This is a genomic window from Microcoleus sp. M2_D5, from assembly GCF_036701935.1.
Classification (GTDB): domain Bacteria; phylum Cyanobacteriota; class Cyanobacteriia; order Cyanobacteriales; family Microcoleaceae; genus Microcoleus.
In genome coordinates this window covers 1-57671 of record NZ_JAUBRP010000011.1, presented here as the reverse complement: position 1 = coordinate 57671, position 57671 = coordinate 1, and the positions used below count along the sequence as shown (strand labels likewise).

The window sequence follows — 57671 nt, the reverse complement described above, 5'->3', positions numbered from 1 at the left end:
GGAAACTACAGGCTTGGAACCTGCTAATCTAGAATTAGAAATGACCGAAAGCGCTTTGGTGGAAAATGCGACAGTAGCAGGCGCTACTTTAAACCAACTAAAAGCTCTAGGAATTCGGATTGCTATTGACGACTTCGGCACCGGTTACGCTACTTTAGGATATCTCAAGCAATTTGCTTTTGACAGTTTAAAGATCGATCGAATTTTCGTCCGTAATGCCAACGAAGATACTCAAAATGCTGCTATTACTACAGCAGTAATTTTACTGGGTCACAGTTTGAATATGACTGTAATTGCTGAGGGAGTGGAAACAGAAGCAGAACGAGATTTTTTGAAACAACATCAGTGCGATATCATGCAGGGGTATCTGTTCAGTCGCCCCGAACCAGCAGCGATAATTGAAAGTATGTTGGTTGCCGCCCCGAGTTTGTTCGCGCCGCCCCCAGCAGCACCTGGTCGCATTGTCCCTTTTGTACCTGTGTCCGAACCCGAAAAATCTAAAAACCTTTCAATGTCGGGTCTAGGAATAGTCTAAGTGTCACCAACATTTCAGTTTTATAGGATAAAATTCTTTCTTTTACCTTCTATTTTCTGCAGAAAAGTTGACGCTACCTCATAAAAAGTTGTAGCTTTTGATGATAGGCGAATCACAGAAGGATATTGTTCCCCATATTGCTCTACTGCTTCCCCTTTTATGCGCTAGGCGCCCCTAATCGGACGATTTGAGAAAGTGTGGCGTGTTGAAATTGCGAGCCTTTATCAAGTTGCAGCAGGTAAACTCATTTAAGTTCCTACTTTGGGACTGGCAGTTTCAAAAACTGTCCAACTGGAATTGGTGCAAGCCTGTCATGGAAAGAATATTAGTGGTGGACGACGAAACAGACTGTCAAACAGTCTTAGCAATGTACCTGGAAAGTCAAGGATATCGGGTGGAATGCGCTAATTCAGGGGTTGAGGCGCTCTCGATTTTTGAAAATGCCCCCCCAGATTTGGTAATTTCAGATGTCATGATGCCGGAAATGGACGGGTTTGAGTTTTGTCGCCGTTTGCGAACTACCCGTTTGGGACAGTTAGTCCCCTTTATATTTTTGTCTGGTCAAGGCGAGTTGGAGTCAAAAGTTGAAGGTCATGCGATCGGCGGTGACGATTATCTGGTAAAACCTTTTCAGTCTGAAGAAATCTTAGCCAAGGTAAAAGCGCAGTTAGAGCGCTCTCACCGCATTCACGCAGAAATTGTCCGACTGCTGCAAACTTCTAGCGGTAGGGCGGTGGAACCACAATTTGTGGCAGTATTGCCAGCACCTGCACCTTTGCCTTTAACACCAGCCGAGGAAAGAGTTTTTTGGGAGGTTATCCAGGGTTATACTAACAAACAAATTAGCGATCGGCTGTTTATTAGCCCCCGGACTGTGCAAGCTCATTTAGGCAGCATTTTCAGCAAATTACAGCTAGAAAATCGTGCCCAGCTTGTGAGATTTGCCCTCGAAAGAGGATACAAACCACCTCAAACTTAGCTCGGAGTTCAACCTAGGGTGCGCCAGCCAGGAGATTTTAGATTTTAGATTTTAGATTTACTCCACAGATTCATCTGGGAGCTGGAACTTTAGTCTAAAATTTAGATATTTCCACGACTTAAGTCGCCGGCTTCTATCCGTTTTTGGTCGGAATCAAAAACTCCCGTAGCTGCCCAAAAAATTGATGCTGACGCACTCAGCAGGCCGATTATTCCACATTCAAAACACAATAAGGATAATTAGTTATCGCGCAAACCCCCGGCCCCAAATTCGTACCTCGCAAGTTGGCACGTTCCAAATCAGCCTGCCGCACGTTATTCGCCCCATCAATATTTGTCCCGGTCAATTGAGCCCGAGGAAGCCGAGTATTTGACAAAATAGCATTCTGCAAATTAGTATCGCGCACATCCGCAAAAGACATATCCGCTCCGCTTAAATTCGCACGATTCAAATTAACTCTAAACAGCAGCGAGCGCCTCAAATCGGCATTCGACAAATTAGCTTGCAGCAGATAAGCTTCACCCAGATTCGCATTAAAAAGTTTAGCACCGCGCAAATCCGCACTCGTCAGATTCGCTCGCCCCAAAAAAGCATTAGACAAATCCGCATTTCGCAGATTAGCACCATCCAAGTCAGCCCCGTACATCTCGGCATTAACTAAGTTAGCATTTGCCAAATTAGCACCCCTTAAATCCGCTTCTAGCAAATTAGCTTCATAGAGATTTGCTCCGCTTAAATCCGCTCCTCTTAAATTAGCTCTGTACAAGCTAGCCTTAAACAAATCAGCATTTCTCAAGTCACAGCCTTCGCACTCTTTAGTTTCCAGCAATTGCCTAACACGATCTCGATTTTGAGCTTGAACGGGAGCTGCCAGCCCAAACAAAGCTAAACTTGCCGTTACAGTTGCCAATAGTTTAAGTTTCACAAACAAACCTCACTGCTACTTCAAAAAAATTATACTAGCAAACTATAGACTTTAAACCGATATCCTTCTCTCTTTTCTCTTGCTCTGCGTTCTCTGCGCCCTCTGCGGTAAATATTCAAAAAAATGATTCGCAGCCAAGGATTTACACCTGCTTCCAGCAAGGCGGGCCAAGCCCGCCCTACTTAACTTAATTAAGCTTCATCCAAAGCAGCAACACCAGGCAATTCCTTACCTTCGAGCAGCTCCAAACTAGCACCGCCACCAGTAGAAATGTGGCTCATTTGTTCGCCCAAATTCAACTGTTCCACAGCCGCCACCGAGTCACCACCACCGATAATTGTGGTAGTACCAGTTTTAGTAAGTCCAGCCAAAGAATGAGCAATACCTTCAGTTCCTACAGCAAACTTCTCCATCTCAAACACGCCCATCGGCCCGTTCCAGATTACAGTTTTGCAATCTGCCAAAGCTTCTTGGAAAGTTTTTACTGAATCCGGGCCGATATCCAAACCCATCCAACCGTCAGGGATGCTTTCAACAGGAACAGTTTGAGTGTTAGCATCAGCAGCAAACTTGTCAGCAACTACCACATCAGTAGGTAACAGAAAAGCAACTCCCCGTTCCTTCGCCTTAGCTTCCAAAGACTTAGCCAGTTCAAGCTTGTCATCTTCCACCAAAGACTTGCCCACGTTCAAGCCGCGAGCTTTGTAGAAGGTGAAAACCATGCCACCGCCCAAGAGCAGTTTGTCGCACTTTTCGAGCAGTTTTTCAATGACTCCAATCTTGCTGGAAACCTTAGAACCGCCGATTATAGCAGCTAAAGGACGTTGCGGATTGTCGATCGCACTGCCGAGATATTGCAGTTCCTTCTCCATCAAAAACCCAGCCACAGAAGGACTCAGATACTTAGTAACACCCTCAGTAGAAGCGTGAGCCCGGTGAGCCGTACCAAAAGCATCATTGACATACAAATCGGCCACAGAAGCTAACTTCTTAGCAAATTCCGGGTCGTTTGCCTCCTCCTCTGGGTAGAAGCGGACATTTTCTAGCAACAGCACATCGCCATCTTGCATCGCGGCGACTGTAGCAGCGACTTCATCACCGATGCAGTCGTCAGTCTTTTTGACCTCTTTGCCCAACAATTCCGACAGGCGCACAGCAACCGGCGTCAAGCGCAACTTCTCCGTCACACCCTTGGGACGGCCGAAGTGGCTGCACAAAATCACCTTAGCACCCTTGGACGCTAAATCTTGAATTGTCGGCAGAGCAGCCCGGATGCGAGTATCATCGGTGATATTGCCGTTGTCGAGCGGCACGTTAAAGTCCGCCCGCACCAATACCCGTTTGCCCGATAAGTCCGATGCCGATAAATTTGCTACAGTTTTTTTTGTCACAGGATTAACCTCCTAATATGTGTGTTTTTGTCGAATTCCGTTGAAATGGCGGCACTGGTAACTTGCACCCCGGCCTCGGACGCATTCAACCGCGCCCGTAGAAAAAACGGAAGATGGAACAAACGGCACTGATTGGCTTAACCTAAACATTTTATCGGAGTCCGTGTCCCGGAGATGTGCAGTATGTTCAAGACAGTCTTATTTCCTGTAGATCAAAGCCGAGAAGCCCGCGAAGCTGCCGAAAAGGTTGTCAATATTGTGAAAACCTACGGTGCTCGTTTAGTTATTCTGTCGGTAGTCGAACCCCCCGCCGAGGAGGGCGACGCCCCACCGTCAGAGGTGATGACTTCCCCCGAAGCAGTCGCCAAGCTTCTTTCTGAGGCTCAATCGATGTTTTCCCAGCAGGGAATTGAAGCTGAAATCATCGAACGGGAAGGCAAACCTGCTTTCACGATTTGCGATGTGGCTGACGAAATTGGGGCCGATTTGATTGTGATGGGCTGTCGGGGGATGGGTTTAACCGACGATGGGGCGTCTGACAGCGTTACCAATCGGGTGATCAATCTGTCTCCTTGTGCAGTTTTGATTGTGCCTTAGTTATGAGTCATTAGTTATTAGTCATTAGTGATTAGTCATTAGTCACGTGTTATATCGTGTCCGACTAAATAAACGTAGATTCTGTAGGGGCGGGTTCACCCGTATCTATTATGTAAATCCAGGGTATGCGTAAACCCGCCCTGACTGCTGACTAATGACTGCTGACTAATGACTGCTGACTAATGACTGCTGACTAATAACTGCTGACTAATAACTGCTGACTAATAACTGCTGACTAATAACTAATGAAAATTCAATGGTATCCCGGTCACATTGCCAAAGCTGAACGGGCATTAAAAGAACAGCTAAAGCGGGTAGATGTGGTGCTCGAAGTCCGAGATGCCCGCATTCCATTGGCTACTTATCACCCCCAAATGCCGAGTTGGGTGGGCGGTAAGGCGCGAGTATTGGTCGTCAACCGCATGGATATGATTACACCTCGATCGCGCGAGGCGTGGGAGACATGGTTTGAGGCCCAGGGGGAAACTGCGTATTTTACTAATGCCGAGCACGGTCACGGAGTAGACGCTGTGGCGGATGCCGTGCAGAATGCTGGGGTGCAGCTAAATAAAAGAAGGTTCGATCGAGGTATGCTGCCCCGTCCAGTCAGGGCAGTGGTGATGGGATTTCCCAATGTGGGAAAATCTGCTTTAATTAATCGGCTGTTAGGGCGGAGAGTGGTAGATAGTGCCCGCAAAGCTGGAGTAACTAAATCGCTGCGATGGGTTCGTATTTCTGACGAAATTGAATTATTAGACGCCCCCGGAGTGATCCCAAGCAGAATTAACAATCCAGAAAATGCCCTAAAATTAGCTATTTGCGAAGATATTGGCGAAGCCGCTTACGACAATCAGGTAGTAGCAGCAGCGATGGTAGATTTGCTTCAAGGGCTGGAGGCGGCTGATGACACGTTGATATCACTATCTGGTTTCAAATCCAGGTATAAATTAGATGCAGCCTCTAGTAATGGTGAAGATTATCTGCACGAGGTAGCAAAAGAAAGGTATAAAGGAGATGTCGAACGAACGGCGCGGCAGATGTTAAACGATTTTAGAACTGGTGTTTTAGGTCAACTTACTTTGGAGTTGCCACCGGATCGAGCAGACTCGTAACCTACAACTAATCAGAAATGGTATTAAATAGGGAGTTGCTGACAGTGATAATTTGAACTTCGTCTCCTATATGTAATATTTTTTCTGCTGCTTGCGATGCGATTCGCGTGTTAACTATCAGCCGACTAAAGTGATTTAAATGCCCTTTTTTTACAAAGTCAGGCATGATTTCCTTCTGCTTGGCTGTTAGTATATTTTTAAAATTTTGCTCGCCTGCTTTCCCCCCATAATTGCGCGTAGATAGGATACATGGCTGACCGGGATTAATAGCTTCAAATATTACTGTCCCTATTTTAAACCTCACAATTTCATCGGCTTGTGGTAAAAGTTGGTCTTCCCAAAAAGCCGGGACATCTCCTATTTCAATATTAGCTCGCAAGCGATGGCGCATCTCATTAACACAAACTCTCGGAAACCAAGATGCTACTTCGGCAATTGTTTCGGTACTGATAATGCTTGGCCCTGGTGCAGCGGTATTGTCGGGAAAGCCTGTCAGCAAGTTTTCAAGTAACTTGACGGGAAAACCGAAGTAGCTGCTCAACCAATATTCTATTCCCAAGCGTTCTCTATCTACATGAAAAAATATTTCTTGTTCGGTGCCTTGAATTTTTAGGCCGGCAATTCTCTTTTTTATGTCAAAGGATAAGCGTAGAAAACAGACTCCGCTGTTGTGCTTAGTGTGAACCAATTCTCCGGCTGCATCGCAGATTGCAAAAGAGCGATCGCCTTCTAGAGCTCCGCTGGCTAGAATAGTTGCTTGACTGACTGCTATGCCGTCAAGGGACTTTACCGGATAGATATGAATGCTGGCGACGTAGGACATTTCGAGCCATTGATAATTAATTGTCGTTTTAGATACATTATAGCATCCCTGTCGGCAGAAGGATGACCGCAGTTAGCTTTATGAAATAAAATATAAAATAAAAAGGGCTAACTTTTTTGAAGTTTAAATTTTGCGGGAGCTGCTTGTAAAGAAAAATCAAACAAGTCTGGCTGAGCTTGTAGTAGATATTATGGTATAAAATAGAAAAAAAATTGAACCGAGTTTTAAGCAATGACTGAAAGCGGAAGTAGAAGCATGATTTCGCGACGGAATTTAATGCTGAGGGCTGGTACAGGAATGCTAGCGGCAAGCTTGGCACCTGCGTTTTTACAAGCCGAAGCAGCAAAGGCAGAGGCAATCTCTGACCTTACTCCTACTGACATTACTCCTAACAGTGCTCTTAAGAAATTAATGGAGGGTAATGAACGCTACATTGAGCAAAAACGGACATTTCCCGACCAAGCTCGATCGCGAGTGGTAGAAGTAGCACAGGGTCAACATCCGTTTGCAACCATCCTGGCTTGTTCTGATTCGCGCGTTGCTCCCGAAATTATTTTCGACCAAGGATTGGGGGATTTATTTGATATTCGAGTAGCTGGCAATTTTCTCGACGATGTGGTTCTCGGGAATATAGAATATGCCACCTTAGAATTAGGCGTGCCACTATTAGTAATTCTGGGTCACGAACGCTGCGGTGCTGTCAAAGCAGCTTTAGATGGTAAAGCTGTGCCGGGTCACATTAGCACTTTGGTGGCGGCGATTAAACCGGCAGTTGATTCGACTAAAGGTCAAACAGGCGATGCGTGGGATAACGCAGTCAGAGCTAATGTGAAAATGAATGTAAATAAGTTACAATCCTCGTCGCCTATTTTAGCGGAAGCAGTCAAAGGGGGCAAGCTTAAAGTTGTTGGGGGCCGCTACGATTTGGATAGCGGCAAAGTAGAGATAATTTCTTGATTTTATTTCTTACATCTTATATCTTGCACAACTGTCAATAAAAAACTTGAGCGCGGGGTGGGTGGGGGCGGGTTTTTTCGTCTTTGGGTATCCTTTAAAGCTATTGGTGAACCCGCCCCTACAGGTTTTTGACGGAGGGTGCAAGATGTCAGTTACATTAAACCCATTTCTTGCAGTCCCCGGCGCAGGCGTTCTGCTTCAAAGGGGCGGCGCTGTTCGTGAAGGGCGATCGCTCTTTTGAATTCTGCTAAACTTTCTGGCATCTTGCCAATTTTCAGCAAGGCTACTGCCAAGTTTTGATGAGCTTCGGCGTGTTCGGGATTGATTTTAATGGCTTGTCGGTAATAGGCGATCGCATCTGCTAAATTTCCGGCGGCCTTCAGCGTCAATCCCAAATTGTAGTGACCTACTCCAAAATTTGGGTCAATTTTTAAAGCTGCTTTGTAAGCTTTTTCAGCAGATTTTAAATCTCCTTCATCTTTGAGCAAATTGCCCAAATTATTGTAAGCGCCCAACTTGAGCGCGGGGAACACATCTGTATTAATTGCCGCTTGATAGTGTTCTTTTGCTTTAACAAATTGCTGCTGCTGGCGATATGCAATTCCCAAATGATAGTTGAGTTCGTAAAGAATAGAATCATTAATTGCCGCAGCAGTCAAGCCTTTAGTTAATAAATTAATTCCCCGCGCGATTTGCCCGCTTTCTACATACAAAGCGCCTAATTTGCTACAAGCATAAGCATCGTTTGGATAATAAGCGATATACCGTTCCATTGCTGCTTGAGCTTTTTGGAATTTACTTTTGGCGGCGATCGCATCTTTTTGATAACCAGAGTGCCAAATCGCCACATCAGGGAGAGAAGCTATTTTCCAATTTGGTTCCCTCTGCAAAATCTCAGCCACGCTGTCGTCTACCATTGCGTGGTAAGGGCGAGAAAAGCGGATATCGAGGCGATTGCGAAACAAGCGCGACACCAGGGAATAGGGAGATTGAGAGGCACCGATTTCTTGACGGATGAGATTGATTAGCAGCAGCCGATCGCTCGCAATTGCCGGCTTTATTTGAGGTAGAATCTCCGGTACCAAAACCTCATCGGCATCTAATACCAAAATCCAGTCGCCCTGGGCGTGCTTGAGACACTCGTTGCGCGCCGCTGCGAAGTCGTCGCACCATTCAAAGTCATAAACCCTCGCCCCGGATTGTCGGGCAATTTCACGGGTGCGATCGCCCGATCCCGTATCCACCACCACCATTTCGTCAACAACACCCTTAACGCTGTCCAAAGTCCGCGACAGTGTTGCCTCTTCATTCTTCACAATCATGCACAGAGTCAGATCCATCGGGCGCAAACTTTCCTCATTTCACAGAATTATTGTAATTTTTTTAACCGCCAAAACACAAAAAGTCCCAGAAAAGATTCTCCTATTTCCCTTTTGCTTTGAGCATAAGTACCTTTCTTCCCTCGAAAAAGTGGGTTAAGTCTTTTGAGATATTAAAAAGCCTCAAACTGTGACTATTCATGAGAAATCCTACCACTTTCGGTTCCTCCCTGCGGTAGAGGTAAGGGCGGGATAGGGGTTGTTATTCTAAGAACATAAGACAAGGCACAAGAAAAGTTTAAGTATTCAGGAGAAAGAGAAATGGGAATTATTGCTTGGATCGTTTTAGGATTGATTGCCGGTGCGCTAGCCAAAGCCATTTATCCGGGAACTCAAGGCGGTGGCTTTCTGGCAACAACAGGTTTAGGAATTTTGGGCGCCCTAGTGGGAGGTTATCTAGGTCAAGTCTTACTGGGGACGAGCGGGGGAGCATCATTCGGAGCATTGACTCTACCCAGCATAGCTTTTGCAGTCGTAGGCGCGCTCGTTCTACTTTTCATCTGGGGATTGTTAACTCAGCGTGCTGCATAACAAATATTGCCAATTCCCTGTCGATCGACTTTTAGGGTATTCATAAACCCGGTTTCTTGAAGAAACCGGGTTTTTCAGTTGTTTGTAGGTGCGTCAATCGATTTTAGATTTTAGATTTTAGATTTTAGAGGCGACCCCACGGATAAATGCGGGGGCAATAAGTGATTTTCGATTTTCGATTTTGGGTTGATTCCACGGATAAATCCGGGGGCTGTACCACCTTTGAAATTCTTGGTCAGCCTACTTTTACCATGCCCGGGTTAAAAACCCCTATCAGACTCAGCGCTTGCAACGGTTCAAGAGCAAAACTTTCGTCTCAACAGAGGGGGACTAAGAATAAAGGGGTAAAAATCCCGGATTTGGTATTAATTAATCAATCCGCAAATTGAAAGGCAAGCGAACATAAACCCCCTGCGGGTCGTTCATCGACTCAATCGCAGCCAATTCATCTTGCATTTTCTTAAATTCCGCCGTTAGCGGGTCGAGTTTGGCGGCTGGTTTCAAAACGCGAACGCCGGAAATTCTTTCCAAAATTCGCTCCTCCAAAGTGCGGCGTTTTGGATATTCTTCCAACTTCCAATCGTCGCCGAGTTTAGCTTGCTTCGCAGCCTCTCTGACAGCATCTTCAAGACCGCCAATTTCATCGACTAAACCCAACTGTTTCGCGGCCGTACCAGACCACACCCTGCCTTGAGCAATTTCTTGTACCTTGTTTTTCGGCAGTTTGCGGGAGTCGGCGACTTTAGTAATAAATCGATCGTAAATGCTATCGACTCTCCTCTGAATATTCTCCAGTTCTTGAGGATTTTTCGGGCGGGAAACCGTGTTAATATCTGCAAAGCGGGCGGTTTTCACCACGTCCCAAGTCAGGCCGTTGTTAGCAGCCAACTTTTCGGCGTTGAACCGCATTCCAAAAACGCCTATCGAACCGGTAATCGTATTCGGTTCGGCAAAAATGCGGTTGGAACCCATCGAAATCCAATAGCCGCCGGATGCCGCTAAATTGCCCATTGAAACAATAACTGGTTTCTTTTTCCCCGTCAGCATGACTTCGCGTGCAATTACTTCGGCCGCCGTCGCGCTGCCTCCGGGACTGTTGACGCGCAAAACTACGGCTTTTACGTCATCATCTTGTCGGATTTTCCGCATTGCTTGAGCGATGCGATCGCCTCCTACTTGAGTCGGGCCCCCTTCGCCGTCTACAATTTCTCCTTCAGCGTAAAGTATAGCAACTTGGTTTTTCTTGTCAGCGCGAGTTGAGTTTTTATTCTCAGCTACTCTCGCGTAGTTTTTCAAACTAATTTGCTTGAAAGATTTGTTTTCGCGATCGGTTCCTGTGAGTTTTTTGAGTTCTGTCGATATTTCGTCAAAGTATACAACTTTATCAACTAACTTGTTTTTGAGAGCTTCGTCAGCCATCAAAATTCCGCCCTTATCTGCAAGCGCTTGCAGTTGCCCAACGGTCACTTTGCGACTCGGGGCGACAGTTTTCAGGTATTCTCCCCACATATCTCCGAGCAACTTTTGAGTTTGCTGGCGATTTTCGGGACTCATTTTTGTCAGCAAAAACGGTTCAACGGCTGACTTGTATTTGCCGACGCGAGTGACTTGCACTCCCACGCCGTATTTTTCCAAAGCACCAGTGAAAAACATTGCCTGACTGCTAAAACCGTTGATTTCCAAAGCGCCGTAAGGATTGACGGCAATTGTATTAGCAACGGAACCGAGGTAATAATCTCGCTCGTTCCAGTCCATCTGGTAAGCAAAAATGGGTTTTTTGGCATCTCGGAAACGCTGCAAGGCCGATCGAACTTCTTTGAGATTGGCAAACCCGCTGCTGCTCGAATTTGAGCTGCCTTCGAGATAAAGGCCAACGATTTTCGGGTCTTTTTTCGCAGATTCGATCGTGTCTAAAACAGTCCGCAGCGTCACTGTATCGCCGGAATCTTCCGAAAGAACTTCTTCAATCGCCGCGCTAGTGCTGCGGCTCGGTTTGCTGTCAGTAATATTTAAAGAAAGGTCTAATACCAATACCGACTTATCTTTAACTTGCGGGCCTGAATCTTTAGACGACGATGCTGCCATAGCAATTAGCAGTACCAGTCCCCCCAATCCGATGCTGCCCAGCAGCAACAATCCTAGGAAGGTTCCCAGTAAACTTGCACAGGTATATTTTAGGAAATCTTTCATTAGATCGTGTGTAATTGGTAATTAGTCATTAGTCATTAGTCATTAGTCATTAGTTATTAGTTATATCAAATCCGGTTACAGCGGAATAATACCGAGCGTGCGGGACGATCGCACTGCAAGCGGAATGATATTTTTCCGATGCCAGCGGAAACGATATTATTAATTACTGCAAGTAGAATTTAGCAATTATCCTCTGTCGTAGTTATTAGCTAATGACTTTTGACTGCTGACTAACTTTTATCTTAACCTTTCCAAAACCCCAGATTGTTTTAGCTCATCCAAATTAGCGCAGCCCGTACAGAACATCACGGTAGCGATTTCTGCAATTAAAGCCTCAGCTAGAACGCCTGCGGCTGATTCCGATTCCGCTGCTGCTTGTAGAAACGGCCGCGCCAGTCCCGCAATATCCGCGCCCAGGGCAAGGGCTTTCGCTGCATCCAACCCATTCTGCAATCCTCCAGAGGCAATCAGGGGAACATCCGGCGCTGCGGCGCGGGTGCTGACAATGCACTCGGCTGTCGGTATTCCCCAGTCGGCAAAGGTTGCGCCCAACCTGCGCTGCTTGCTATCTTTAGCTCGCTCTCCTTCTATTTTCGCCCAAGAAGTGCCTCCGGCCCCGGCAATGTCGATCGCACCTACCCCGGCGGCGAGCAATTTCTTTGCCATCTTTCCTGAAATACCGTTCCCGACTTCTTTAGCAATAACTGGTACTGGTAATTTATCGCACAATTTGGCAATTTTATCGAGCAGTCCTTTAAAGTTAGTATCGCCTTCGGTTTGAACGCATTCTTGCAGCGGATTGAGGTGCAAAATTAGGGCATCTGCTTCGAGAATATCAATGATTTTTTGGCACTGTTCCAAACCGTAATTGTAGTTTAATTGAACGGCTCCGATATTTGCAAATAACAGAATATCTGGAGCGCGGCGGCGGACGGCAAATGTAGGAGCGAGTTGAGGATTTTCTACAACAATTCGCTGGGAACCGACTCCCATTGCTAGTTTGTATTCTTGCGCGACATCGGCGAGGCGATAATTGATTGTCTGGGCTAATTCTGTGCCGCCGGTCATTGAGGAAATTAGCAGGGGAACGGCTAGTTTTTTGCCGAGAAATGTGGAGGTTAAATCGATTTCGGTGCGATCGAGTTCTGGCAAACAGCAGTGTTCAAAACGGTAGCGTTCGAGGCCGCTGGTAGTTTCGCGAAATTGTACGTCTTCTTCGAGGCAAATCCGCAGGTGGTCTGCTTTGCGGGTTTCGGTTTGCGAGGGGGAGGTTAGCGGCAAGTTCACAGTGGCTATTTGGGGAAAGAGTTGTGATTTGGGAATATAGCAATTTTATTTCATTTTTGATTTTTTTTATGAACCGCAGAGAGCGCAGAGGGCACAGAGGAGAAGAAAGGAGAGATGTTCGCAAATCCTGTAAGGGTTGTTGTATTATCCAGGAACAGTCAGCGGCATTCCGTTATCTGAAGCTTTTAGTTTTAGTAAGAAAGGAACTGCTTTTTGCACCCATGCTTTGACTGATGGGTAATTTGCCGCATCTTCTCCGAAACAAATGTCTAGCATATCGGTGTGAATTATCCCCGGATTCAATGGAACTGCTGCCATACCTGCGGGCAATTCTTGAGCGAGCGATCGCGTAAGTCCTTCTATTGCCCATTTGGAAGCGCAATAGGGCGCGACTTCCGGCGAAGTTGACCTTCCCCAACCAGAACTAAAGTTGACAATTATGCCACTTTTTTGAGCAATCATTGCCGGGACAAAGTGACGAATTACATTAGCTGTACCTTTAATGTTAACATCAATTACCTGGGAAAATTCTTCGTTGCTGATATTCCAAAGAGGCGCGAGATGATTAGCTACGCCTGCATTATTAATTAGCAAATCTGGGGGAGCATTTTTTGCCAGCATTTCTGTTGCCCAAGCTTTTACTCGATCGTCGTTGGCGACATCCAAACAAGTAAAATGGTGGGGCGCACTATATTTTTGGTGGAGTTTTTCCACCGCTTCGGAAGAACGGGCGCATCCCACAACTGTATGTCCCAATTCAATAAACTTTTCGGTCATGGCAAGACCTAGACCGCGACTGACTCCGGTAATTACAATTAATTTTGTCATAGATTTGCTCCAATTTTGACGTTAAGTAATACAATACATATTGACTGGTGAATTGACAAATCGATCGCAGGGAGAAAGCATGAAAGTAAAAGCAGCAGTTGCTCGCAGTGCCGGCAAACCTTTGAGCATTGAAACGGTGGATCTGGATGGGCCGAGGGCTGGAGAGGTGTTGGTGGAAATTAAAGCCACGGGTGTTTGTCACACTGACGCTTACACTCTTTCCGGTGCCGATCCAGAAGGCTTGTTTCCGGCTATTTTAGGCCACGAGGGAGCCGGGATTGTCGCAGAAGTTGGGCCGGGAGTCACGAGTGTCAAAGTGGGCGATCGGGTAATTCCTCTCTACATTCCTGAATGCCGCAACTGCGAATATTGTTTGAGCCGCAAAACTAATCTCTGTCAAGCAATTCGCCTGACTCAAGGCCAGGGAGTGATGCCCGACGGCACGAGCAGGTTTTCCATAGACGGACAGAAACTTTACCATTACATGGGAACTTCTACCTTTGCTAATTATACAGTATTGCCGGAAATTGCAGTAGCAAAAATTCGCGAAGATGCTCCTTTTGATAAAGTTTGTTTGATCGGCTGCGGCGTAACAACTGGCATCGGCGCTGTCATTAATACTGCGAAAGTAGAGCCGGGATCTAATGTGGTAGTTTTCGGTTTGGGCGGCGTGGGTTTGAATGTAATTCAAGCGGCTCGCATGGTGGGAGCTAACATGATTGTCGGCGTAGACTTGAATCCCGACAAGCGAGAGATGGCGGAAAAATTCGGCATGACTCACTTTGTCAATCCCCGCGAAGTCGAAGGCGATTTAGTGCCTTATTTAGTAGATTTAACCAAAGGCGGAGCAGATTACAGTTTTGAATGTATCGGCAACATTAATGTGATGCGCCAAGCTTTAGAATGCTGCCACAAAGGTTGGGGCGTGAGCGTAATTGTCGGGGTAGCGGGAGCCGGTCAAGAAATTAGTACCCGCCCGTTTCAGCTAGTAACTGGCCGGGTTTGGAAAGGGACGGCTTTTGGTGGCGCAAAAGGCAGAACTGACGTGCCTAAGATTGTGGATTGGTACATGGACGGTAAAATTGATATTGACAGTCTAGTAACTCAGATAATGCCGATCGACAAAATCAACGAAGCCTTTGATTTAATGCACAAAGGTGAATCAATTCGCACAGTTTTAACATTTTGAACAAAAATGTTTCTCTCTTCTCTCTTCCCTCTTCCTCTGCGCCCTCTGCGCCCTCTGCGGTTAAAAAAAATCTAATTCAAAAATGAAATAGAATTAACATGATATCAGAATTCCTAAAACTGCACAAAGAACAGAAAAGTTTCGGCGGCCAACTCGGATTTTACAGCCATCAATCCTCCGCTTGCAACAGCGAGATGAAATTCGCAGTTTATCAGCCCCCGCAATCTTTATCTAAACCCGTACCAGTTTTGTATTTTCTATCAGGTTTAACCTGCACAGAAGAGAACTTTATGGCAAAAGCGGGGGCGCAACAATTTGCCGCAAAATATGGGTTAATGCTGGTTGCGCCCGACACTAGCCCGCGCAATACTGGTATTCCTGGGGAAGATGACGATTGGGATTTAGGAAGTGGTGCGGGTTTTTATGTTGATGCGACAGCCGCACCTTGGAATGCTCACTATCGAATGTACAGTTATGTGGTTGATGAATTGCCGAATTTAATCGCCGAAAATTTTCCAGCGATACGGGAAAAACAGGGAATTTTCGGTCATTCGATGGGCGGACACGGGGCTTTAATTTGCGCTTTGAAAAATGGATCTCGCTATCTTTCAGTTTCCGCTTTTGCGCCTATTTCCGCGCCAATGCGCTGCCCTTGGGGACAAAAAGCTTTTGCAAACTACATCGGCAGCGACAAAGAGATTTGGAGGGCTTGGGATGCTAGCGAATTGGTAGTTGCAGCGCAATACAACCGTCCGATTCTGATTGACTGCGGTACGGCTGATTCGTTTCTTGCTGACGGGCAGTTGTTGCCGGAAGTGTTCGCCGAAGCTTGTGCAAAAGCGGGACAGCCGCTGAATTTAAGAATGCAGGAAGGTTACGATCACAGCTATTATTTTGTGGCGAGTTTTATCGAGGATCATATTCAATTTCACGCGGCTGCTTTGTGTGAGTGAACTTTAGTTTGTAGTAAGGACTTTAGTCCTTAAACCTAATTTCATTGTGCAGCGCACTCCAGGGGACTAAAAGCATATCAGCTATTTGCGATTGTCCTCTAGCCCTGTAGATATCCATAGCTTTCTCAAAATCTTCAATTCCCCCCTGTAAATCTCCTGTGCCACTTCGAGCAGTAGCACGAATCATGTAAGCTTCTACAAAGTCAGGATTGAGATTTATTGCTTGAGTAAAAGCTGCAACTGCTTCCTCGTACAGCCCCCTGCGACCGAGGTCGAATCCTTGTTCGTAAAATTCTCGATCTTCCATAGCATTTCTTAATTATCGATGTAGTTAATTCGGGAGCGTCGATATAGAAGTTTTTAAGCCGATGAAATAGAGCAGACGGGTGTAAGGACACCGCAGTCCAGTTGATGATTTGTAGTGAGGAATTTAGTTCTTAAAAGAAGGACTGAACTCCTCACTACAAACGGTTAATTAAGATCAATCGGAAATACCCAGTCTTGATACTTGCTGTCGCGATTTTCTATAATCCCGGTTAGTTTGTCCAAAATCTTTTCTGTGATGGGTCTGTCTTTCGGCAAGTGATAGTTTTCTACTCGCTTAATTGGCGTAATTTTGGCTGCGGTTCCGCAGAGGAAAATTTCGTCTGCAATCAACAGTTCCGATCTATCAACGGGTCTTTCTATGACTTCAATTCCTAAGTCTCTGGCGATTGTGATTACGCTGTCTCTGGTAATTCCTTCGAGAATATCTTGCTCGAAACCGGGAGTAACTAATTTACCGTTTCTGGCGACAAATATGTTCATTCCTGAAGCTTCGCTGACTTTTCCCTGAGTGTTCATCATAATTGCTTCGTCGAAGCCGGATTCTACTGCTTCGGTTTTGGCTAATGCTGAGGTGATGTAGGCGCCGCTAATTTTACCTCTTAAGGGCAAACTGCGGTCTTCTTGGCGGTACCAAGAGCTAATTCTACAGTTGACTCCTTCTTTGGGCAAATAGTCTGAAAGTTCTAATCCGTAGACAAAAAAGTCGGTTTCTACGTTGTGCAGTCGGGGGGCAATTCCTAAACTGGATGTGTAGATAAAAGGGCGGATATAAAATGATTTTGTTGGTTGGTTTTTCTGGACAAAATCAATAATTATTTGTTGGATTTTGCTGGCTGGTAAATCGCAGTGGAGGAAGCTGGCACTTTGACTTAATCTTTGACAGTGGCGGTCTAATCTAAATAGCAATATTCGATCGGCATTTTGGGGGTCGGGAATTCCCCGCAACCCGCCTAAGACTCCGGTTCCGTAGTGCAGTGCGTGGGTGGCTATGGAAATTTTGGCGTCGGTAAATGGGAGAAATTGGTTTTGAAAGTAGGCAATTGGTAGAAAACTATCCATGATTCAAGCTGGCGATGAGTTTGGCAGTCCGCGAGGAAAGCTGAATTTGGTTATATTACCATAAGTTATACGATTTTAGATTTTAGATTTGAGATTTGAGATTGACAATGACTGATTAGATATAAGTTGGGAGGTTGTCTAAAGTTAGCTTTTTTATTAACTGAGATAATTATTGTGTGATTCTATCTAGCGATAAAATAATATAAAATGCGGTCATTTGGGTAGATAATTGTTTTGGAAAAAAAGTGCGATCGTCTTCTGCAAGCTTCGCTAACGACTAAAAATAAAAATCAACCAAGGGGCAACTATGGCACGTAAATGTTTCATCATTGAGATGGGGATGGGTATAGACCAGCACGGGCAGGAACCGACTGTAGCTTGTGCAAGGGCTGTACGAAATGCGATCGCCCACAATGCTCTCTTAGGCGTCTGGGAAGTGGCGGGTTTGACTGACCCGAATCAGATGATTGTTGAGGTTAAGGTGGCTGTTCCTTACCCGGAACAAGTGCGGGAACAGGAGGTGTTGGCGGTGCTGCCTTTTGGCAGCAAAACTCTGATTGTGGAGCAAGGAGGCATGATTGTCGCAGGAAGGGCGATCGCCTCTCTGAATGATAAAAATGATGAAATGCTAATCGCTGTGGCGGCTGTGACTGTTTTTGTGGACACTGAGGACTAATTAATTTTGTGTTGTTTGAATAAATCTGCGGTGAAATACGATCGCCCGATCGCACTTGCTGGTTTCGGCGATCGGGCGATCGAAGGCCTGTCTGTTAAAAAATGATTAATTTAGGCTAAGTCTCGAATTAGGAAAATTAGAGTGCGATCGGGTTTTAGGCGATCGCACTCTACTTGATATTATGGCTGGCTGGTATCTGCCAACAAGTGTAAAATCTGAATATGTTAAAGGCGAAGGTGGCACGTGGCATCACAAGGGCGACGATACTAACCAAACCCGCAAATCTGTACAGTCTGGTGGCAATTAGTTATCAGCCATTAGTAATATCGTGTCCGCTAACATAACCCCTATCCGCTGTGTAGCGAGGGCTTCCTTCCTCAACTTTTGATGAGAACGAAGAGTCCTCACTACCAACCAATTGCAGTGACGTTATTCTAGCGTGCCTGATATCATCAGTCATTAATTAGCAATGTACTCATCACTTGTGGTTAATGCTTGACGTTGATAGCTGTTGGAATCGCGGTGGTACACAAGTTAATGCAGCCTGTTAATCGGCTGGCGCATATCCCATTGCAATTCGGCTAAAACCAGCAAGCTAAATACCATTACGGTTCCCGTAAATAGGAAAGACCAAGCGCCCGTGTAAGGCAAAATCAAAATTCCCAACAGGTGAACTAAACTTGCTGCTAAAAGCGCGCGCGATCGCACTGCAAGTCCAGTCCCAAAATACCCTATTACGCTAATTCCCAACCACAGGGGACAGAGATTCGCCAACACTTTTTCCCAACTGAGAAAAATTGCTAAATCGGTCAGCAGCAATCCTAATAACATTAGTATTACCCAACCGTAAAGCACCCAAATCAGGCGTTCTATTTTGACCCAAGAGTATGTCATGCTTACCATTGCGGCTGTACCTACGAGGCTGAGCGCTGACCACAAACCGGCTTGCAGCATCCAACTCACAGAAAAAAATTGTGCTGTGCCGAAGATGGGTATTAACAGCAAGCTCCACAGCAAGCAAGTTCGATCGAGACAACTATAAAATTGTGAATAAAATCGATCTTTGCTAAGGGGAAACTGAACCTGCCAAAGCCCTTCTAACTCCGGCACCTCGATGTTAAGCTGTTTCCAGCGCAGAGGCGGAACTGAATTATTAAAAAAGGTCATATCTGATACTATTAAAATTTACAATTATTTGCTTAGGTACTATCTCAGCAGCAATCGCTCTAATTGCAATCTGTCAATCGGATTAATCTAGTTAATTGGAGAATCTGCCTGCAGTAATAGTTATTCGATCGCACTAAGTAAAATAGGAAGAGATAGATTGCACAAGTTGATTAAATAGCTCTTGCGACAGATGGCTGGAATATTACTGGTTCGATAATTTTAAAATAGTTAACTTTGTTACACAATTTATGATCACTTCATCGCATCCTCTCAAACAGGTATTCCACTGCCCGGAAGAATCTGATTTTTACGCGCACTGCTTGGAAAGTTTAGTGTTAAATGCTAGTGACAATTCTCGACTTATCGTAGAGTTTGGTTCAGGAGAGGGAAGTCCAGTTATTAAGTCTTTGCTGAGAAGTGATTTTGATGGGACAATACAGGGATTTGAGCTAAATAATGTAGCTTGGAAAATTGCTCAATCTCAAATTAAGGAATATCAACTGAGCGAAAAATACACAGTGAACAATTGCTCTTTTTTTGATTCGCCTTTATACGAGTCGGCTGATTGTGTCATATCAAATCCGCCTTACTTGCCGGCGGTGGATGATAAGATTTACCAGCCGCTGTTGCACGGCGGGAGTGATGGTTCGACAATTGCTAAGAAACTTTTATCTTTGGACTGCGATGAAGTGTTGCTGATGGTTTCTAGCTATTCTAATCCTGTGGGTTTGATCGATTATGCCTTGGATCGAGGCTACTCGGTTGCGAATTTTGAAATTGCACCTTTAACTTTTGGCTATTATAGTTCGGAACCGAAGGTGAAAAGCGCGATCGCCACTCTCAGAGAACAGGGAATGGCTTTTTATTCGGAAAACATCTATCTGCTGGCTGGAGTTTTGTTTAAGAAGCAGCAAAAAGCCCAAAGAGATTTGTCGATCGAGCTAATTCAGTTAATGACAGCATTTTAAAATACATCGCTGGTAGGTGCAAGATGCCTGTTCCACCATTGTCAGCAACAGGCTTTTCGGCCTGTTCCACAAAGAGTGTATTTCTTGTGGGACAGGGATCTTGCTGTTCCACCATTGTCAGCAACAGGCTTTTCGGCCTGTTCCACAAAGAGTGTATTTGTTGTGGGACAGGCATCTTGCTTGTTCAACCATTGTCAGCAACAGGCATCTTGCCTGTTCCACAAAGAGTGTATTTGTTGTGGGACAAGGATCTTGCTGTTCCACCATTGTCAGCAACAGGCTTTTCGGCCTGTTCCACAAAGAGTGTATTTCTTGTGGAACAGGCCGAAAAGCCTGTTCCTAAAAGGCTTATTGAAAACGCTGCAATATCTAGGGTGCATCAAAGACTGATGCACCCTAGATAGCCGTTAATTCCGTTCTGCCGCTTGGATCGATCGCACTACAGCCGCGCCAGCCCGATCGCCGATCGACTTCTCCTGATCGTACCCCAACACCAGTTCCCACGCTTCCTGCGGGTATCTGTCAACCAGCGGAATCGCCACTTCATCCAACATCCAGCGGCCGTGACGTTCATCTTCTTTGATGTGGAGTTCCCAATAACCCATCGCAGCGTGCGAGAGGCCCAAACGCTGGGCGGCGGCTAGATAATTGCGGTAAGCGACGGGCCCCGCCACCTCAAAATAAGTGAGTCCGCCGTTATAGCGCAGAAAATGGCGCTTGCGTTCGGTAAGCAGGAAGTTGTGATTGATGCTTGCGAGCACTTCCCAAGGCACTAAATCGAAGTACGCTTCCGGTTCCGTACTCATATCGAATTCTGCCAGCATTTGAGCAAAAAAGGTCGAGTGCTTGCGCGGGAGGCGACCGCCGCCGTATTCTTCGATCAGCACTCGCGTAAGGGTGCACTGAATTTCGTTGCCGGCACCGCCGATGATGCGAGAAACACGGCTGGCTTCCACTAAACCGTCGAAAGATGCGATCGCCAGCAGGTGTTTGTATCCCTCTTCAGTCATCTGTTCCCGCTGGTAGCGATCGAGCTCGGTTAGCGGAGGATCGACATCAGCGGCCGCGCGATCGCGCAGGGCTTGCTTGACATCCGGCAATTTTTGCAGCGCTGCAACGTCGATTTGTGCGATTTCCCACTGCTGCCAAGGTTCCTCAATGCGATCGCGCACGGAACGCAAATAGTGCGATCGTTCGTTGTTGTAGCGGCGCAAATCGTCGTACCAAAACAAGTTGAGGCGGTTGATGCGGTAAAGTATGCGCTGCAAGAAGCGGTGAGCGGCCTCATCGCCCGGTTCCTGTTGGTAAGCTGCTTGAATTGCGTAGGCGATCGCGCTTTCAAAATCGCTGACAAGTAACGGTTTTGCCGCCACCGTCTTGTCTAAATCCTCGACTTCTAGCAAATTGACAAATTGGCGATCGGCCGCTTCGTAATTTGGGAGTGCGGGTTGCTTTTTGGGAAGACTCGGCGAGTCTATTTTGGGGAGTAAATCTGCCGTATTTTGCATGGAATCAACTTATGATGACTTTGATTATTGTGCTGCCTGCCCAAACAGCCAACCGTTGCAGATTGCTGAGGATTCTGGCTAATTAATTTTCAATATAGCGAAGCAGTCAGCCGCATACACCCTTCCATTGATAGAGATTTGACCGCTACCGTCTCATACCCTTTTCAACTTGTGAGTAAAGGTAGCAACGTTTATGGAAATTTGTATTAACTGAGATATTGCACCATTCTCAATAAGGTTTTTATGGGTGTGATCTCCTGCTCAACCCCTACTCCCCACAAAAAATTCCTTCTTTGTGGAACAGGCATCTTGCCTGTTCTTGAGAATGGTACAAAATGTAAGTATTAACTTATATCAGGCATCATTCTCAATCACCTGTTTAGCAACGGGCCGGAGAGCCCGTTCCACAAAAACTAAATTTTCTTGTGGAACGGGCTCTCCGGCCCGTTCTTGAAAACTCCATTTTCTTGTGGAACGGGGCGGAGAGCCCGTTCTTGAGACTGGTACAACCTATGGCTGCTATCAACCTAGCCGATCGCCAAAATACTCCTGATACAACCGACATCTCGGAATGCAATGATTTCCATCCAATTTCACCAACCCCATACTATTTAACTTAAACCCTAATTCTGACCTCAATCTCACTGGCTGGGAAACACTCACAACCTCTCTCATCGCCTCCATTAATTCCGAATATTTCTCTAAATTCCATAAATGCCGCCGCAAATGATCGCTGTAAATTCCCGCTTCAGTCCCCCCCGATTTCACCAACATATTTAAACTCACATCTTGGCGCGAAATGTGATAAATTGCCAGCCTTACCAAATAGGGATGGCCTCCCACTAACGCCATCAATTCTGCAACTTCATTCGCACTCCAATTCAATCCATGCCGCCTTGCCAACTCTTGTACGTGCTGCTGGTTAAACTCCGGCAATTCGATCGGCAACCCCACATTAAACGGCGATTTATTCACATCCAGCGGGATATAAACTTCCGTCGAATGCACCACAATCAAACGAAACTTTTTCCAAATATCTCGCCGTTTTGCTTCTTCATGCAAAGCTCGCAATAACCCAAAAAAATCATCGGCAATTTCCGGCGATTCAAACAGGCGATCGCTCTCATCCAACCCTAACGTCAGAGGTTTTGAAGATTCAGACAGCAAATACTGTTCAAAATAAGCCTTGCAGCACTGATTGCTGCCAATTAAATCGGCTAATTCCCAACACTTGGGCAACTGCTCCAGCATTCCCAACTCTTGACCGATGCTAGCACAAAACCACTGCAAAAATGTATCTGAATTAGCGAATATTCTTCTATTTGCTAGCTGAAAACTCAGCGCTACCGTGCGAGAACCTTGCACTTCTGCGTGATGCAAAATCCTCGCCATTAAGGAAGTTTTCCCCATTTGTCTGGGCGCTTTTATGCGGATCAGCGCTCCCGGTTGGGCGATCGTCTCGTAACAGCGGGATTCGATCGGAGGGCGATCGATATAAAAACGAGAAGCTATTTCAACTTGTCCTCCCGGCAATTCTGGTGGCGCGGCTGGCAGGGGTTGAATTATTGACTTTTTTGTGCTAGTAATTGCGTCCCATTCTACAGCTAATTCATGGTCGGCAGTTAACGATGTGCGACCTTCTTTGATAATGGTTAAAATTTGTGATAATAACTTAAATGAGTCGCCAGCACCGCGCCACAGCCAGGGCTGAATTCCTACCAAATAGCTCAGTAAATCAAAGGAAAGCGGTGTATTTAATTCAACTAAAATCGGTAATATTGCTGGTTTGCGAGCCGTTAAATTGTGCAATTCTTTGGCTAGCCGCACTTGTTCCAATATCATTTCGCTAGCGGCAGATTCTTGGGAAATCAGCAACAGCAAATAATCGCAACCCTTTAAATATGAGGCTGAGTCGCTGCTGTTGTTAATAAAAAAGACTTCGTGTCCTCCCGCCCTCAAAGCTTGGTGTAACTGCTGGGAAAGGGTGTTGTTTGAGGTCGATCGTCTTCGAGGGCTTTCCTTCGGATCGCCCTCGAAGACGATCGCCACTTTAGCCCTCACCAGCAGTACCTCGTCTGACTCTGAATTCGCATCAAAATCGGCTAAATCGCGCCATTCCTGCCCCAATCCGCGACAAATCTCGATGAAATTGGCATAATCCACAGGTTTGCCATTCAGAAAATGGCTGACAGTAGATTGCGCCATCCCTAAATCCTCAGCCAAGATTTTCTGACTGGGGAAGCCATTTCTCAAGAGACAGGATTTAACTGCGCGAATGCACTCTTCGCGCACCCTTAGCGATCGTGGCATTGCTTATCACAATCAAGACACTGAAACCATCATAAATGCCAACCGCCCCTAAAGTCGATGAAAAGTCGATGAAAAGTCGATTATTTTTCAAATAACTCAGTCGCCAACTCAAATAGCCGCCTGATTAGATTAGAAATAACAAGGTTGAATCCCATCGCAACGAGGTAAAAGCATTGTGTATTCTATCCAAATTTTGTCGCTGGCGTCAGCCACTAATCAACCAGGTTTCGCATTCACCCCGCCCCTATTCTGGCTGCTAATCGGAGTTGTGCTTAGTGCGATCGAGCTATTAATCATCAAAACTCAGCCCCAAAAATACAGGTTTTACCTGTTAATGATGGGTTCTTCTGCTTTAATTGAGTCCTTTATTTTGTGGAGAGGATCTGTAGCATTTCAGTTTAGTTGGGCGAACATAATGTATGAAGATTTTGACTGGCAAATCTTCTACTGGATGGGGATAGCCCTCGCGCTGAGTATCTGGATCCGACCAATTTTTATTGTTCGCAAAAAGTTTGTGATTCCCGAAGCCACGGAAGCGACAACAATCTCGGAAATTTTCCCCGGAGAAACTGGAATGGTGATTTATGAAGGGGCTTCGTGGAAAGCCCGCAACGAAGATTCCCAAGGGGCGATCGCACCCCGACAAAAAGTTTATGTTTTGCGCCGCGAAGGAAACACGTTGATTGTTGTACCTGACAGATTAATTCACATCAACGGCTAAACCTTGGCACTAACCTCAATTCATTCAGAAATTACGCACGCTGTGTTGAGAAACCGGGTTTTTTACCGAATCTGCGGGTTCTAAGGAAATATTTTCGTAAAAAACCCGGTTTCTAAGTCCCGATGTGCAAATCCTATCATCTTTAGTTCACAGCTTAAAATTAGCAGGAGATTCACTATGTATCAGTATTTTTTGATGGTGTTGTTTGCAATCACCGGAGTATCCTTAGTCAACAGCGTCAAAATCGTCCGTCAAGGAGATGAGGCCTTAGTTGAGATTTTCGGAAAGTACGATCGCAAGAAACTCGAACCTGGTTTGACATTTTTGATTCCCTTTGTCGAAACAGTGGCCTACAAACAAACACTGCGCGAGCAAATTTTAAGGCTGTCACCGCAAGAATGCACGACGCGCGATCGCGTTGCCGTCACCGTTGATTTTATTGTGTACTGGCGAATCATTGACTTAGAAAAAGCTTCCTACAAAGTGCAGAATCTCAAGGAAGCGATGTTAAATATGCTGATTCTTTCAATTCGGACTCACCTAGCTAAATTATCTGTTGAGGAACTCTACACGGCTCGACATGAGATTAATAATGCTTTAGTCGAGGAGTTGGATACAACGACAGATCCTTGGGGGGTGAAGTTTACGAGAGTGGAATTGCGCGATTTTGCGATCGGCAGTAAAGTGATTCAGCCAACATCCATTGACAGGAAAGAGGTACAAAAGCTGCGAGCTTAAAGATTAGTATTTCCTCATTTTCATTGTTACCAGGCTCTTCCTGGTAACGCAGATCCAGAGGCTGTGCCTCGCCGACTATAATTCGCATTGTATATACCATTTAAGGAGAGGATATCATGACTAAACATCAAAAATCAAGTATTAACAATTCAACTTATCAAGGTTGCGGCTGCTTATTGCTTTTAATGGGCATTGGAGTAATTGGCGCGATGGTTCTGCCATTATTCCTAAATATTGGCCATATACCCAAGCAATCCGAAAACAAACAGTATGTTAGCGCAATGAACAAAGGTCAGCAAGCCTATTTGGCAGAAAACAATGCTTTTTCCAGTTTTGTTTATGCTTTAGGACTTGGCATTAAAACAGAGACAACAAATTTCAAGTATTCAATTCGTGTCACTAAGAAAGCAGCATTGAATTATGGAGTATCCAAGCAAAACGACTTAAAAAGTTATGTCGGTGGTGTTTTTATAGTTCCTGCTAAAAACTTTGAGCCCAATGCTGCTAAAGAGGAAAGAACTACAACGTCCATCTTGTGCGAAGCTGATTCTCCCGGTACAATTAAACCAGCAGAACCCACCTATGAAAATGGTAAAATTGCTTGTGGTAAAGGCACAACAAAACGGAGCAAATAATCTAATTATAGGCCAGATAATGACAGTCGATTACCAATATCAAATCGGCGGCAGTCTCCCGCAAGATGCACCTACTTATGTAGTGCGACAAGCTGACTCAGAACTTTATCAAGCCCTCAAAGCTGGAGAGTTTTGTTACGTGCTCAATTCCCGACAAATGGGCAAATCCAGTTTGCTGGTGCGAACTGTACAGAAACTCTCCGCTGATGGCATTGCTTGTGCTACGATCGACCTTTCGGACATTGGCAACCAGCAAGTCTCTCTAGATAAGTGGTACGGCGGCGTCGCTTACAAACTCTTGTGCAGTTTCAACCTGTTTAGCCCAGTCGAGTTTATGGCTTGGTGGCGGGAGAGAGATTTGATGTCGCCGGTGCAGCGCTTAGGAGAGTTAATTGAAGAATTGCTGCTGGTCAAAATTTCTCAAAACCTGGTCATTTTTATTGATGAAATTGATAGCGTTCTGAGTTTCCAAGAACCTCTAGACGATTTCTTTGCATTAATTAGATGTTGCTACAATAAACGCGCTCACAATTCAGAATACCATCGCCTTACATTTGCTTTGCTGGGAGTAGCTACGCCATCGGATTTAATTAGCGATGCAACTCGCACGCCCTTTAATATCGGGTTAGCTATTGAATTGCACGGTTTTAACTTACAAGAAGCTCTGCCTTTAGCAAAGGGATTTGAGGGACAAGTAGACAATCCTCAAGAGGTTTTAAAAGAAATTTTGGACTGGACTGGAGGGCAGCCTTTTCTGACTCAAAAGCTTTGCAAGCTGATTTTGCACCATGTAAAAAGTTTAGCGTCGGCTTCTATTATATCAGATTCAACGGATGAAAGCAAAACTGAAATTTTTACTACAAATAAATTATTAATTAGCGAGATAGTGCAATCTCATATTATTGATAATTGGGAATCATCCGATGAACCGGTACACATCAAAACAATTCGCGATCGCCTTCTCAGAAGTCAGCACCGCGCCAGTAGGTTATTAGGACTATATCAAAAAATATTGCCACTTTCAGAACCCCCCGATTGTAGGGGCGGTGCCCCCGTGCCCGCCCTGGTAGGGGGGATCTGCGCCGATGATACTCCCGAACAAACAGAATTGCGGCTGAGCGGATTAGTAGTAAAACGAGCCGGAAAATTAACCGTATCCAACCGCATTTACGCAGCTATATTCAACCATAACTGGGTAGAAAAAGCACTCTGCGACTTGCGCCCCTATGCTGAATCCCTAACAGCATGGATAGCTACAAATTGTCAAGACGAATCTCGCTTGTTGCGGGGTCAAGCACTGGAAGATGCCCGACAGTGGGCGACAAATAAAAGCTTGAACACCCAAGATTATCAATTTTTAGGTGCGAGTCAAGAAGCGGAATTTGCCAAGTTCCGCTGTCAAGAAAAACAGCATAAAGCTGAAATAGAACAACTGCGCCGCGAAAAAAAGTTACTAGAGGAACTAAGCGAAGCACAAAAGCAGAAAAAAGCGATCGCAGTTAAACTTTGGCGCGAGCAACAACTGAGAGTGCAAACAGTTACAGTAGCAGCAGGAATACTGATATTAATTTTGATAGCAGCCTTTTGGATTAAACCATCAATCGAAGAAAGAAACCACAAAATTCTCACTCTCAGTTTGCTATCAGAAACGCTCTTGGCTGCCGATAAAAAAGAGGAAGCTTTGCTAGAAAGCATTAGGGCTGTTAGAGAAATGAAACGATCGCTCGGAGTGAGTTCAGATATTCAGATGCGAGTGGCGATCGCCCTCGAACAGGCAGTTTACAGCTTTCGGGAACGCTGCAGCTTGCAGAGTCAAGCCAGTACCTTTGCTTTCGCGAGTTTCAGTCCCGACAGTCAAACAATTGTGACTGCTACCGATGATAATTATATCAAGCTTTGGCAAACTAATGGAACTTTGCAAGCAACATTAACAGGGCATACTGATAAAATTATCAGGGCAGTTTTCAATGCTAGCGGTCAGATAATTGTCTCTGCAAGCGACGACCAAACTCTCAAAATTTGGCAAAAAGATGGCAAGTTAATTCATGATATAAAAGCACACAGCGGTCAAATAACAAGCGTCTCTTTTAGTCCCGATGGTAAAATTATTGCTTCAGCAAGTGCCGATGGAACAGTTAAGCTATGGAAAATAAACGGTGAAGAATTGTTAAGTTTAAAAGTGGAGCGAGGTTGGATAACCAGCGCGAGTTTTAGCCCCGACGGTCAGATAATTGCTGCGGCTGGCACTGATGGCACTGTTAAACTTTGGAGTTTGAGAAAGATTGTGGAAAAGTTGCAAAAACAGCAGTCAATTGAAGCAAGCTCCGATATCAAATTGCTCCGAACTTTACAGATTGAAAGTGATAAAATAATGAGTGTAGCTTTCAGTCCAGATGGAGCAATGCTGGCGACTGCAAGTGCTGGGGGAACTGCGAGAATTTGGAGCAAAGACGGCACACCGCTAAGTATTTTAAAGCATACAAGTGGAGTGACAAATATCAGCTTTAGCCCCGACAGTCAAATGTTGCTATCTGCAAGCACAGACAAAATGGTGAGGCTGTGGAACATTGACGGTACATTGCTCAAAACTTTAAAAGGTAATAAGGATGCTGTTTGGAGTGCGAGTTTTAGTCCAGACGGCAAAGCGATCGCTACTGCTAGCGCTGACGGTACGGTGATGCTGTGGAATTTTAATCTTGACGATTTGTTGCAGCAGGGTTGCGATGGAGCCCGCAATTATTTTCAGACAAATCCGATCGCCTATCCCAGCAATCGCCACCTCTGCGACGGGATTGGAACTCAGTCGGAACTCACGCAAAAAAAACCGGGTTAATCGATTTTAGATTTTAGATTTTAGATTTTAGATTAAAGAATTGAAGCATTGACTTGCGCGAGATAAATTCGGTGGCTTGTATCCTGGATGCTTTCGGTCAAAATGTTGAGTTTGGCAGCAAAGTATCTAGGCAGAAACTGGCTTTTTGACCAAGATTTTCAAAGGTGGTACCCGCCACGTGATTTATCTCGCGCAAGTCAATCCCAAATCGAAAATCCTCAACCCCCCGCATTTATCCGTGGGGTCGCCTCTAAAATCTAAAATCTAAAATCTAAAATCTAAAATCGATTGACCGCCCCTGCGTCTAGGGCTGATATCGTTAAAATTAGTAGCAGCTAATAGGTAATAGGTAAGCCCGATCGGTGTATTCAACTCTAGAACAAAAGTACCAGCGCCTGCAAAAAGACTTAACGGGCGGAGTCATCGCCCTGGGCGGCATTTTTTGCACCGGTACTCTCTGGTATTGGCAGGTGGAAAAATGGTCTTTGCTCGATGCCGCTTACATGACAGTAATTACCTTAGCAACTGTGGGCTACGGTGAACTTCAGCCCCTCGGCCAACGCGGGCGAATGTTTACCATATGGCTGATTTTGATGGGCGTGATTGTGATTGGTTTCATCGTCAACCGCTTTACAGAAGCGCTGATTGAAGGATATTTTCAAGAAGGAGCAAGAATTAGGCAGCAGCGACGATTGGTAGATTCTTTGATCGGGCATTACATTCTCTGCGGTTTTGGGCGCACTGGCCGCCAAATTGCCTTGGAATTTCAGGCCGAATATATCTCTTTTGTGGTGATAGATTCGGCGGTACAGTCGGTTGAGGCAGCTTTGGCGTTGGGGTACACGGCTGTCCAAGGAGACGCGACTCTGGACGAAATTTTGCTGAGTGTGGGGATCGATCGCGCAATTTGCATAGTAGCAGCTTTGCCTTCGGATGCCGAGAATTTATATACTGTCATGTCAGCCAAAACTCTGAATCCGAAGGTACGGGCGATCGCCCGCGCCACCACAGAAGAAGCCGTAAAGAAGTTGCAGCGGGGCGGCGCCGATGCCGTCGTATCCCCCTACATTACCGGGGGAAAACGCATGGCTGCGGCGGCTTTGCGGCCTCAAGTTATGGATTTTTTAGACGGTGTTTTGACGGGCACCGAGAGTTCTTTTTACATGGAAGAATTTTTGGTCGATCCCAATACTTGTGTCTACGTCGGGGAAACTTTGAGAAATGCCAAGTTGCGATCGCAATCGGGGGCCTTGGTTTTAGCAGTGCGGCGCGCTGGCGGGACTTTGATTGTGGGGCCTACTGGAGAAACTGCGATCGAAGGAGGAGATATGCTGATTTGTTTGGGCACTGCGGAACAACTGCGAACTCTCAATCAAATCCTCAGTCCCCTGAGTTTTCGCCTCCCCCGGCCCCCGAACTAATACGATGTCAGGTTGTCGGAAATGCCAGTCCTCCTTTGGGGCGGTTTCGGCAGGCGTTGGGAAAGTTGGCAGGGTTGGGAGGTGCGATCCCTGTCTATTGATGTTTGGTGAGATGAAGAAGTATCAAAAATAAATTTGATTAAAGCCTTTTTTGATTAACGATTATGCACTATCTTGCTCTCCCAAAAATTCTACGGTTCAGTCTCACCCAATTCTCTCCATGTCCACTTATTAAGGTAATTATCAAGCAAATCATTAAGCAATGGGCGAGCATTCTCGTAATCTTCTACAACCCGACGAGATGGGCGACGGTTGTGAGCTACACAGTTACGCATTTTTTCAATTGCCCCCATACGCTCTTTAAGACCAGCTAAAAAATTAACATCATCCTCATCTTCAATGGGCTTACGATTTATTTCTCTGTATAAGGTATCATAGTTAGCTGAGTTGCAGATATTTTTTAATAAATCACCGATTTTAGGATCGGGGCGTGTATTTAGATTGACATATTGACTGAAAGTTAGATGAAAAAATTGATTATCTACTGCTGTTTTCATTTGCTTTCTATCAGGTTTATCTTTTGCCATAGGTTGCTCCTTTTCATCCTTTAGCAATTCATAAGGATCGCTATCTTGATAAGCATGAAGATAAATGAGGGTTAAGACACGCCGTAGCTTCATTTCGAGGGTGAAAATTTCATCTGCCCAACGAGCAAGATCGTCGTGAAGTAATGAGTCTTCAAATTTGACAATATGAGAGTCTGAAATCGTATCTAATAAAGCTTCTGCGAACTCATCTAAAACGATTTGGGTTTCGTTCGTTTCTTCTGGTAGTTCTAAGGTAAAACCAAGAATGATATTTTGATAATTATTGCCAGCATCATCGGTTTCTTCATTCCCTAGCCGTTGCTGATTAAGAACAATCATTTGCTTAATTTCATCAAGGCTAAATTCATTGAGGTTATCTTCTAGCACTCTAGTTAATACTTCCACTAATGTTGTGCGAATTTCAGTGCTGGATGTATGGCAGTAAGAAAATAGAAATTCAAACCTCATAGTGGGGCAGTTCCAAGTAGTTGTTCTTCAAACCATCCTTTGGCATTTTGCCAACCTGTCTCTGCTTCGGAGCGTAAACGTCGAGCTTCTTCCCGGCGACTATGTACTTCAGCAATGATATATTTTTGAATCTCTTGAGAAGGGATAATAATTGGTATTTCGCCAACCTCCGTCAAGTTAATATTCGCTCTTGCTACTGGACGTTTAAAGTAGTCTAAAAGGCGTTGACCTAAACTGCATCGAAGATACCAGCAAACATACTCTACTAATACATCATTAGAGCTAATACGAACAGCAGCTATAGCCTGATTAATATTGGCAGGTTCATTGAAATCATAGATACCAACGGCTCCGATAGTTCCACCGACAATAGCAATCAGTAAATCGCCTCTTTGTAGTTGAGATCGTTTCATTTTTTCGTTATGAATGTCTTCTCGAATATGAACTTCACTGGTTGGGGTTACTCCACCTTCCTTGGTAATTTCACCACTTCGGACAAAGCGAACCCCATTGGGTGGAGCAACGTAAGCATCGCCTTTCGCTAGAGGTGTTGTTCCCGAGAAAATTAGTTCAGCAATATTAGCATTACCAAGATTTGTTACATGATGCTGTGAACTCTGAATAGTGGTAAACAATTTTTGAAAATAGGGTTGGTTTGAATAGGCATCAACTCGCTCTCCCAGCATTTGAGATAGGCAAATAGCATAAGCTTTACGACTATCAAGGGATGGCAAGCTAATATCTAGTGCATTTAAAATAAATTCATCAAGACTGGAAAGGAGAGCATCAGCTTCTGCTAGTTTTTGTCGTCGCTGCGATCGCGCTTTATCCATTGCAGCAACAAGTTCATGTTGTTTTGGAATTTCAGGTAGAGGAACTTTTATTTCTGCAATATCTTCAAGGTGCAAGTCTGGAACTCCGACACCTTTTACAACACGATTAAACTGCATTCTTGCAGTGTCTGAATTAAGAAAGTAGGTAATAAAAGTTGGTAACGCCCGATCTTCACGAACTCGCAATAGAGCAACGCTTACAAAAATGTCAAAAATAGGTGCATCTAAAGGGACTAATGCTGCTTGTCCTATAGTCCCTATCTTGGTCAGCAAGATATCATTAGCTTTAGGAGAACAACGCTTTGCTAATACCTGATGTTCCTCCTCACTAATAAACTTTGTGTTTTCAAAATAAACATCCCATTCTTTAACATCTTTAACACTAATAAAATGTACGCCTAGATTCCCTGAATCTAGGTATTTGGGTGTGTGATGAGTGCCATCCGAAATTATGGAACATATCTCAAGTAGTGAGCGACAAGTGAAAACAGCTTCTTGCAACCGGATTTCAAAAAGTTGGTAGATAGGCTGATGAAAGTTAGCATTTAATCTTTTAGCAGATTTGCCCTGCGTTACTCCGAAAAATTGTGTTTTTCCGAGTTCAGCAGGGCTTAGACGAAAAAAGGGTTCGGATCTCTTTTAAACTCCCGCCACTGAGCAACCAATCCAGTATCAGGAATAATCTCACGGTGTCGTTCACTCCACCCCTGTTCCTTCGGATTAACTGTACTCCACTCAAAATAAACCCGATAGTCAAAAAGATCGCAACTTTGACGCTCTATTTTTTCTTCCCCTGCAATTTCCTTTTCAACTGTTACATTAAACGTTTTCCGTCCCGTAGCATCGTAACCAATATTTTCCGCCAATGCCATGAAAATTGGTGCATCATCGGGGACTATCTCACCATCCTTTAAGCGACGGAGAAAAAGAATACTTGCTTTCACTCCCGCATCATAATGAGCAAAGGCAAATTGAGGCAGACTAACAACCGCGAGAATTTGAAAATGCGACAGCATCCAATTCCTTACCCCTTGCAGCGAAGAATTGGTCAGAATGCCATCAGGAAGCACGATTGCCGCCTGACCTGTACCCGGTTTAAGATAGGAGTGAACCCGTTCTATAAACAGAATTTCTGTTTTGATGCTAGTACGTTCCTTGACCGCTTTTGCTCCTCGTTTGGCATCCCTTTCGCTTTGTGCCGACTCATCGGGTTCTGTACCAGTTGTTGATTTATTCAAATAACGGCGTAGCTCAAACTGATCGAGATAGCCTTTTTCTTTTTCAGTGCTTTTGACTACCGACCCAAAAGGCGGGTTAGTTAAGATTAAATCGAATTTATCGGGTACAAGTTCGGATTTGAGTTTAGTTAGATTATTTAGAAAATCAAGAGCATCGTGACCAATAATATTAGTATGACCATCATCATGGATAATCATATTCATCTTGGCAACGCGGGCTAATTCCTCATTAATCTCAATCCCAAATAGATTATGTTGTGCGAAGTCGTGCCAATATTTAAAATGTTCTACACCTTCACGTGCATCAGTTTTGTATTTTGGAAAACGGCGATTAGCTTCCCTGCGAACATGATCGAGCGCATAGAGAAGAAATCCCCCAGAACCACAAGCAGGATCAATAACTAAGTTTTTGCGATCTGGATTGAGAATTTCTACAGCAAAAGCAATCAATTCACGGGGAGTAAAGTATTGCCCAAAGTCTCCCTTAAAAAACCCACCCATGAACTCTTCAAAAGCCACGCCTTTTGTATCAAGTTCCGTGCGATCGAGGGAAAGAGCTTCTAAATGTTCAACAACTTGGGCAAGGACGGGCGGATCTACATTAATTGGATCGGTGAATACCCCTGGTTCGCGTTCCTGCTCAGTAGCATAGAGTTTGAGAATACGGTTGGCAAGTTGATCGCTGCTTTCTTCTGTGCGACGCTGAAAAGCATATGGTTCTCCATCTAAACGATCTTGATTCTTCTCGTCTCGATATTTAACAAAAACAATCTTACAAAACTCACCAAAAGCAGCAATAGGACTACGGCGACCTCCTTCCCAGAGGGTTTGATGACATTTGCGAATTGCCGAACGAAGTTCTTCACGGGGAACTGCGGAAAGGTCTTGACCAGTTTTATTTTTGTAGAAACGCCATTCAGGAGGCTTACCGTAACGAATCGGAATATCTGTGAGGTGGTTGCGATCGCGTTCCCCTGGTGGAGATTTTTTCCGATCATCAAAACGTAGGAGACGACGAGTTAAGCCAGCAATAGAACCGCAAAAGGGAGCATCAAGATTGGCACGATTACCACAAGCTTGTTCAATAGCTTGCGTAAATTCTGCATCACTGATATCTGAACGTTTGAGCTCAAAAACAAAATAAGGATCTTTGCCTTCATCATCGTTGTAGATGACTAAATCAGCAAAGTCATTTGGAGTACGTCTTGGTACTTTGACCTCAAACTTAATCCGTTTTGGGTCGTATTCGTACTTATAAATCAGTTCTGCCCAAAACTCTGCCCGAATTTTCTCCTCTGGGTCAGACCAACGCTCAGAGTGATTAGCAGCAATATAGCGGATACGCTCGTTTTTTCCTTCACTTGTAAATTCAGCGTGTCCATCTTCAATAGCTTGTTCAAGGTATGTTCTATTATTTTCAGTAGACATTTAACAATTCATCCATTTTAAATTCTTAATTTGGGATAATTTCTAAAATTTTCCAGCAAGTATTAATGACTCTAATCGCACCCTACCCCTTTACTCTCTCACGCGATCGCCCATTAATCAGATCTAACCACACCGGCACAACAAACTTCCCCTCAGCCCAAGCTGAGCGATCGTATTAATTTGTCAATAAGTACAACAATCTGTCAACGCAGACAAATAATTTGACACTCGACAAACCCCAAAGCCGATGGTGGGATTTGAACCCACGACCGTTCGATTACGAATCGAATACTCTACCCCTGAGCTACATCGGCACAGACAATTTTGAATTATAGCACAACTATAGCGAAAAAAGCAAGGAGTTGTAGAATTTAATTCAAAATTCCACAACTCCTAGCTCACCAACAGTTAAACGGTCACTTCCGTGTCAGTTGAGCCGCCTCTGGCCCCGGAATAAACTAAACCCCGCTGCATATCCAGTGTCAGCATAGTTCCGTCCCGAATTACCCGCGTGGCATTCTTCACGCCCACCATCACCGGCACGCCCAAGCGCAAACCGATAATCGCGGCGTGAGAAGTCAAACTGTCCTCCTCCGTCACCACACCTGCGGCTTTCCGAATCATCTCCACAAAAGCGACGCTGGTGTGTTCCACTACCAAAATTTCTCCTGCGTGGAAATTGCCTACATCCGCAGCAGTGCGAGCAACCCTGGCCATCCCACTCACCGATCCCAAACCGACACCGGTGCCTTTGCCTAAAACTGCTGTCACTACTTCAACTTTGATCAAATCCGTCGATCCGGCAACCCCTTGCAGAGTACCGGCGGTCATTACCACTAAATCTCCGTCGGAGACTAACTCTTTTTCCTGGGCGACTGTCATGGCAGAGTGAAATGTCTGGCCGGTGGAGGGCAAATCCAGCACCAGCAAGGGTTTTACTCCCCATACTAATTGCAGTTGTCGGGCTACGTCTACGTGAGGAGTAACTGCCAAAATCGGAGTTTTGGGTCGGAATTTCGAGACATTTCGGGCTGTGGCGCCGGTTTTGGTCAGCGTCATGATGGCCGCGGCGTTCAATTGTTCGGAGATTTGGCTGACTGCTTGACTGATGCCGTTGGGGATCGATCGACCGATATCTTCTACATTCCTAATATTCCGCTTAATTCCTTCCCTCTCCATCCGCACCGCAATTCTCGCCATCGTCGCCACCGCTTCGACGGGGAACTTGCCGACAGCAGTTTCATTCGAGAGCATCACTGCATCAGTTCCGTCAAGAATCGCGTTGGCCACGTCGGAAATCTCGGCGCGGGTGGGACGGGGATTGTTGACCATGCTGTCGAGCATCTGGGTAGCGGTAATTACCGGAATACCCAGCCGGTTGGAGGTAGCAATCAGCCGCTTTTGCAAAATCGGCACGTCTTCGGCGGGTAGTTCCACTCCCAAATCGCCGCGGGCGACCATCACGCCGTTGCAAAGGGTGAGAATTTCCTCCATTTGTTCGATCGCCTCGTGCTTTTCGATCTTAGCAATCACCGGTACTTGCTTGCCCGCACTGGCAATCAGCTCTTTAATTTCGAGCACATCTTGGGGATTCCGCACAAAGCTCAGGGCCACCCAATCGACACCTTGGTCGAGGCCGAACATTAAATCTTTGCGGTCTTTATCAGTCAGCGCTTTAATTGAGAGGTAAACTCCCGGAAAATTCACCCCTTTGTTGTTGGAAAGCGGCCCGCCGACGACGACGCGGCAGTACAATTCCTGCGCCGCGCGGTCTACTTTTTCGACGAGCATTTCCACTTTCCCGTCGTCTAGCAGAATCATCGCTCCCTCTGGAACTTCCTCTGCTAGGGGTTCGTAGGTGACGGAAGAAATGAGTTCTGTGCCGGGAACCGGGCGGCTGGTGAGAATGAAAGGATCGCCGTTTTTGACAACTATAGAACCTGTTTCAAAGCGCCCTAAACGAATTTTCGGGCCTTGGAGGTCTTGGAGGATGGCAACCGGCTGGTTGAGTTCAAAGGATGTTTGCCGGATTAAGCGAATGCTGCGCTGGTGGTCTTCTTCTGTTCCGTGGGAAAAGTTGAGTCGCAAAGTTGTGGCACCGGCTTCTATGAGCTGGCGCAGCACTTGTGGGTCCGAAGTTGCGGGGCCAATGGTGGCGACGATTTTAGTCCGGCGTAGGGCTTTTGGCAATTGCATCAGCGGTGTTCTGGGGAGGCAGGTGGATTTCTTGTTTAAATTTCGGCTAACGTTTCATCTTTGCACTACAAGCAATGACGCTAGTCTTAAGTCTTAAAAATTTTGATAGTCGTCAAAAAAGCAGGTATTGAACAATATATAGAATATCTGACTTTTTACCCATCGGTAATTTTTTCTTGGGGAGCGATCTTTTTTGCAAATTTTTCCGCTCTCAGGCTTGACATAAATACAGACATACCCATTTATTTTATTTGGTCTGCTGAGCTCTTTTGGCCGATCTAGCACTGGTATCCCTGCACAACAGCAATACTTTCCTGTTTGTGCAAAGGCTAGTTTCTGGCGATCGGACGAAGGTTCTTTCATAAAACTTTACTATTGTCCGGCTTGTATCTTATACTACGCAAGAGTGAAATATTAAGGAGTCTTAACAAAGATGTCGGAGGCAGGACGGCCGCTGACAGTGCCGAAAGAGTTTCTGAGTCCTCCCGGTGACTTCAATCCGACACTGCTGCTGTTTTTGAGTGCAGTAGTGATTATCGTGATTTCTAACTTGGGTTTCTGGTGTTGGGGATGGCCGCAGTGGTGCTGTTTTACGCTGAACGTGTTGGCGTTGCACATGGCTGGAACTGTGATTCACGATGCGTCTCATAATGCAGCCCATCGCGATCGCACAGTTAATGCTATTTTGGGACACGGTAGCGCGCTGATGTTGGGTTTTGCTTTCCCGGTGTTTACGCGGGTACATATGCAGCATCACGCCCACGTTAATGACCCAGATAACGATCCAGACCATTATGTTTCTACGGGCGGGCCTTTGTGGTTGATTGCTGCGAGGTTTTTTTACCACGAGATTTTCTTTTTTAAGCGCAAACTGTGGCGGAAATACGAATTATTGGAATGGTTTCTCAGCCGTTTGTTTGTCGTAGCGGTGGTGTATATTGCCATTCAGTACGACCATTTAGGTTACGTGCTGAATTTTTGGTTTTCTCCGGCTTTGGTGGTGGGGTTGGCCTTGGGGTTGTTTTTTGATTATTTGCCGCACCGTCCGTTTCACGAGCGCGATCGTTGGAAAAATGCCAGAGTATATCCTAGTCCTATTCTAAATATCTTGATTTTGGGGCAGAATTATCATCTGATTCATCACTTGTGGCCTTCTATTCCTTGGTACAATTACAAGCCTGCTTACGAAGCTGTCAAGCCGCTGTTGGATGAGAAAGGTTCTCCTCAAAGTTTGGGAATATTGGAAGGGAAAAAGGACTTTTGGAGTTTTATATATGACATTTTTTTAGGGATTAGGCTGCATCACAAGAAAGCGTCTGATTGACAAAAAACCCGGTTTCTTTAAGAAGCCGGGTTTTTTTTTATAACAAAAGCTTTTAACCATATATCCCCAGGGCAGTTTTTGTAATGTATGAAGTCCCGTAAAAAATAAACCCACCTGTAATGGTGAGTTAACTTTTACATCAAGCCCAAAGTGAATCTATTATTTTTCGCCAGCCACCGCCACCGCTAAATTCCTATCGGGGCGCAAATTTTGAGCTCCCCGCAAATAAGGATGATAAATTTCAGTATGTGCCGGCCAGTTAACGTGAATTAAAAACCGAATGCAGCGTTCCAAAGCTCCCTCAACGTGCATTTGCTGCACGTCCAACAAAGGAACATTACACCAGTGAGGACGTTCGCGGGCGATAGCAGCCGGAAACACAGCATCTAAATCGCGAGTAGCAGAAAACGTAGCACTAATAATTAAATCTGGATTTATATCATTTTTTGCTTCTAATTCATCTAATAATTCTCTCACCGCTTCTCGAATTGCTGCCACCGAATTCTCGCTAGCAGTAGTTGCCCCACGAATCCCCCGCACTTGCCACTCCACGCAAATTTCCTCCATTTTTTTGTTATTAGTCATTAGTCATTAGTCATTAGTCATACTAAATTAGGCTTAAATACCCACTTTATTTCTTAGTCTTCGCTTGAGTGGACTTCGTTTGTCTAGTTTGACCTCAAACTCGTAGGCGAAGCGCTTAGGACGGGCGAAGCGCCACATTTGAGTTTGAGGTCAACTGATTTCAATCGCCCAATCATCCAGAGAGTAACTAATCACTACTGACTCCTGACCAATGACTAATTTATTTAATCACGGGCGATACATCCACAGCGGCAAACCGCTAGTAGAAAGCTCGAATTCCAGCAAATTCTTGTAAGCCCAAAGCCCAGATATATCCAGACTACTCCCCAAGACGCGATTTAGGAAAGGTTTTTGTTTTTCTAGCGTGCAAGACTCGGTTTTTTCCGGGTCGAGGCCTGCGAGTTCGGCGGCAAGGCGGCGAGCGTCCTCTTCTGTTCCCAGTCGATCGACCAAACCCAATTCTAAGGCTTGCTGGCCGGTAAAAACCCGACCGTCGGCAAAACTTTTCACTTTCTCAACAGGCAATTTCCGGGCTTCAGCAACGGTTTCCACGAATTGCTGGTAGCTGGTGTCGATCAAGTCTTGCAGAATTTGCTGTTCCGGATCTGTCAATTCGCGATCGAATGCCAAGATATCTTTATACGGCCCCGATTTAATCACCTGAAAAGAAACGCCTACTTTTTCTAACAGCCGTTCTAAATTGTTACCCCGGATAATCACGCCAATGCTGCCGGTAATTGTACCGGGATTGGCAACGATATGCGAGGCTCCCATGCCGATGTAAACTCCGCCAGAAGCTGAAATATTGCCGAAACTGGCAACAATTTTGACTTTTTCGCGCAAACGCTTGAGCGCGCTGTAAATTTCCTGGGAATCGCCGACTGTGCCGCCGGGGCTGTCTATCCGCAGCAGCAAGGCGGGAAATTTGCGTTCTTCAACGGTTTTGAGAGCTTCTAGGACTCGTTTGCGGGTTTCTCCGGCAATGGCTCCGGTGATTTCGATACGGGCGATTTGTTTGCGGTAGCGGGGCTTGAATGGCCAAATCATGGGCAGTGTACAGGCAAGGTGAAATTTTGTAGCTAACTTCTAGTGTGCCTTATTCATCGGGGTAGATGTTGTGCTTGTGTTGGCAACAGGCAAGATGCCTGTTGCACCTTGATTTTGTGGAACAGGCATCTTGCCTGTTCCAGATTGTTGGCAACAGGCAAGATGCCTGTTGCACAAGAAATTGCTTGATTTTGTGGAACAGGCATCTTGCCTGTTCCAGATTGGCCGAGGTTTGTGCGATCGCACTTAACCCAACACCAATATATAATTGTAAAAATTGCTTAACAAAACTACATCATCCCCACGAGAATCAATCTCATCAATTATTTGGAGTCTCCGCCATGCAGCTAAAACTTACCGATTCAAAACTGCCTTTTGCCCCGCTGTTGCTAATTGCCCCGTTTTTCCTGTGGGGAACCGCGATGGTAGCGATGAAGGGGGTGATGCCGCATACAACGCCGCTGTTTGTGGCATTCGTGCGTTTAGTACCTGCGGGCGTGTTGGTGCTGCTGGCGGCGGCATTCATGGGAAAACCGCAGCCGCAGGGCCCGAAAGCTTGGCTGTGGATTTCGCTGTTTGCTTTGGTTGACGCCACTTTGTTTCAAGGCTTTTTAGCTGAAGGTTTGGCGAGAACCGGTGCGGGTTTGGGTTCGGTGATGATTGATTCTCAACCGCTAGCAGTGGCGATTTTGTGTTTGTGGCTGTTTCAAGAAAAAATTGGTTTTTGGGGCTGGTTGGGATTAGTGATTGGCGTTGCGGGCATCAGTTTAATTGGGTTGCCCGATGGCTGGATTGTGGGGCTTTTTCATCCTGAAAACAGGGAGGTTTCTGCGGGTATCGAACAGTTGTTTCAGGGTGGAGAATGGTTGATGCTGTTGGCTGCTTTGTCGATGGCTGTGGGTACGGTTTTGGTGCGCTGGGTTTGCCGTTATGTTGACCCGGTGGTGGCGACTGGTTGGCACATGATTTTGGGCGGTTTGCCGCTGTTGGCAATTTCGGCTGCAACTGAGTCTGAACAGTTTGTGAATATCGATTTTTCCGGCTGGATGGCGTTAGGTTATTCTACTGTATTCGGAAGTGCGATCGCCTACGGTTTGTTCTTTTATTTTGCTTCGAGTGGCAGTCTGACAAGTTTAAGTTCTCTTACCTTTCTTACGCCTGTATTTGCTTTGCTGTTCGGCAATTTGTTTTTGGGCGAAGTGCTCAATCCGCTGCAATCGATGGGAGTTGGGCTGACTTTGGTGAGTATTTATTTGATTAATCAGCGGGATACTTTGGGTGAGAAATTGAAGAAAATGCGGCACAGTGAAGCGAGTGCAGAAGTTGAAGCAACAGGATTGTTAGAGTCGTCTGAGTTGAATTCTGTAGAATTACCTGTGCAGTTGCAGGTTAGCGAATTGGAATCAGAAGTTTAGCGCTTTGAGAAATTTAGGGAGAATTGGTTAATTCTTGAATTAACTGATTTGGAGTTACAATCCTAGGAGTAGTAACCGGAAAATCTCGCGGGTTGCGGGTGACAATGGCATCAATTCGATTGATGACAGCAGTGCTGTACTGAATCGCATCTTCAAAATCCTTGAAGTTGCAAGTTAATGCCATTGAAATAACAGAGTTATCTACTGTTGCGACTTGACAAAATGTGGCTAGCAGCCGCAAAAACTCAAGCGTTGAACCTCTACCTTTAGCTTTACGGATAATGTAGTAAAGGTCACTAAAAGTAGATGCTGAAATATAGCCTTCTACCTCTCCTTGTTCAACTAAAGACAAAACTTGTTCGCTTTCGCCAAAAAATGGCTGTCTTGCAAGGGCGATATCTAAAATGATGTTGGTATCTAGCAAGATTTTCACAGATTGTATTTCTCCTTTAAAGCTTCCCATCTAGCTTGGTCTGCATCGAAGTCAGGTGAGACAGGTTGAGTATTTTCAAACCAGGCTTGCAAAGCCTTGATTTTAGTTGTCACTTTTCTTTTAGGCTTAGCTTCCTCCGCATGAATTAGTGGATCGGGAGAACTGACAACAGTATCAGGTAGCTGCAAGACGATGATTTCGACATCTCCGGGTGGCATATTCACGGGTTCCACAACTACCAAGTTGCCAGTTGCATCGATTTTACCTCTAAGTTTGTATGCTTGCATGGTAATCTCCGATAACTATGTTTCTATTATATGACATAATAACTTGCTTCATTACCAATCCTCTTCAACATCTGGACTATTGAAATATCCAGGGAAAATCTTCTCAATAACAATCTGGTCACTAAGTCACTCTGTAATCAATCCAAAACTAATCATATTAAAAAAAATTAGGAAGACCGCAGAGCACATTCATTGAGGTTCTGGAACTCTTGGGAAATAAGTTAATTTTACTATCGATCGCACTCAAACGTCAATTGGTTGCAAGACAGCCCCCCTTGCTAAAATCCCCAAAATTTTATTCACATCTTTGAGGTAAAATTCAGTCAGATCGATACTAATTACACTTCCTTCTAATTTCATAAATTTCCAAATACTCCCAGTAGTCACCGCGCCGTAAATTGTTGAAACTTCATTGCCTGTACGTTCGTTAAATATCCTAGCTGCTAACATTTCCGCTACGCATTGTCCCAAGCCAGCAGTGATATTTTCTTTTTTAGCTTCCACGAGGGGAATTACGGGAGCGCTGACAAATAGTATTTCTGGTGAATTGCTGATAATAAAATCGCAAATCCCATTTAATTCCCTTTCACTGTCCACGTCAAACTCTATTCCCGAAAACAAGTTAATTCCTTCCTTTAACTGTCTTCTGAGCTCGATTAAAATTGGTGATATAATCATTTCCGAGCGAGCTTTTTCGCTGTTACTGGCAACGGCTAAAGGTACATTGTAGCGGAGAATATCTGTCAAGAGGGCGCTGCATTCTAAGTCTGGTACATCCCCGAATAAATCGACTGTTTCTGAAGTAGTCAGTTGAAAGGTTCGCTTCACTTTTTCTAAACTAAAATCTCTGTAGGGCATTTTGCTTGTCTTCCGATAATTTTTAAGATTAAACAGAATATAATTTGATGGTACTCATTGTGTAGCAGACTGCATGAATCTCAAGGAACGCCTGCACAGCCATCTGATTCAAATTGTACGCGATCGCAACCCATACCTCGCATCCGAAGGGCATTTTTATGCCCAGCAATACATCTGCGAACAGTTTGCACAGTGGGGAACTGTAGAAATTGACGATTTTTCCGTGCGCGGCCGAATTCATCACAATTTTATCTTGAATTTACCCCCCCTCAGTCCCCCCCTTGCTAAGGGGGGGAAGCAAGAAAATTTGCCGATTATTATAGGAGCTCATTACGATACTGTACCCGGATCGCCTGGGGCCGATGATAATGCTACTGGTGTTGCTGTTTTGCTGGAACTCGCAAGGGATATCGCATCTGGGCCGCTCAAATATCCAGTGCAATTAGTCGCTTTCGATATGGAAGAATACGGTTGTTTGGGAAGCAGTCATCATGCAGCTAAATACAAGCAACAACAAAAGTCAATCCGGTTGATGATTTCTTTGGAGATGTTGGGTTACTGCAACCATAATCCTAATTCTCAAAGCTATCCCGCTGGCTTGAAATATTTTTATCCAAATTGCGGCAATTTTATTGCTTTAATTGGCAATTTGCGGACGGTTCCCGATTTGATTAATTTGAGTGGCAAAATTCGCAAATCTGGTCAGCCCTGCGAGTGGCTACCAGTGCCGAATCGAGGTTTAATTGTGCCGGATACTCGGCGCAGCGATCATGTTCCTTTTTGGGATAACGGTTATCCGGCGATTATGGTGACTGATACTGCTAATATGCGGAATCCGCATTATCATCGAGAAAGCGATAAGATTGAGACTTTGGATTTGGATTTTCTGGCGGGTGTTTGTCGGGGGTTGGTTGAGGGTATTCGGTATATGTAGCTTTTATTGAACCGCGAAGGCGCGAAGGGCGCGAAGCAAGAAAGAAGAAGAGAGAAGAGAAAAGAGAAAGTGATATAGCAATTCCATTTGAGATGTAAATATGGATTTGTATGGTAAAATAGAAAAGTTTGATAATAAATGAAAGGGAAGAAACCAAATGTCAGCCAATCAAAATGAAAAAGAAAGACAAATAGAAGGTTTAATCAAATTTATAAATAGTAATGGAGACTCGCGAGAAATGAAGAGAGCCTTAGCCGTAAAACTGGCTCTACAAGGTTATGTGTACAGAGCGATAGAAAATATACTAAATGTATCTCAAGGTTATGTAAGTAAATGGAAAAAAAAATTTATAACACAAGGAATACCAGGTCTAAGATTAGGCTATAAAGGAGCGAAAACCAAGCTAACATGCTTAAGAGGAAGAATCAACCATACAGTGGTTATCATGCCAAGAATATTGGGATATATCCGAACTAGAAATATATTTAATAGAGGAGTACGATGTCATATTTGAATCGAAAGAAAGTTACTATAAGATTTACAGAAAAGCGAAGATAACCAGACAAAAAGCTGAAAAAGTAAATCCGAAAAAAAAATGAAGAATTAGTCAAAAAAAGAAATGAAGAAATCAACCAAATTCTCGAAGATAATAGAGAGGAAATAGAGTCGAACTTGTAGTGTATGCAATAGACGAATGCCATTTAATGGGAGGAGACATTGTAGGTGAAGCATGGGGAAAGTCAAAAGAACGCGTGGAAATACCAATTAATAATTATAAAGATAGACAAACTTATTATGGTGCATTAAATTTGTTAGAACCAGATTTAATTCTCGAAAAATATTCAACAGGAAATGGAGAAAATACTGTCAAATTTGTCGAAAATTTACAAAAAAAAATGTCGGAAAAAGATTGTTAATATTTTGGGATGGAGTCAGACATCATACCGGAGAGAATATGCAGAATTTTTTAGCAAAACAAAATGAAGGACTAGCCAAATCGGAATGGAAAATTACTTGTGAACTTTTTGCCCCTTATGCACCCGAAGAAAATCCAGTTGAAGCAATTTGGTTTCAATTAAAAAGTTTGCTCAGGAGGTTTTATCGTTTCGGCAAGAATTTTAATATTGTTAATCTTTTATTTCAATTGTTTGCTAAATATAATATGCATCAATTTTCCTAACTTGAAAAGATTTGATGCCTTTTCACAATTCATTTAGGATTGCTATATGATTTTTATGAGTATAAGGTTATGATTTTTATGAATTGACTTTTAGATGGTTTTGTTAAATAATTTTTAATTATTCACATAACAAAGTTTAGGAAAAATATATGAATGCTGATTTTCCCGATCGCACTCGCTGGCAATTTTGGATCGATCGCGGTGGCACTTTTACCGATATTGTCGCCCAGCGCCCCGACGGTAAATTAGTCATTCACAAGCTGCTGTCGGAAAACCCAGAACGCTACACAGACGCAGCAGTTCAAGGAATTCGCGACATTTTGGGAATTGCCGCAGATGTTCCCATACCCGCCGCCGAAATTGAAGCGATTAAAATGGGGACGACGGTGGCGACAAATGCTTTGCTGGAACGAAAGGGCGATCGCACAATTCTGTTAATTACTAAAGGTTTCGGCGATGCGCTGAGAATTGGCTATCAAAACCGCCCGAATATTTTCGCGCGTCACATTGTTTTGCCCCAGATGCTGTACGATCGAGTTATTGAAGTTGCAGAACGCTACAGCGCTCAAGGTGAGGAGTTAACTGCTGTCAATCCCGAATTTATCCCGTGTTTGCAGCAAGCATACGATGAGGGAATTCGTAGTTGTGCGATCGTATTCATGCACGGCTACCGCTACTCGGAACACGAAAAACAAGTTGCTAAAATAGCCAGAGAAATTGGCTTTACTCAAATTTCAGTATCTCACGAAGTCAGCCCGCTGATGAAATTAGTTTCGCGGGGAGATACTGCGGTTGTCGATGCTTATTTATCTCCGATTTTACGTCGATATGTCGAACAAGTAACCAGTCAGTTAATCGAGGCAGATTCCGGGAACGAGGGATTATTAATGCCCAATGCCCAATCCCCAATGCCCAATCCCCAATTCCCCAAATTAATGTTTATGCAATCGAACGGCGGCTTAGTGGACGCCACACAATTTCAAGGAAAAAACAGTATTTTATCCGGGCCTGCTGGGGGAATTGTCGGTGCAGTTCAAACGAGCAAAAAGGCAGGTTTTGATAAAATTATTACCTTTGATATGGGCGGAACTTCGACAGATGTTGCCCATTTTAACGGCGAATACGAACGCGAATTTGAGACGGAAATTGCTGGGGTGAGATTGCGATCGCCCGTGATGGCAATTCACACTGTAGCAGCCGGCGGCGGTTCAATTGTCTTTTTTGACGGGGCTCGCTACCGCGTCGGGCCAGAGTCCGCGGGGGCCAATCCTGGGCCTGCTTGCTATCGCAAAGGGGGCCCCTTGACGGTGACTGATTGCAATGTGATGTTGGGGAAAATTCAACCGGATTTTTTCCCGAAAGTATTTGGATTGAATGGAGATTTGCCGATCGCCCCTGACGTAGTAAAGCAAAAATTTGGGCAATTAGCGGGGGAAATTGGGGGCGAGAGGACGGCCGAAGAGGTGGCGGAGGGTTTTTTGGCGATCGCGGTGGAAAAGATGGCAAATGCTGTTAAAAAAATCTCGCTTCAGCGCGGTTACGATGTTTCGGAGTATACTTTGTGCTGTTTCGGCGGTGCGGGCGGCCAACACGCTTGTGCGATCGCCGATGCTTTGGGGATGAAACGGGTATTTATTCACCCTTATGCGGGTGTGTTGTCGGCTTACGGTATGGGTTTGGCTGATGTGCGGGCTATTCGCGAAAGGGCGATCGAGCAACAATTAAATGCAGAATTATTACCTGAGTTGCATCATATTTTAACCGAATTGGAGGCTGAGGGAAAGAGGGAATTGAACCGCAGAGGCGCAGAGAACACAGAGAAAGAGTCAGAGGTTTTAGTTATTAGGAAGCTGCGCTTAAAATATCAGGGAAGTGACTCGGTTTTGGCGGTAGATTTTGCTGACAATATTGAGGTCATGCAGGCTGAATTTGAAGCAGCACACCGACAGCGTTACAGTTTTATTATGCCCGAAAAACCGCTGATTGTGGAAGCGGTTTCGGTGGAAGTTGTAGAAAGAATGGATGTGCCGGAAGCATCCACAATTTCCTCCTCTGGTGGCATGGGCATCTTGCCTGTGCAACCAATTTCAACAGTGCAAATGTATGTGGCTGGCGGGTGGCGGGAAACGCCTGTTTATCAGAGAGACGATTTGCGATCGCACGACTGCATTAGCGGCCCTGCTATGATTGTTGAAGCTACGGGAACTAATATCATAGAACCGGGCTGGGAAGGGGAAATAACCGAAAATAACGATCTAATTTTGAACCGCCGATGCACGCAGATGGAGGCAGATAATATCCGCGTTCATCCGCGTTCATTTGCGGTTAAATCAGATCCTGTTTTGCTGGAAATTTTTAATAATTTGTTTCGGGCGATCGCGGAACAAATGGGCGTCACATTGCAAAACACAAGTTCCTCAGTCAACATCAAGGAACGTCTCGACTTTTCCTGTGCAATTTTCGACCAAAACGGGCAATTAGTTGCCAACGCGCCGCACATTCCCGTACATCTGGGTTCGATGAGCGAAAGCGTTGAAGCTTTAATTTTAGCACAAGGCAATGCGATTCAACCGGGCGATGTTTATGTTTCTAACAATCCCTACAACGGCGGCACGCATTTACCAGATATCACCGTTATTACTCCAGTATTCGATCGTGATTCCTCCCTTCCTTTGTTTTATGTTGCCTCGCGGGGACACCACGCCGACATCGGCGGCATTACTCCCGGTTCCATGCCTCCTAACAGTACAACAGTAACTGAAGAAGGTGTATTGCTTGACAATTTTCTGTTAGTAAGCAAGGGCAATTTTCGAGAAAAGAAATTACTAGAAATTCTGACAGCGGGGAATTTTCCTGTCCGCAATTCCCCTCAAAACATAGCCGATTTGCAAGCACAAATTGCTGCTAACAAGCGCGGCGCCGAAGAACTGCTCAAGATGGTAAAACATTATGGATTAGAGACGGTGCAAGCTTATATGGGCTTCGTACAAGACAATGCGGAAGAGTCGGTACGCAGGGTAATTGATGTTTTGCAAGATGGCGAGTTTACTTATCCGATGGATAGCGGCGGACAAATTAAGGTAGCGATTACAATTGACAAATCTGCGCGCAGTGCAAAAATAGATTTTACTGGCACTTCTGCTCAACAATTCAACAATTTTAATGCTCCCGCTGCGGTGTGCAAAGCCGCTGTTTTGTATGTTTTCCGCACGTTGGTAGATGACGATATTCCTCTAAATGCGGGCTGTTTGAAACCTCTCGAAATCATCAATCCCGAAGGCTGTATGCTGAATCCTCGCTATCCGGCGGCGGTAGTTGCCGGAAATGTGGAAACATCGCAGAATATTACCGATGCTTTGTATTGTGCGTTGGGAGTGATGGCTGCTTCTCAGGGAACTATGAATAATTTTACCTTTGGAAATCAGCGCTATCAATATTATGAAACTATTTGCGGCGGTTCGGGTGCTGGTGCAGATTTTGACGGTACGGATGCGGTTCAAACTCACATGACTAATTCGCGTTTAACCGATCCAGAAGTATTAGAATGGCGGTTCCCGGTGTTGTTGGAAAGTTTTGCAATTCGGGCTAATAGCGGGGGAAATGGATGTCATCGCGGCGGTAATGGAGTTGTGCGGCGAGTGCGGTTTCGGGAGGCGATGACGGCGGGCATTTTATCGGGGAGGCGGGTGATTTCTCCTTGCGGTTTGAATGGGGCTGAAGCGGGGAAAGTTGGGCGGAATTATGTTGAAACGGTTGATGGAAAAGTTGAGGATTTGGGGAGTACGGCGAGTGTAGAAATGCAGCCGGGGGATGTGTTTGTAATTGAAACACCGGGGGGCGGAGGATATGGTGTTATATCCAAATAGTAATTGAGAACTAAACTATTGATGCGATCGTACATTTTTGGAGTGCAATTAAACAGCAGTAATATCGGACGCGATCGCATCCTAACAACCTGTCTACAACGCTAATTTACAATCAAAGGCTTGCCATATCGTATTGACTGTCCTAAGATAGTTGACGGTTTCACAAAGCGAGTAACCTGAACAGTTCTTCTTTTTTGCTATCTTGCTCTATTAATTCTTCCAAGATGAACCAATAATTGACAACATTCTGGGCCGCATTGAGATCAGATATGGCTCGTGTAGTAACAGAAACACCCGGTAATATAAGAATCGTTGTTGATTCCGAATTAGCTTCTTTAGCTCGAATCAAGCTTTTGAGCGTTGCTCCAAACCGCTCCAAAACGCCAGCAGTATCTATGCCTCCTTTAATTTCAACTGCGACTAGAATCTGTTCATTTCTGTAAACTCCAATGTCAGGTTCGCTGGCAAATACGATTCTCCGCCCATCTTTCAGTTGCATAACTTTTTCGTCAGAGTTACCTGTTTCATTAGAAATCCAGTCTTCCTCACGCAATCTCAACTGCACCATAGATTTTATGAGAATTTCGACTTTGCTTCCCTTTGCATTCTGCCAGGAACCCTGAGCTTGCGAACCAGCAGCCATTCCACGCCATAAATCAAATTCGCGAGCATCTATCTGTTCATCGGTTTCAACTAAATGGCTAATAATTTTATTTAAGTGCTGAGCTATATTCCCAGCCACCACCTCATCAGGGAAACCTTTCCCTTGCTCATAGCGAATGCTTGACATTCCAACTTGATTCATGGATTTTTGGGAAACCATTGCTAACATTCTATAATAGCCTACAGCACAGGATACGCTCATCAAAACCTGGGGGTGAGCAAAGACAATCACGGGCTTGATGCCGCGGTGAATTACCTTATTCCAAGCTTTTTGAGAAATGCCAAGATTATCGCATTCCCACGGCAGTGTTTCCCCTTTTAGCTGTTCAATTTGAGAGGCTGTCTCCAAGATTCCCCATTCGTGTAGTTTTTGGTGAAAAAACTCACTCTTGGACAACTGATCGAGCAACCAAGCTTCCCGTCTGTTCGATGATGTCATTGCTGTCACCTATTCCTTCTGCCAAATGAGCACGCTCTCGCGGACAGGAATTCGACCATATTTACCCATCTGCTGCGAACTGTTACCTTTGTAGCGGGCAACAATTACTTGCTCAACTCGAAAACCCAGCTCTTGGGCCATTTCTGAAAGCACTAAATCGACTGGGACTATCTCGCTGGCAAAACGCACGTTATCCACAACTACCGCTACTTTTGCACCGGGAGCTAGAATTTTTGACCATTCGCAAATAGCTTTTTGCATATCCACAAAATAGGCTGTCAACATATCAGGAATGCGGGGATTATTTAATGCTTTCCCTTGCTGTCGGAGTATGTCTACAACTTCGGCGATTACAGGATTTGGCGGTTTGTCAAAAGCATCAACTTTTGATTCGATGTGCGATCGCAAAATCCCAAACCTCAACTCCTTTAACTCCTCAAAGTTCTTGACAAAGTTAAAGCACAGTTCCAGCGAATAGGTGCGGGTGTAGTCGTAACGGTTAGGATAGGGTGGAGATGTAATCAAAGCTGTGGGTTGTGTCTCAAAATTCACATTGCTCAAATTCCGAGTATCACCTAACTGAACTGCGGGAAGTGGCGCGGATTTCTTTAGCCCCCACAAACACCTTAAGGATAGAATATCTTCTTCAGCTTCATATACTTTCTGTTGCAGCATTTCCCCAGGATCTGGAATTAACTTATCCTGTTTCATGCGTAAAAATTGACCGTCTTTTGCCGTGTAGCTGCAAGGCTCTAAAATAGCCAAAAACAGCAATTGAAAAATTTCTCGCAAGGGTGAAGATAAACTTTCAATAGCGCTTTTCCACTGGCGCAATTTGAGCAGCGTTGCTTCTGGAAAAGCGACTTGCATAATCTTGACATCCATTGCCACCTCAGCGGGTTCTGCTTTGTCGGCCTTAGCTTTGAGTTCGGCAAAAGTTTTTCGCAGAGTTTGGGGTTCTACTGAACAGAAAAGGGGTAGCGTCCCAGCAATAAAGGTGGCTATTGGCAGTCTATCTATTCCTAATGCGGGGACATTGTGCTGCATAGCTGTAAATAAAGTTGTCCCCATGCCGCAGAAAGGCTCAAATAAATAATCCTTTTCTGTTAATCCAAAACGGTGAATAAATTGCTTGACTAAAGCAAAGGAAAATGCTTCTTTGTAGCGGAAGAGGCGGAGAACTGGCAAGTTTTTGTTGCCTGCGTAGGATACGAGTTGTCCCAGTCGCAGTTCTTCACTCATGTACGGCGCAAATTTTGCTTCGATGCGATCGCGTTCAGCACAATTGGCAGTTTCCGCAGGACTCGCCATGATCTCTGCTTCTGGGAATAAACTTAACTGTTTCACTGCGTTTTGTCTCCTGATGGCGAACCTCGCCTTTGCTGTGTCTTCTGTCAAGTTTACTGCGAAGTCGCTAGCTTTTTAGAAATTCACCCAACTGGGTCATCTAGAGTAGGACTTACGCATTGCGAACGGTAAATTGTCATTCACAAGCTAAGCGCAAAGAATCTCGGAGCTCTTTCGCGCTTAGCCCTGGATGACATCGGAGTTACTCCTGTAGAGGTGAAAACTAATGAGCTTGATCGCACATCGCCCCGACAAAATCAGCCTCAACTCTGGAACATCGATCGACAGATAGTGTAAAATCGTGTTGCACCAGCATATATTACCAAACTATTCTAGAACAATTGTGCAAACACCTAATTTTTCAGAACTCAACCATCCTGTGGTCAAATCCCTGTTCCACCACAGCGATCAGGAATTATTGACTTTGTTTCAAAACCATCCCGATCAAGGTAGGTTCTTCACGGCAATTTTTTGCCGCTATGCTCAAATTGTACACTCCCTGATTCGCCATTCGGTACGATCGCCCGTACAAGGCGATTACCTGTTTGCCCACACTTGGCTGCACATCTATCACGAACTCCGAGGCCTCGATTTGCGCCGCGAGATCCAAGAGTCTGATGGCGGCAATCTCAGTCTCCAAAACTGGCTAATTAATGTCACCGCAGTCTGCATAAATCAAGCTGAATTGCCCCCTGTTGAGTCGATTCACTACTCTTTGCAATCGGCTCCGCCTCCCCTCTGGTGTTACGTCAAACAAGCCTTAGAATTGTTAGCGCCGCTGCCGCGTTTAGTGGTGTTGATGGCTCAGACTTTCCGCTGGAGCGAAACTCGAATAGCAGCTTATTTGCAAGCAGAAGGCGAAGCTATTTCGCCCGCTCAGGTAAAGGCTTTGCTGCAAAAAGGATATCAAACTTTAGAATCAAACTTGCCGGAGGATATTCGGGCTATTTATCTAGATGAAAATCTCGAATATCAAGAAGCACTTGTCTAGATATACACGATATAAATCCGCCCTTTCGAGTTGTACGGGCGGGTTTTACCCGAAATATTTGGTAGAACTAACATCATCGTAAACCCGCCCTTTCGGAAGCAATAAGGAAAAAATGGCTGTTTATCAAGTTCGGTTGGTGAATGAGGCTCTCGCGCTCGATCGCACGATCTCCGTACCAGACGACCAGTATATCTTAGATATGGCAGAAGATGCAGGCATCCGCTTGCCGAATGGATGCAAGCAAGGAGAGTGTTCTGCTTGCGTTGTCAAACTGCTGAGCGGTGAAATCGACCAAAGCGAACAAAAGTTTTTGAAGCCCTCAGAATTGCAAGCTGGCTACGCTGTTACTTGTGTGGCTTACCCGCTTTCAGACTGCACTTTGTTAACTCATCAAGAACAAGTTTTATATCAAGCCGCCCTTTATTTTAAGTAATAGGAAATCTTTTTTTTACCATCTTTTATTCTAGCCTCCCTGGGCGCGAAATTTCTTTGTATAAAAGCGAATTATATTCGCCATTCATATTATGTCCGGTCGATTACCCATAAGGATCGCGAATTAAATAACTTACAATTTTAATTGTTATTGTGGGATGGGCGTCCCGCCCCTCCTTTTTGGACGGGCGGGACGCCCATCCCACTTTCAAGAGTGGAAGTTATCTAATTCTCATTCCTAATAAGGTAGGGGCGGGTTAACAAAAAATATCTGCTCATAATTGACAATCTCAAAAACCCGTCCTTTTAATCGCGGTAACTCGATCGGACACGATCTCAAATCGTTATCAAAGCAGATTTCGTGTCATCTAAGGTGCGTGACTTTCCAGCATCTCGCTGTTAATTTAGGAACTAAAAAGCCACGCACCCTAACGAGTATAGATAAACCCGCCCTTATTAATTCAGCAATTGTAGAATCCGCTGAAGCGGAATTTCCGCGAAATCTAAGCGGTAATTGAGTTCGTAGGCTAGCTCGGCAACCGCTTTTTCCAAAATGTAAGCATCCAACAAAACTTGTAGTTCCGGTATAGATTTGGGCAAGAAACTTGCATCTGCTGCAGTCGCCAAATAACTCTTGACAAAAGTTAGGCTGACCCAGCGGTGCCAAACGTTCGCCCACTGCTGCATCTCCGGGAGATTTTCAGGGCGAATCATGCCGCTTTCTACTTCATTGCGGAGTGCCAAAGTAACAGCGTAACTTATAGATTGCAGCATTCCCGCAACATCTCGCAGGGGCGACCTCTTCATCCGCCGCTCGCTTAAGGGTCGATCGCGTTCTCCTCCGAAATCAATAATTACGAAGTCTTTGCCTGTATAAAGAACTTGCCCGAAATGAAAGTCCCCGTGACAGCGAATTCTATCGGCGGTGATTCTCAAGTTCAAAATAGACTTGAAACGTTCCATGATCAACTCTTCGCGGTTGAGGAGCTTTTGCGCCGATTTTTGTATTTCTGGTGGCAGTTTAGACAGCCGTTTTTTCAGCTCCAGCAAAGTTCTTCCAGCCAGATTTCTCATGTGTTGATAGATGGAACGCTGGTAAAAGGAAGTAAAGTTTTCTGGGGCAAAAGCGGGATTTTCTGTATCAGAAGCTAAAGCCAGGTGAAGTTCGGCTGTCCGCTGACCTAAAAGTTCGGCTGATGCTAAGTAAGAGCCGATGAGTTCGCGAGCTAATGCCGGAATTTCTAGCGATAAATCGGCTACTAGCGAGTTTTGCTGCCGCTGGGTTTGTCCGGTCAAAGCGTTCGGCAAATAATTTTCGGGGGCAGTAGATAAATTATCGCTGGAATGCTTTGCTTCTACTGTCATTACTTGCTCGAAATAGTCGCGCAGTGTGTCTAATGTATAAGACCAAGCATCTACGCTGTCGGGGATTAATTTTTGTAGGATTCCGACTGTAAGGACTTGTTTTGCTGGTGTGTGATATTCCAATGCTCCGGTAATTGGAGCGTAATGCTGGATCGAGTTGCGCTCTGTTAAAAAGCGTCCGATTTCTAATTCAGGGTTGATTCCTTCCTCGACTTTTCGCAATATTTTCAGGACGAAGCGGTCGCCGTAACCAGCAGATGTATTGCTTTGTTCTTTTTTGAACAGGTGAGGTTCGAGCTGCGCTAACTCTTCTTCTGATTTGAATGCACTGTCGGCAAGTCCTAGCAGTTGACCTGCTATACCTCTGTAACTGCGAGAATTGGCGATCGCCCCCAGCAGCGCGCTCAGAAAACCTTTCTCCCCAGCAGCATCAAATAGTACCCCGATTTCCTTTTTGGTTTCTGGGAAGTGCAGGCGCGCGATCGCCCGATCGTCCACATCGCCTTTAACCTCTTCCCAACCTAAAGGTAAAACGTAAGTTTCGGGCATACCTTCAGTATAATTCAACAGCAAGAACAGAATGTAAACTTGAGATTCCTCTCCCGCACTATCTTTACATTCAATCGGTACAATCTCACTTATTTCTAAAGATTGAATTGTTCTATCTGAACCGCTAAACCAGCGATTGCGCCGCAGGTATCCCGGCAAAATATTAAGCAGCATATCGCTTAACTGACTTGTAGCAAAAGCAGTTTTCCAATTGCCTATCACCGCCAAAGTAGGCAAGTCTGTGGGAACACCGTGCAGCGAAATATCTTCGTGTTTAACAGTAAGAGTAAACCAGTAAAACGTGTGAGGGCTCAAGGACAAAAAGTAAGGCAACTCGCCAACGGCAGGAAACTCCGTGCGACCGAAAATCTCCACCGGAACAGCACCTTTAAAGGGCGCCAGGTCTAATTCTGCCGTCTGGACGAAGCGCGACAAATTAGCCACTACGAGGATGTGTTCGTCTTGATAAGTGCGAACAAAAGCTAAAACTTTGCGGTTTTCCGGGTACAGAAACTCGCAAGTTCCGCGACCGAATGCTTGGAAGCGCTGCCTAATTGCAATCAGGCGTTTCATCCACCACCACAGAGAACTCGGATTCGCCCGCTGCGCGTCCACGTTAACAGATTCGTAGTGATATTCAGGGTCAACAATTGGCGGCGCGTACAGCCGCTGCGGGTTAGCACGGCTGAAACCGGCATTGCGATCGCCACTCCACTGCATCGGAGTTCTCACCCCATTGCGATCGCCCAAATAGATATTGTCTCCCATGCCAATTTCATCGCCGTAGTAAAGCACAGGCGTACCCGGAAGAGACAGCAGCAAAGCATTCATCAACTCGATACGGCGGCGGTTATTTCCCATCAAAGGAGCCAAGCGGCGGCGGATGCCCAAATTAATTCTCGCCTGAGTATCTTGAGCGTAAACCCGATACATATAATCTCGGTCTTCATCACTCACCATTTCCAGCGTCAATTCATCGTGATTCCGCAAAAATAATGCCCACTGACAATTATTGGGAATATGTGGAGTTTGCTGGAGAATGTCGCTAATTGGGAAGCTATCTTCCATATGCAAAGCCATAAATAAACGCGGCATCAGCGGAAAATGAAAGTTCATGTGACATTCATCCCCAGCAGCGTAATATTCAACCGCATCCTCCGGCCACTGATTCGCCTCAGCCAGCAGCATCCGGTTCGGGAATTTCTCATCTACGTGCTTCCGCAATTGCTTCAGGAATACGTGAGTTTCTGGCAGGTTTTCGCAATTAGTACCTTCGCGCTCGTACAGGTAAGGAACTGCATCCATCCGCAGTCCGTCTACTCCCAGCGCCAACCAGAAATCTACCACATCTAAGATGGCTTGGCGGACTGCCGGATTGTCGTAATTCAAATCTGGTTGGTGCGAATAAAAACGGTGCCAGTAATAAGCTTTTGCTACAGAATCCCACGCCCAATTAGAGGTTTCAAAATCTTGGAAAATAATCCTAGCATCTTGATATTTTTCCGGCGTATCGCTCCACACATAAAAATCTCTTTCGTTACTGCCTTTCGGGGCGCGGCGCGCTCGCTGAAACCAAGCGTGCTGATCGGAAGTGTGGTTGACAATTAACTCAATAATGACTCGAATTCCACGCTGGTGCGCTGCTTCTAAAAGGTCTTTAAAGTCCTCTAATGTGCCGTAAATCGGATTGACCGTAGTATAGTGAGATGTATCGTAGCCGTCGTCTCGGAGCGGCGAGGGAAAAAATGGCAGTACCCAAATGGCTGTGACTCCCAAGTTTTGCAGGTAATCCAGTTTTTCTGTCAGTCCTCTAAAGTCGCCGATCCCGTCTGCATTGCTGTCGGCAAAAGCCCGAACTGGTACTTCGTAAATAATCGCGTCTTTGAACCACAACGGGTCGTTATTTAACATTGAGTTTGCCATGATTTGTAGCGATGATTGGTAATTGGTAATTTTTAAAGTTTGGTAATAGGGATTTGTTAGTTCCAATCCAAACTGATAAATCATAACTTATAATTGGGCCGCTATTCATCATGCCAGCCGCAGACTTTTAATCGTAATTTATGAACGCAAAACTTATAATTTCTTAACTATAAAATATCAACAATCTGTTTTGCTATTTCAGACACAGTTAACAATCCGGGTACTGTGCTACCTACCGATGCGCGGTGCACACCCTACCGAGGCGTGTCAACTTAAGCCTGAAACCCCTCTGTATCTCTCACTGGTAGCCCAGTCTAGATCCCGCTCGCATCGCCCTTGATAAGGGGAGTAGGGGTTGACTTTGAGAGCACTCTTGTCCCCCCCCTCTTATTAAAGCAGGGCGGTTTCATTCTCACCAAAATCAGGCTTTTGTAGCGGCGGTGCCAAGAGTGCCCGCCCCCACCCACAGACGATTTCACAGGCGTTTGGGACATGGGGGCAACCACAGGGGGATTGCCCCTACCGAGAATGAAACCGCCCCCCTCTTATTAAGGGGGAGTAGGGGGCAAGCTAAGGGGCGATCGAGTCCTTGTTGACACTAAGCACACCCTACAGACTCAGGATTAGGTGCGGTATTTACTACCTGCCGGACGGTTGCCACGACATTACAGTACCTTGACGTTGATTGCTAATTTTCGTTACATTAGTTTACATAAAGCAACAAAAGTTAAGGAAAAAGTAAAAATGACTATTGTAATCGCTCTTTTAATCGTCGGTTGGGTCGCAGCCTCAGTAATTGGTACTCAAGCATATTTCCTGGGGGAACAGTCAAAGCCCATCCACGAGCGGAATTGGAACGATGAGTCTTTTGAAAAATTGGCTGTAGCAATCACAGCAACAGAGATGGATTACAGCGTTCGCGTTCCCGCCTACAGCATGGATGCTTACGGCAGCCGCACCATCTCGAATTCTTGATATCAAGTAACAGGTTTCACCATTTTCAATAACAGGCAAGATGCCTGTTCCACAAGAGAATTGATGGTTTGTGGAACAGGCATCTTGCCTGTTCCTAATTTTCAATAACAGGCAAGATGCCTGTTCCACAAGAGAATTGATTTGTGTGTGGAACAGGCATCTTGCCTGTTCCTAATTTTCAGTAACAGGCAGGATGCCTGTTCCACAAGAGAATTGATTTGTGTGTGGAACAGGCATCTTGCCTGTTCCTAATTTTCAGTAACAGGCAG

Annotated in this window: 51 protein-coding genes and 1 tRNA gene (1 of these 52 running past the window's edge); 26 read left to right on the top strand and 26 right to left on the bottom strand. The window is 45.1% G+C overall.

The window, feature by feature from the left end; all coding sequences use genetic code 11:
• A protein-coding gene (locus QUA50_RS07095) for an EAL domain-containing response regulator (protein ID WP_333261941.1) crosses the window boundary here: on the top strand, nt 1–535 show its final stretch. The gene continues 809 nt to the left of window position 1, outside the view; the window shows 535 of its 1344 coding nt (coding positions 810–1344); the start codon falls outside the window, past its left edge; it ends in the stop codon at nt 533–535.
• A gap of 202 nt (nt 536–737) precedes the next feature.
• A complete protein-coding gene (locus tag QUA50_RS07090) occupies nt 738–1514 on the top strand; it encodes a response regulator (RefSeq protein ID WP_445243148.1) in 777 nt (258 codons plus the stop codon).
• A gap of 208 nt (nt 1515–1722) precedes the next feature.
• Here the strand turns inward: QUA50_RS07090 and QUA50_RS07085 are convergent, their stop codons facing one another.
• Nucleotides 1723–2439, bottom strand: coding sequence for a pentapeptide repeat-containing protein (locus QUA50_RS07085; protein WP_333261943.1), 717 nt, complete (start codon nt 2437–2439; stop codon nt 1723–1725).
• Nucleotides 2440–2630: 191 nt separating this feature from the next.
• A complete protein-coding gene (locus tag QUA50_RS07080; RefSeq protein ID WP_333261945.1) occupies nt 2631–3830 on the bottom strand; it encodes a phosphoglycerate kinase in 1200 nt (399 codons plus the stop codon).
• A gap of 183 nt (nt 3831–4013) precedes the next feature.
• Between QUA50_RS07080 and QUA50_RS07075 the strand changes: the two genes are divergently transcribed.
• Both QUA50_RS07075 and ylqF read left to right on the top strand, forming a co-directional pair.
• Nucleotides 4014–4427 (top strand): universal stress protein, encoded by a 414-nt coding sequence (locus tag QUA50_RS07075; RefSeq protein ID WP_333052813.1) that lies wholly within the window; start codon nt 4014–4016, stop codon nt 4425–4427.
• A 245-nt stretch (nt 4428–4672) separates the two neighbouring features.
• Complete coding sequence (gene ylqF / locus QUA50_RS07070; RefSeq protein ID WP_333261948.1) at nt 4673–5539, top strand: ribosome biogenesis GTPase YlqF; 867 nt, start codon at nt 4673–4675, stop codon at nt 5537–5539.
• Between the two features lie 7 nt (nt 5540–5546).
• Here ylqF and QUA50_RS07065 read toward each other — a convergent pair whose 3' ends face one another.
• Nucleotides 5547–6362 carry an MOSC N-terminal beta barrel domain-containing protein gene (locus QUA50_RS07065; protein WP_333261951.1) on the bottom strand — a complete coding sequence of 272 codons (816 nt, stop codon included), beginning with the start codon at nt 6360–6362 and terminating at the stop codon, nt 5547–5549.
• Between the two features lie 231 nt (nt 6363–6593).
• Here QUA50_RS07065 and QUA50_RS07060 point away from each other — a divergent pair, with 231 nt between their 5' ends.
• Complete coding sequence (locus QUA50_RS07060) at nt 6594–7319, top strand: carbonic anhydrase (RefSeq protein WP_333261954.1); 726 nt, start codon at nt 6594–6596, stop codon at nt 7317–7319.
• A gap of 152 nt (nt 7320–7471) precedes the next feature.
• Here the strand turns inward: QUA50_RS07060 and QUA50_RS07055 are convergent, their stop codons facing one another.
• Nucleotides 7472–8659, bottom strand: a complete 1188-nt coding sequence (locus QUA50_RS07055; protein WP_333261955.1) for a tetratricopeptide repeat protein — start codon at nt 8657–8659, stop codon at nt 7472–7474.
• Nucleotides 8660–8959: 300 nt separating this feature from the next.
• On the opposite strand from QUA50_RS07055, the gene QUA50_RS07050 reads away from it, so the two are divergent.
• Nucleotides 8960–9229 carry a GlsB/YeaQ/YmgE family stress response membrane protein gene (locus tag QUA50_RS07050; protein WP_333052822.1) on the top strand — a complete coding sequence of 90 codons (270 nt, stop codon included), beginning with the start codon at nt 8960–8962 and terminating at the stop codon, nt 9227–9229.
• A gap of 369 nt (nt 9230–9598) precedes the next feature.
• Here QUA50_RS07050 and sppA (QUA50_RS07045) read toward each other — a convergent pair whose 3' ends face one another.
• The 3 genes from sppA (QUA50_RS07045) to QUA50_RS07035 all read right to left on the bottom strand — a co-directional run bounded on the left by sppA (QUA50_RS07045) (nt 9599) and on the right by QUA50_RS07035 (nt 13534).
• Nucleotides 9599–11419: a signal peptide peptidase SppA gene (sppA, locus tag QUA50_RS07045; RefSeq protein WP_333261958.1), complete on the bottom strand. Its 1821-nt coding sequence runs from the start codon at nt 11417–11419 to the stop codon at nt 9599–9601.
• 237 nt (nt 11420–11656) lie between these two features.
• Entirely contained in the window at nt 11657–12706 is a 1050-nt protein-coding gene (gene fni / locus QUA50_RS07040) for a type 2 isopentenyl-diphosphate Delta-isomerase (protein ID WP_333261961.1), read from the bottom strand.
• A gap of 144 nt (nt 12707–12850) precedes the next feature.
• Nucleotides 12851–13534: an SDR family NAD(P)-dependent oxidoreductase gene (locus tag QUA50_RS07035; RefSeq protein WP_333261964.1), complete on the bottom strand. Its 684-nt coding sequence runs from the start codon at nt 13532–13534 to the stop codon at nt 12851–12853.
• 79 nt (nt 13535–13613) lie between these two features.
• Here QUA50_RS07035 and QUA50_RS07030 point away from each other — a divergent pair, with 79 nt between their 5' ends.
• On the top strand, nt 13614–14723 hold the full coding sequence (locus QUA50_RS07030; protein ID WP_333261967.1) for an S-(hydroxymethyl)glutathione dehydrogenase/class III alcohol dehydrogenase: 1110 nt from the start codon (nt 13614–13616) through the stop codon (nt 14721–14723).
• Nucleotides 14724–14821: 98 nt separating this feature from the next.
• Nucleotides 14822–15676 carry an S-formylglutathione hydrolase gene (fghA, locus tag QUA50_RS07025; protein WP_333261968.1) on the top strand — a complete coding sequence of 285 codons (855 nt, stop codon included), beginning with the start codon at nt 14822–14824 and terminating at the stop codon, nt 15674–15676.
• Between the two features lie 22 nt (nt 15677–15698).
• Here fghA and QUA50_RS07020 read toward each other — a convergent pair whose 3' ends face one another.
• Together QUA50_RS07020 and QUA50_RS07015 are read right to left on the bottom strand one after the other, a co-directional pair.
• Entirely contained in the window at nt 15699–15983 is a 285-nt protein-coding gene (locus tag QUA50_RS07020) for a hypothetical protein (RefSeq protein WP_333261971.1), read from the bottom strand.
• Nucleotides 15984–16147: 164 nt separating this feature from the next.
• Nucleotides 16148–17062 (bottom strand): branched-chain amino acid transaminase, encoded by a 915-nt coding sequence (locus tag QUA50_RS07015; protein ID WP_333261974.1) that lies wholly within the window; start codon nt 17060–17062, stop codon nt 16148–16150.
• Between the two features lie 307 nt (nt 17063–17369).
• On the opposite strand from QUA50_RS07015, the gene QUA50_RS07010 reads away from it, so the two are divergent.
• Both QUA50_RS07010 and QUA50_RS07005 read left to right on the top strand, forming a co-directional pair.
• On the top strand, nt 17370–17738 hold the full coding sequence (locus QUA50_RS07010; RefSeq protein ID WP_333151848.1) for a Lin0512 family protein: 369 nt from the start codon (nt 17370–17372) through the stop codon (nt 17736–17738).
• Nucleotides 17739–17919: 181 nt separating this feature from the next.
• A complete protein-coding gene (locus QUA50_RS07005; protein ID WP_333298714.1) occupies nt 17920–18045 on the top strand; it encodes a hypothetical protein in 126 nt (41 codons plus the stop codon).
• 227 nt (nt 18046–18272) lie between these two features.
• On the opposite strand, the gene QUA50_RS07000 is transcribed toward QUA50_RS07005, so the two are convergent.
• Entirely contained in the window at nt 18273–18905 is a 633-nt protein-coding gene (locus QUA50_RS07000) for a hypothetical protein (RefSeq protein ID WP_333261977.1), read from the bottom strand.
• 248 nt (nt 18906–19153) lie between these two features.
• On the opposite strand from QUA50_RS07000, the gene QUA50_RS06995 reads away from it, so the two are divergent.
• Nucleotides 19154–19873: an SAM-dependent methyltransferase gene (locus tag QUA50_RS06995; protein WP_333261980.1), complete on the top strand. Its 720-nt coding sequence runs from the start codon at nt 19154–19156 to the stop codon at nt 19871–19873.
• Between the two features lie 407 nt (nt 19874–20280).
• Here QUA50_RS06995 and QUA50_RS06990 read toward each other — a convergent pair whose 3' ends face one another.
• Together QUA50_RS06990 and QUA50_RS06985 are read right to left on the bottom strand one after the other, a co-directional pair.
• Nucleotides 20281–21381, bottom strand: a complete 1101-nt coding sequence (locus QUA50_RS06990) for an iron-containing redox enzyme family protein (protein ID WP_333261983.1) — start codon at nt 21379–21381, stop codon at nt 20281–20283.
• Between the two features lie 522 nt (nt 21382–21903).
• Entirely contained in the window at nt 21904–23691 is a 1788-nt protein-coding gene (locus QUA50_RS06985; RefSeq protein ID WP_333261986.1) for an AAA-like domain-containing protein, read from the bottom strand.
• 175 nt (nt 23692–23866) lie between these two features.
• Between QUA50_RS06985 and QUA50_RS06980 the strand changes: the two genes are divergently transcribed.
• The 5 genes from QUA50_RS06980 to QUA50_RS06960 all read left to right on the top strand — a co-directional run bounded on the left by QUA50_RS06980 (nt 23867) and on the right by QUA50_RS06960 (nt 30039).
• A complete protein-coding gene (locus QUA50_RS06980; protein WP_333261989.1) occupies nt 23867–24412 on the top strand; it encodes an NfeD family protein in 546 nt (181 codons plus the stop codon).
• A 177-nt stretch (nt 24413–24589) separates the two neighbouring features.
• Nucleotides 24590–25150 carry an SPFH domain-containing protein gene (locus QUA50_RS06975; protein ID WP_333261991.1) on the top strand — a complete coding sequence of 187 codons (561 nt, stop codon included), beginning with the start codon at nt 24590–24592 and terminating at the stop codon, nt 25148–25150.
• Between the two features lie 116 nt (nt 25151–25266).
• Nucleotides 25267–25785: a type IV pilin-like G/H family protein gene (locus QUA50_RS06970; protein WP_333261993.1), complete on the top strand. Its 519-nt coding sequence runs from the start codon at nt 25267–25269 to the stop codon at nt 25783–25785.
• A 19-nt stretch (nt 25786–25804) separates the two neighbouring features.
• Nucleotides 25805–28618, top strand: coding sequence for an AAA-like domain-containing protein (locus tag QUA50_RS06965; protein WP_333261996.1), 2814 nt, complete (start codon nt 25805–25807; stop codon nt 28616–28618).
• Between the two features lie 362 nt (nt 28619–28980).
• Complete coding sequence (locus QUA50_RS06960) at nt 28981–30039, top strand: potassium channel protein (protein ID WP_333262000.1); 1059 nt, start codon at nt 28981–28983, stop codon at nt 30037–30039.
• Nucleotides 30040–30230: 191 nt separating this feature from the next.
• Here the strand turns inward: QUA50_RS06960 and QUA50_RS06955 are convergent, their stop codons facing one another.
• The 5 genes from QUA50_RS06955 to pyk form a co-directional block, all read right to left on the bottom strand.
• Nucleotides 30231–31031 carry a hypothetical protein gene (locus QUA50_RS06955; protein ID WP_333262003.1) on the bottom strand — a complete coding sequence of 267 codons (801 nt, stop codon included), beginning with the start codon at nt 31029–31031 and terminating at the stop codon, nt 30231–30233.
• 59 nt (nt 31032–31090) lie between these two features.
• Nucleotides 31091–32428: a restriction endonuclease subunit S gene (locus QUA50_RS06950; protein WP_333262006.1), complete on the bottom strand. Its 1338-nt coding sequence runs from the start codon at nt 32426–32428 to the stop codon at nt 31091–31093.
• A 110-nt stretch (nt 32429–32538) separates the two neighbouring features.
• Nucleotides 32539–34593 (bottom strand): N-6 DNA methylase, encoded by a 2055-nt coding sequence (locus tag QUA50_RS06945; RefSeq protein ID WP_333262009.1) that lies wholly within the window; start codon nt 34591–34593, stop codon nt 32539–32541.
• Nucleotides 34594–34835: 242 nt separating this feature from the next.
• Nucleotides 34836–34907 (bottom strand) — tRNA-Thr (locus QUA50_RS06940).
• Nucleotides 34908–35001: 94 nt separating this feature from the next.
• The gene (gene pyk, locus QUA50_RS06935; RefSeq protein WP_333262012.1) at nt 35002–36789 is read right to left on the bottom strand and encodes a pyruvate kinase; all 1788 of its coding nucleotides are present in this window, start codon (nt 36787–36789) and stop codon (nt 35002–35004) included.
• A gap of 433 nt (nt 36790–37222) precedes the next feature.
• On the opposite strand from pyk, the gene crtR reads away from it, so the two are divergent.
• A complete protein-coding gene (gene crtR, locus QUA50_RS06930; protein WP_333262015.1) occupies nt 37223–38113 on the top strand; it encodes a beta-carotene hydroxylase in 891 nt (296 codons plus the stop codon).
• Nucleotides 38114–38272: 159 nt separating this feature from the next.
• On the opposite strand, the gene aroH is transcribed toward crtR, so the two are convergent.
• The 3 genes from aroH to QUA50_RS06915 form a co-directional block, all read right to left on the bottom strand.
• On the bottom strand, nt 38273–38698 hold the full coding sequence (aroH, locus tag QUA50_RS06925; protein WP_333262018.1) for a chorismate mutase: 426 nt from the start codon (nt 38696–38698) through the stop codon (nt 38273–38275).
• Between the two features lie 228 nt (nt 38699–38926).
• Entirely contained in the window at nt 38927–39745 is an 819-nt protein-coding gene (gene sppA / locus QUA50_RS06920) for a signal peptide peptidase SppA (protein WP_333262020.1), read from the bottom strand.
• 53 nt (nt 39746–39798) lie between these two features.
• Nucleotides 39799–39951, bottom strand: coding sequence for a hypothetical protein (locus QUA50_RS06915; protein WP_333262023.1), 153 nt, complete (start codon nt 39949–39951; stop codon nt 39799–39801).
• Nucleotides 39952–40086: 135 nt separating this feature from the next.
• On the opposite strand from QUA50_RS06915, the gene QUA50_RS06910 reads away from it, so the two are divergent.
• Nucleotides 40087–41160: a DMT family transporter gene (locus tag QUA50_RS06910; protein WP_333262025.1), complete on the top strand. Its 1074-nt coding sequence runs from the start codon at nt 40087–40089 to the stop codon at nt 41158–41160.
• A gap of 13 nt (nt 41161–41173) precedes the next feature.
• Here QUA50_RS06910 and QUA50_RS06905 read toward each other — a convergent pair whose 3' ends face one another.
• The 3 genes from QUA50_RS06905 to QUA50_RS06895 all read right to left on the bottom strand — a co-directional run bounded on the left by QUA50_RS06905 (nt 41174) and on the right by QUA50_RS06895 (nt 42738).
• On the bottom strand, nt 41174–41593 hold the full coding sequence (locus QUA50_RS06905; RefSeq protein WP_333262028.1) for a PIN domain-containing protein: 420 nt from the start codon (nt 41591–41593) through the stop codon (nt 41174–41176).
• Nucleotides 41590–41880, bottom strand: a complete 291-nt coding sequence (locus QUA50_RS06900; protein ID WP_333262031.1) for a hypothetical protein — start codon at nt 41878–41880, stop codon at nt 41590–41592. Before QUA50_RS06900 ends, QUA50_RS06905 begins: the two co-directional genes overlap by 4 nt.
• A gap of 243 nt (nt 41881–42123) precedes the next feature.
• Nucleotides 42124–42738 (bottom strand): hypothetical protein, encoded by a 615-nt coding sequence (locus QUA50_RS06895; protein WP_333262034.1) that lies wholly within the window; start codon nt 42736–42738, stop codon nt 42124–42126.
• 73 nt (nt 42739–42811) lie between these two features.
• On the opposite strand from QUA50_RS06895, the gene QUA50_RS06890 reads away from it, so the two are divergent.
• The 5 genes from QUA50_RS06890 to QUA50_RS06870 all read left to right on the top strand — a co-directional run bounded on the left by QUA50_RS06890 (nt 42812) and on the right by QUA50_RS06870 (nt 48718).
• Nucleotides 42812–43672 (top strand): M20/M25/M40 family metallo-hydrolase, encoded by an 861-nt coding sequence (locus QUA50_RS06890; RefSeq protein WP_333262038.1) that lies wholly within the window; start codon nt 42812–42814, stop codon nt 43670–43672.
• Between the two features lie 157 nt (nt 43673–43829).
• Nucleotides 43830–44186, top strand: a complete 357-nt coding sequence (locus QUA50_RS06885) for a helix-turn-helix domain-containing protein (RefSeq protein WP_333262041.1) — start codon at nt 43830–43832, stop codon at nt 44184–44186.
• A 163-nt stretch (nt 44187–44349) separates the two neighbouring features.
• Nucleotides 44350–44589: a hypothetical protein gene (locus QUA50_RS06880; RefSeq protein ID WP_333262044.1), complete on the top strand. Its 240-nt coding sequence runs from the start codon at nt 44350–44352 to the stop codon at nt 44587–44589.
• Between the two features lie 38 nt (nt 44590–44627).
• The gene (locus tag QUA50_RS06875; protein ID WP_445243147.1) at nt 44628–44852 is read left to right on the top strand and encodes a hypothetical protein; all 225 of its coding nucleotides are present in this window, start codon (nt 44628–44630) and stop codon (nt 44850–44852) included.
• A gap of 149 nt (nt 44853–45001) precedes the next feature.
• Entirely contained in the window at nt 45002–48718 is a 3717-nt protein-coding gene (locus QUA50_RS06870; RefSeq protein WP_333262050.1) for a hydantoinase B/oxoprolinase family protein, read from the top strand.
• 160 nt (nt 48719–48878) lie between these two features.
• On the opposite strand, the gene QUA50_RS06865 is transcribed toward QUA50_RS06870, so the two are convergent.
• Both QUA50_RS06865 and QUA50_RS06860 read right to left on the bottom strand, forming a co-directional pair.
• Nucleotides 48879–49820 carry an XcyI family restriction endonuclease gene (locus QUA50_RS06865; protein ID WP_333298716.1) on the bottom strand — a complete coding sequence of 314 codons (942 nt, stop codon included), beginning with the start codon at nt 49818–49820 and terminating at the stop codon, nt 48879–48881.
• A 9-nt stretch (nt 49821–49829) separates the two neighbouring features.
• Nucleotides 49830–51167, bottom strand: a complete 1338-nt coding sequence (locus QUA50_RS06860; protein WP_333262056.1) for a hypothetical protein — start codon at nt 51165–51167, stop codon at nt 49830–49832.
• Nucleotides 51168–51510: 343 nt separating this feature from the next.
• Here QUA50_RS06860 and QUA50_RS06855 point away from each other — a divergent pair, with 343 nt between their 5' ends.
• Complete coding sequence (locus QUA50_RS06855; RefSeq protein WP_333262060.1) at nt 51511–52158, top strand: sigma-70 family RNA polymerase sigma factor; 648 nt, start codon at nt 51511–51513, stop codon at nt 52156–52158.
• A 112-nt stretch (nt 52159–52270) separates the two neighbouring features.
• Entirely contained in the window at nt 52271–52591 is a 321-nt protein-coding gene (locus QUA50_RS06850) for a 2Fe-2S iron-sulfur cluster-binding protein (RefSeq protein ID WP_333262063.1), read from the top strand.
• A 455-nt stretch (nt 52592–53046) separates the two neighbouring features.
• Here the strand turns inward: QUA50_RS06850 and treS are convergent, their stop codons facing one another.
• Nucleotides 53047–56427 carry a maltose alpha-D-glucosyltransferase gene (treS, locus tag QUA50_RS06845; protein WP_333298717.1) on the bottom strand — a complete coding sequence of 1127 codons (3381 nt, stop codon included), beginning with the start codon at nt 56425–56427 and terminating at the stop codon, nt 53047–53049.
• A 744-nt stretch (nt 56428–57171) separates the two neighbouring features.
• On the opposite strand from treS, the gene QUA50_RS06840 reads away from it, so the two are divergent.
• Nucleotides 57172–57402: a photosystem II protein, Psb35-related gene (locus QUA50_RS06840; RefSeq protein WP_333052866.1), complete on the top strand. Its 231-nt coding sequence runs from the start codon at nt 57172–57174 to the stop codon at nt 57400–57402.
• The last annotated feature ends 269 nt before the right edge of the window (nt 57403–57671 follow it).

Bases quoted from the DNA above. Each gene is read 5' to 3' on its own strand.
- QUA50_RS06885 (WP_333262041.1), top strand. From the start codon at position 43,830: ATGTCAGCCAATCAAAATGAAAAAGAAAGACAAATAGAAGGTTTAATC.
- QUA50_RS07000 (WP_333261977.1), bottom strand. From the start codon at position 18,905: ATGACCTTTTTTAATAATTCAGTTCCGCCTCTGCGCTGGAAACAGCTT.
- QUA50_RS06865 (WP_333298716.1), bottom strand. From the start codon at position 49,820: ATGACATCATCGAACAGACGGGAAGCTTGGTTGCTCGATCAGTTGTCC.
- QUA50_RS06890 (WP_333262038.1), top strand. From the start codon at position 42,812: ATGAATCTCAAGGAACGCCTGCACAGCCATCTGATTCAAATTGTACGC.
- QUA50_RS06870 (WP_333262050.1), top strand. From the start codon at position 45,002: ATGAATGCTGATTTTCCCGATCGCACTCGCTGGCAATTTTGGATCGAT.
- QUA50_RS07010 (WP_333151848.1), top strand. From the start codon at position 17,370: ATGGCACGTAAATGTTTCATCATTGAGATGGGGATGGGTATAGACCAG.
- QUA50_RS06975 (WP_333261991.1), top strand. From the start codon at position 24,590: ATGTATCAGTATTTTTTGATGGTGTTGTTTGCAATCACCGGAGTATCC.
- QUA50_RS07065 (WP_333261951.1), bottom strand. From the start codon at position 6,362: ATGTCCTACGTCGCCAGCATTCATATCTATCCGGTAAAGTCCCTTGAC.
- QUA50_RS06965 (WP_333261996.1), top strand. From the start codon at position 25,805: ATGACAGTCGATTACCAATATCAAATCGGCGGCAGTCTCCCGCAAGAT.
- QUA50_RS07005 (WP_333298714.1), top strand. From the start codon at position 17,920: ATGGCTGGCTGGTATCTGCCAACAAGTGTAAAATCTGAATATGTTAAA.
- QUA50_RS06915 (WP_333262023.1), bottom strand. From the start codon at position 39,951: ATGCCTGTTCCACAAAATCAAGCAATTTCTTGTGCAACAGGCATCTTG.
- fghA (WP_333261968.1), top strand. From the start codon at position 14,822: ATGATATCAGAATTCCTAAAACTGCACAAAGAACAGAAAAGTTTCGGC.
- QUA50_RS06995 (WP_333261980.1), top strand. From the start codon at position 19,154: ATGATCACTTCATCGCATCCTCTCAAACAGGTATTCCACTGCCCGGAA.
- sppA (WP_333262020.1), bottom strand. From the start codon at position 39,745: ATGATTTGGCCATTCAAGCCCCGCTACCGCAAACAAATCGCCCGTATC.
- QUA50_RS06990 (WP_333261983.1), bottom strand. From the start codon at position 21,381: ATGCAAAATACGGCAGATTTACTCCCCAAAATAGACTCGCCGAGTCTT.
- QUA50_RS07020 (WP_333261971.1), bottom strand. From the start codon at position 15,983: ATGGAAGATCGAGAATTTTACGAACAAGGATTCGACCTCGGTCGCAGG.
- QUA50_RS06895 (WP_333262034.1), bottom strand. From the start codon at position 42,738: ATGCCCTACAGAGATTTTAGTTTAGAAAAAGTGAAGCGAACCTTTCAA.
- QUA50_RS07030 (WP_333261967.1), top strand. From the start codon at position 13,614: ATGAAAGTAAAAGCAGCAGTTGCTCGCAGTGCCGGCAAACCTTTGAGC.
- treS (WP_333298717.1), bottom strand. From the start codon at position 56,427: ATGGCAAACTCAATGTTAAATAACGACCCGTTGTGGTTCAAAGACGCG.
- QUA50_RS06840 (WP_333052866.1), top strand. From the start codon at position 57,172: ATGACTATTGTAATCGCTCTTTTAATCGTCGGTTGGGTCGCAGCCTCA.
- QUA50_RS07060 (WP_333261954.1), top strand. From the start codon at position 6,594: ATGACTGAAAGCGGAAGTAGAAGCATGATTTCGCGACGGAATTTAATG.
- pyk (WP_333262012.1), bottom strand. From the start codon at position 36,789: ATGCAATTGCCAAAAGCCCTACGCCGGACTAAAATCGTCGCCACCATT.
- QUA50_RS06970 (WP_333261993.1), top strand. From the start codon at position 25,267: ATGACTAAACATCAAAAATCAAGTATTAACAATTCAACTTATCAAGGT.
- QUA50_RS07075 (WP_333052813.1), top strand. From the start codon at position 4,014: ATGTTCAAGACAGTCTTATTTCCTGTAGATCAAAGCCGAGAAGCCCGC.
- QUA50_RS07035 (WP_333261964.1), bottom strand. From the start codon at position 13,534: ATGACAAAATTAATTGTAATTACCGGAGTCAGTCGCGGTCTAGGTCTT.
- QUA50_RS07055 (WP_333261955.1), bottom strand. From the start codon at position 8,659: ATGGATCTGACTCTGTGCATGATTGTGAAGAATGAAGAGGCAACACTG.
- sppA (WP_333261958.1), bottom strand. From the start codon at position 11,419: ATGAAAGATTTCCTAAAATATACCTGTGCAAGTTTACTGGGAACCTTC.
- aroH (WP_333262018.1), bottom strand. From the start codon at position 38,698: ATGACTAATAACAAAAAAATGGAGGAAATTTGCGTGGAGTGGCAAGTG.
- crtR (WP_333262015.1), top strand. From the start codon at position 37,223: ATGTCGGAGGCAGGACGGCCGCTGACAGTGCCGAAAGAGTTTCTGAGT.
- QUA50_RS06900 (WP_333262031.1), bottom strand. From the start codon at position 41,880: ATGCAAGCATACAAACTTAGAGGTAAAATCGATGCAACTGGCAACTTG.
- QUA50_RS06875 (WP_445243147.1), top strand. From the start codon at position 44,628: ATGCAGAATTTTTTAGCAAAACAAAATGAAGGACTAGCCAAATCGGAA.
- QUA50_RS07015 (WP_333261974.1), bottom strand. From the start codon at position 17,062: ATGGATAGTTTTCTACCAATTGCCTACTTTCAAAACCAATTTCTCCCA.
- QUA50_RS06945 (WP_333262009.1), bottom strand. From the start codon at position 34,593: ATGTCTACTGAAAATAATAGAACATACCTTGAACAAGCTATTGAAGAT.
- QUA50_RS06850 (WP_333262063.1), top strand. From the start codon at position 52,271: ATGGCTGTTTATCAAGTTCGGTTGGTGAATGAGGCTCTCGCGCTCGAT.
- QUA50_RS06985 (WP_333261986.1), bottom strand. From the start codon at position 23,691: ATGCCACGATCGCTAAGGGTGCGCGAAGAGTGCATTCGCGCAGTTAAA.
- ylqF (WP_333261948.1), top strand. From the start codon at position 4,673: ATGAAAATTCAATGGTATCCCGGTCACATTGCCAAAGCTGAACGGGCA.
- QUA50_RS07050 (WP_333052822.1), top strand. From the start codon at position 8,960: ATGGGAATTATTGCTTGGATCGTTTTAGGATTGATTGCCGGTGCGCTA.
- QUA50_RS06910 (WP_333262025.1), top strand. From the start codon at position 40,087: ATGCAGCTAAAACTTACCGATTCAAAACTGCCTTTTGCCCCGCTGTTG.